Here is a 52,966-nt window from a genome sequence, read left to right as displayed (position 1 = left end):
CATGTTCTCGAACTTGTCCTCGAGCTCGATCTCCTTGGCGACGGTGACGCCGTCCTTGGTGATGCGGGGAGCGCCGAACGACTTCTCGAGCACCACATTGCGGCCCTTCGGACCGAGGGTGACCTTCACGGCGTTGGCGAGAACGTCGACGCCGCGCAGCATACGGTCGCGCGCCTCGACGGAGAATTTGACTTCTTTGGCTGACATGATGAGTTCCCTGAGTTGATGTCTTTCTCACCTTGGCGGGGCGCCCGGCAGGCGCTCCTCAGGGCGAGCGGTGCGAGCGAATGGATTAGGCAGCCTTTTTGCTGGAAGACACGTCGGTGAGAACGCCCATGATGTCGCTCTCCTTCATGATCAACAGCTCATGGCCATCGATCTTGACCTCGGTGCCCGACCATTTTCCGAACAGGACGCGGTCGCCGACCTTGACGTCGATCGGGATCAGCTTGCCAGTTTCGTCGCGGCCACCCGGGCCCACGGCGATGATTTCGCCCTGCGAGGGTTTTTCCTTAGCTGTGTCCGGAATGATGATGCCGCCAGCGGTCCTCTCGTCTGCATCGATACGCTTGACCACGACGCGGTCATGAAGTGGACGGAAATTCATGAAGCCCTCCTGAGGATTTGCACAAAGTCGACGATCGTTCGATTGCTAGCAATCGATACCTGCGAGTGCTAGCGCAGGCGCGATTGAAATAGGACCAGTTTTTTCCGCGAGCAAGAGTCTTGAGGCAGAAAAACTGGACACTCAGCCCACCTGATCTGCTAGTTGCGTTAACAGGCCTGTACGTCGTGGGACTCGATAGTACGATCCGTACGGTCGCAATGCGGACGATGTGCTTACTGGCACGGGCCAACCGCGCTGCAGCAACAGTCTGTATCCCTAAAGGCCCACCTATTTTCGCGTGTGCAAGATGCGTCTGATTGCCTGCCGGCCACGGGTCGGCTCGTGCTCCATGTGAAACACGATCTCCGTCACTTCGCACCAACCTCCGTAACGCTGTCGACGGTCACGCCGCACTGGTGCATGCGCGAGCAACTCCACCTTGATCCTCGCAGGAACAGGGTCCGTCTTTCAGTTCAAATCGAGCGGAGCGTTTGAAGATTGGTGTATGCGCGTTCTTCAGCGACCTTCTGGGTAGATGCGAACCCGTTGCCGGCCGCCCGTCTCGTCCAATTCGCCCCTGTAAGGCACGCCGCGGATGTTGAAATACGTCGGGTTCTCGGCGTCCGGCATCAGGCGCTGGCCTTCCAATGCGCGGACGAGGTAAGGGGGAAGCAATCGTTCGCGGTGCTCCCACCCTCCGCGGATGAGATAACCAAGATCGACTGCGCCTTCGTGCGATGCCCAAGCGTCACTCGTCTGCGGCGGATGATGAGGCTGCTGCGAGGGCCCGGCTGCTTCATTCCTCGGCCTGGCGTGAGGATGATGGATAAGACGAACGTCTCCGCGTCCTCCCGGTCCGAGCGTGGCCGAGTAGCGCTCACCGTTGATCGTAAACTGGCTGGGTCCGAACTGGTTTGGCAGCAGATTGATATTGCCCAACACGTCAATCAGGACGTCTGAGGCTGGTCGGGAACCGTGCTCCCAGCCCTCCCCAACGACAGTCCCGATATCCCGCAGCTCATCAGAAGACCCTGGTGGACCAACGAACGATGGTGGTCCGGCAATGCCATATGCCAGCATCGACTGACCATCGTCGCGCAAGTCATGAGGCGTGGGCGGATTGAGATAAACCGGCGAGTCAAGGTCGCCGTAGATGTCTGACGACGGATGCCGTGCGGATGATGAAGCGCCTCCTCCCACCGTTCCCCTCAACAAATCCCAAGCGCCCTCGCTCGGGGTGGCCGGCATTGCTGGAAGGTCGTAGAACGAGCTGAACTGCGGACCACGGTACGGCGTGGATGATGATGGTCCGACTTCTCGGCTCGGCTCCCTCAACAATGTCGGCTGCGTCCCCTCGTGGGGTACGCTTGATGATCGAGAGGGCCCATAGATCGCCTCCCTGAACAAATCCCAGGCTCCCTCACTCGGGGTGGCAGGAGTTGCGGGTAGCGCGTGCGGCGCGCCGTACTCTTGCACGTCTGCCCGACCACCTGCATGCGCTTCAGGAGGAGGCACCCCTAACCCCCGGTTCGCATCGAGGACTTGTTGGTATTGGCCAAGCCTCCGCAAATCAGGGTCAAGTTTCGTCTCCTGGGTTTCACGCTTGTACGCCTCAACATCACTGGCAAACCCATTGGTGGAGAGACGACCAGCCATGGCCCCTCTGTTTTGGGTTTGCAGCCAGTCGCTCAGCCTGGAAAGGCGCCGAGCCTGCCTGTCGACAGTGCTCGGCTCGATCCTGTGTGTCGCCTTTTCTGCCGCAGCCCACATGTCGATGAGACTAGCGTCTACGGCATAAGGATTCAGGCGGCGGATATCGGCTGATAGGGCCCTTGCAGCGCGGACCTCCCGGAGCTTGTTCAACGCCGCCTTCATGCGAGTGCCGAGCTTTTTTGTCGACGCATAGGTTTCTGCATCGACGTCCAGCCCAGGTGACAACGCCGGGTTGTCAATTCGAGCTGCAATTGATGGCCTCCGGTTCTCGCGCAACAGAGCGCTTAAAGCGCGCAGATTTCCCACCGCATTTCTCATGGTGCCATCGCTCAAGTTGCCGGTGGCGTTCGCCGCGAATTCCTGAATGATCGCCTCGTCCTCCTCGCGGACCCCTTGCGTTCGCGCCGGCTGCTTGGCAGGGTCCGCGCGAAACGTCATCGAAGTGAACTCTTGATGCGCCGCGGACCCGGACGACTTTCCGCTGCCGCTTCCCCCGAACGCTTTTCCGACCCCTGACTTGATGCGCGACCACAGTCCACGTCGTTTGCTGTTCGTGGGCTCGATCGCTGACTGCGCCTCTGGTTGGGTGTAGCGCGCGCTGGTGAAAAGATCCTCCTCCAAATTGGACCGCGGCGACAGCTGGGTCGAACTCCCGGGGCGCTCATGGGGGATATCTACGCTATGGCGCGCGCGGCTGAACGAATTGTTCCCCAGCTGCGAATATGACGGCAACCGCATCGAACCGCCGAGCTCGACGTGCCGGATCTGTCCAGTCCGCGCCTCAGGACTCACGTCAGGCGAATTGGTGCTTGCGGAACCCGCATCGGATGAACTGAGATGCAGCCTCTCGATCTGCTGTTCAAAGCCGGTTTGCCGGCTGTCCGGCTGACGTCCCGCCCGCTGGCTTTGCAGCGTGGCGGCGTATTGCCGCACCCAAGCTCCTGCATCGAATGGGTCGACCGGATCCATCATGCATTCCTTTCTTCGGTACAGGTCCCGTGCGCTCACAGACTTATGCTCCACATTTGCTGGACGCAGGCGGCTGCGGCTCGAGGCGAGAGCGAGACTCGGCCTCTATAGGAGTTAGCTGTCGAAAAGCTGACGAGTGTAAGGACTCCAGATCACAATGGCGAACCCAGCTTCATCGAAAAATGCCGCCGAAAGCTGCTGCGCACTCCCGATGGACTGCCTGTGTGCGCAAATTCGGACGAAATCGCCCAGCTTTCGAATTGAGCTCTCTGGGCGCGAGGCATTCTGGCCGGTAGGTTCTCTGGCATTGGCGAGGTCAACCCGGAATCGCGGCTTGCCCCTCGTCTGCTTCGGTTGCTGTGGGCATGTGGGCGCGCCGTCGATGACCAAGAGCTTCCACTCATCCCGGTTGCTGCTTTTGATCAGGATCGTCAACCATCACGCCGCCAACCGCACACGCCAATGAACTGATCGGGAAGATCCGGACCATCAAAGATCAGCCTCCTGCAAGGAACAGTCCAGAGTACGAAACGTACACTGCAAGGATAACGCCGCGACGTCCCTCAGGAAGACAAGATCGGCGCATGTTGGATGCGCGACGCACGTTCGGAACTCATTCGCAGCTGTCCACGTCGCGATGAGTGCAGGTTCGACGAAAAGCATACAGTGCCGACATGGTCGCGATCCGCGAGCGGTCCGATGATCGATGCCTCAACGCTGTAAGCTGTAGCGAAGTGCTCCGAGCCGCTATGCCTGATCCTCTCGACGTCCTGTTCGGATCAGGTCCGGGACGACAGAAACGAAAAGCCTCCCAGCACTCGTCTTGATATCGGCATCGTACCTCGTCTAGATAGACTGGCTTCAAACTGGAGATACTGCAGTGGCGATGGGTACCGTGAAGTGGTTCAATCCGACCAAGGGATATGGCTTTATCAAACCCGATGATGGGGGACCGGACGTCTTCGTGCACATTAGTGCCGTTGAGAAAGCTGGCCATGACAACCTCGCGGAGGGCGCTCGCATTAGCTATGAGCCAAAGAGCGGCCGTTCGGGTAAGGTCTCCGCCGAAGATCTGCGAATTGAATAGAGCATGATCAGGATAGGCCGGGCTGATTTGCCGCATCCAGTGCTCGACCATCCTGCCATCGATCTGGCCTCAGCGCATTCTGAGCACCGCTGAGGTCGTCTGCGCAGTCCCGCAATGCGATTGCATTGGTACGACGGCCACGGTCTACAAGAGAGCTCTGCAACGACTGGCTACGCTAGCGAGCAGGGCTTTCACTCAACTTGACGGGCGTGCTGAAGGGTAACAGCCTCCCAGGCCATCAAACAACGGCGCTATCTCCCTGGCAGAGGAAAGGAACGACCTGAACCTGCACCCCATCCAAGCTGCGCCCTCAACGTTCTTCCGATGCGGCAATTGAACGTCTGTAGCAGATGCCATTCACACTTTCGCTCTCCCATATTCCTTCCACAGCATGACTTCGAGCTCTCCCGGGATATCGAGATGTTCGGGGAAATCTGGGAAGGGAATTGAATTTCCGTCGCGTACGAAGATGGCGAGATCGGTCTCGCTGTTCGTTTCGGAATAATGTTCTCGCCTCACCTTTCCGCGATTGGTGTCGAGCACAAACCGCGTCGAGTTGATCCATGATGGCGAGAACAGGTTAAGCTGATCTGCAATGTGCCAGACGCGCCCCAAACGCACGCGGAAAGCCGCGGAAAAGTTGATCGGATCCGAAATGAAGATTGACACATTGCGCACGCCCATCCCGTTGAGCCTTTCCAGCAGACGATGAAGTACTAATTGATGTTCGTTGGTATTTCGCAGCAATGGAAACTGATTGTAGAGCCTAGTCTAGTGCGCTCGAAGAGCTACGATCTTTTCAGAGACCTCCTCGCAGATTTCGTATGGATGCACGATGTGGAAGGTGGTGCGAAGGCCGTGTCTCGCCAGAATATCAATCTTCTCTGCAGTGAACGCCTTGGGTTCATATACGATCGCTCTTGTATGAATTCGGATTGACTTGACCGATGGAACCAATCGAATTCCTTCGATGATTGTCTCCAGCCGCGATGCTGGCAGCATCAAGGGATGACTTCCGGTTGGCGGCGAAGGTATTCAATCAACAGGCTTAGATCCGCATCTTGATCATTTGGCTCGTCAATAAACGTGTTCTCGCTCAGCACGTCCATGCGGAAACAATACTGACAGTTTCCAAAGCACTTCGAGGTGGTCAAGAAGAGTGCACGGTCCGGGTATTTTCGCACTATCGAGGTTTTGTTGGCGTGCCCGCAAGCATTTGATCTGTCGTTGACGAAATCCTTTACCTTGTTAGGCGCCCTCAATGAGATTCGGCGTTGGGAAGGACACCCGGTGAAGTGGCCCCAGATGGTTGCCTAACCAAGCGTAGATGCCATCCTTGCCGAGCTTTTCGAATGCAAGCCCCGGGATCACAAGAATGCCGGATCCAAGGATCACCGTCACGATGAGCAAAAGACCTGAGATAAGTCCCAGGTGTCATGTGATGCTTTCTCCTCAGTCATGGTGGAGAGCATTTGCGATTAACCGTGCAGGGGGCGTGCCAAATGAGAAAGTCACGTCCGGACAATGAGGTCACTCTGATGATCCCGTTTGATGTCCCCCTTCGAAACTCCGATGTCGACAACCGGACAGCTAGGGTCGCTTTGAGACCAGAGCTTTATGTGGGAGTGAGCGAGAGCTTCCCAGGACGTATGCAACCAAACAGCCGGGACCGATGTGAGAACTTGTCAATTTGAGGACCCGGACCTGGTGCGGACATGCCGCGTCTGGCTGTAGCCGTTCTGAGGGCGATCGGGCAGCATGTTCGATCGCAACCGGAGCTTTGATTTCGAATGCTTCATCATTCATCAACGCGCATGACCGGGTTCGACGAACGTCGTTCCGGCGCACTTCTTCTGAGTTTGGCTTTCGCAGAGAGGCGGTTGATGAACTCAGCACGAGCCCAGCGGATCGCTGCGATTAGTTCCGGCGCTTTCGAACCAGACGCTGGGAAGCTCTCAACCGGCCCAGGATCGAAGCATTGACCGGGGCGCGCGCGAGCCTCGATACCTCGCCGGCCAGTGAATCATCACTGGACGAAATGCTGGACGCCTGGGCTAGCGCCGATGGGCAAAGCGAGACCGAGGACCGACAAGAGGCGGCGAGACGAACGAGGACTTGGCGGGCGGCTGGCAATGTGGATGACGCGCTGAATCTGTCACGGCTGTCGCTGACGGCCGTGCCCACCGTGCTCCCGGAGGAACTCCGGGATCTCAATGTCGGCAACAATCGGCTGACCAGTCTACCTGCCGCGCTTCCGGCAGTGCTCGAGAGGCTCAGGTGCAACGTCGATCAGATAGTCGGCGCACCTTCCTACCTCCCGGCTCCGCTTCGAAGCCTCTCTGCCAATCACAACGCGCTGAGCAGCCTGCCCGATGTACTCCCGGCAGGACTTCAGGAACTCGATGTGCGCGTGAACCATCTGACCGGCCTGCCCGACACTCTGCCGGCGCAGCTCGTACGTCTTGTGGTCGGTAACAACCGGCTGACCAGCCTGCCGGCAATCCTCCCACCCGCTCTGCAGGCGCTCTATGTCCACCACAATCGACTGACTGGTCTGCCCGACACTCTCCCGGCTGGGCTTGTATGGCTGGATGCCAGTCGTAATCAGCTGACCAGCCTACCCGAGGCCCTTCCTGCTGGACTCCAGACCGTCAACGCCGACCGCAACCAGCTAACCAGCCTGCCTGACGCCCTCCCGATCCGGACGCTGCACCTCAGTCACAATCGGCTAACGTGTCTGCCTGAGACACTTGCGGCTGAGCTGCGAGACCTCGTGGTCAGCCATAATCAGCTGACCAGCCTACCGGAGAACCTTCCGGTCCGGCTCCGGACGCTCGAAGCCGCGCACAACAGGCTGACCCGTTTGCCCGAGATCTTGCCGACCGGGCTTGTATTGCTCGACGTTAGAGGTAACCGACTGACCAGCCTACCGGAAACTATGCTGACACGGCTGGGCCCCTGGTGCAGGGTCAACCTGGAGGGCAATCCGCTACCCGAGCGGGTGCTGAGGAATCTTGCAAGGGACATCAATGTGCCGGGCTACGACGGGCCCCAAGTCTTCTTTTCGATTGGCGGAGAGGCTGGGCCAAGTCAGTCGCCGCCGTTGCACGTAGCGGTGGCGGATTGGGTTGGCAGCGAGCCGGAGATAATGACGGCCTGGCAGGGGTTCGCCGAAGAGGAAGGAGCTCAGGAATATGCCCTCTTTCTCGACCGGCTCCGGCTTACCGTGAACTATGGCAACGCCGCGTTTCGGCAAATGGTGGCTGAGGATCTGCAGCAGGCTGCGATCAGGCCACGATTGCGCCAGCTGTACTTCAGGATGGCCCTCGGTGCGAGCGAGCGCTGCGAGGATCGCATCACTTTGACCTGGAACCGGATGCAGAGCGCACGCCTGACCGCCGATGTCGAGGATGGAGCGTATGACGATCGGCTCGACGAACTTCTCGAGCAGGCTCGTGTCCTGTTCCGCCTGGACGTACTCGAGCGGATCGCCCGCGAGAAGATCGCTTCGCTCAGCTTCGTCGACGACGTCGAGGTCTATCTCGCCTATCAGGTCAAACTGCGCGAGCGGCTGAATTTGCAGCTCCTCGCTCCCGACATGTGCTTCTTTGGAGCGTCCTTTGTCACCGAGGACGACCTCGCTGCGGCCGAGACGCGGGTGCGGCATGAGGAGGCAACGGGGTTTGACGACCATCTCGCGACCCACTGGGAACCCTGGGACGCTGTGCTGAACCGCATCGAACCCGAGGCTCACGCAGCGATGGAGGCGCAGCTTCTTGAGGCGATGGAGGAGGAATTGCACAACCGCCTGCAGCACCGGATCCAAGCTGACGGTCTAACTGGCGACGAGGCCGAGATACAGCTCGGAGCTTTGATCCGCGAGGAGATCGCCCGTGAAATCAAGGGGGCGCTGACGCGCCAGGTGCGCAGGGACCGCGGCCTCTAGAGATAGGTGAGATCGGCGATCCACGTCTGGTTCGGACGTGGACCGTCGGTCCAACAGGCTCGCTGGCACGGTCTCGACTGTCGATCGCCATTCCGCTTCGGTAAGCGACGAACATTGGTAGCCTTACCCATAGGCTCCACAAGCGCAGCAGCCGCTCGAAACAGTGAAACATCAACGGCCGATTGGCGATTTTCAGATACTGCCGACACAAGCGGTACGCATTCGTATCGGTGCGAGCACTGTTCACCGGATTTGCTGCTGGAACGGCGATCTTGGTCTAGCTCGTTTCGATAGGACATGTCGTAGGGATTTGCTAACCCATGCAGGCTTACGGAGCCGGTCGCTAACCAATCGACAATCGTTCTGGCAAACTTTCCCGCCGGGACAGTATGGGGATTCGAACATGACTGGGCTGGCCATCATCGAAAACGTGCGCCGCTACCGCGCAATAGCTTCGCTGTGCCGTCAGGCTGCGACATTCCGACCGGTTCAACGCATCTCATTGCTGACGCAGGCAGAAGAATGGGAGCAGCGAGCGCTCGTCGAACTCGAACGACATTTCACCACATTAAACGGATGTCCAGCATCCGAAATGTGAGGGAAGAGCCAGTGTGAGGGAAGAGCCAGCGCTCGGGCGAACCGAGCGACGGCGCGCGTCGGTCGCGGCGTCAGATCGCGCTCTACCTCTCTCCGCATGGCGCCGATTGCGGGGAGAGTCAGGAGGCCGTCAACGTCTCCAACAAAAAGCGTGGAGCTTGCCTGTACTTAAATGGTGGGTTCAACTGCGAACACCACTTTGGCCTCTCCACCTTCTTCCAATATCGAATGAGTTTGATCACAGCTCGGGATCGATCGAAGGCTCGGCGGTCGCTTGGCCGATCTGCGACGGTCTCGCGCCCTCGACGATGGAAGGTGCTTAGCGAAAATCCTGACCGGTCCCGGATCGCCCCTGTAGTGGTTTGACGCCACTCTCTCGATCAGCTTGCGATGGCGCCGAAATACAGACTCGTGAGTGCGCCTCGGGTTTTCCCGCATCTCTCCCAAAGCGGACAACGCGGCGTTACTGATCTCGCAATCGACGCTCCAATTGCCATTGAACATGGTGAATCTATAGACCATCCACTTAGGGTCATAACCGATGGGCGTTCCGCTTGTCAGATGCATCGTTCTGCCGTCTTGCGCTCAGTGGCGGGGCCTGCGCAGTAGCACTCGCAGTCGTTCCTCCAACTCGATAGCATCGATCGGTGTCACGATATAATCGTCGGCCCCGACGGCTAACGCCCGCCCCCGATCCTCCACACCATCCCGCGCACCAACGACAAGGACTGGCGTTTTTTGCGGCGCCTTCCCGGCGAGCCGCGCAAACAGCTCCAGGCCACCTACATCCAGAAGCCCCAGATCGAGTATAATCGCATCGTACGAGCTCACCGCTGTTGCCGCCATTGCGTCGTCAGCCCTGCTCACTTCATCAACCGCAAAGCCACGCTCTGAAAGGTGACCGCCGATCAGAATACGTAGTGCTGGCTGATCTTCGACGACCAATATTTTCACTCCGGCCGCCCATCGTGACGGCCGCACTCTATGGGTGGCAGCAGCCGCCGCGCGCACAGCCAAGGAGGAGCGTGATGGCGCCGCGTTCACCTCTCCGCAAACGCGCTTTCGACCGCAAATTGCGCCAGTGCGCCATGGTTGCATCAACAAAGACCTTCGCGACCAATAGCCCGCGGGCAGGTACGTCTCGTTCAAATCGACATTTCGCGCAGTCCACTTGCGGGTGCAGACCAATGGGCCAACTTCGTTTGGTCATATTGACAGATTGCGTTTGCAATCGGTTTACAAACTTTGTGCGGAACGGACGAATGCGCGCGCGCCGCAGTCCGTGCGTTTCCCCCTCATCGGAACCGGCCACAGAGCGCGGAGGTGGGGGTCCACCTGAGAATGAGGCTTCGCCTGTCGGTGAGCCGTTTCTGACCGGCCTGGACGTAGTCCCGGTCGTCCCACAGACCTCATGGCGATCTTCGACCTGGCTTCCATTCAGGCGCAACTCGCGTCGCTCTTGGTCACGGGACAATCGCTCGACGAGATCGCCCGTGAAATGAACATCTCCAAGGGTACAGCCCGCAACCATCTGAAGGCTATCGTTATGCCGACCGCAACCAAGCGGCAGGGGGAGTTGGTCTCGCTGCTATCTCGGCTCAGATGAAGCCTCCCTCGAGAGAAGTTGAACTTGTCGCGCGTAACTGTGATAAGGTTGTCGAGCCCCCAAAGTAGATCGGCACCTGCTTGCAGTTCGGTACTAGCGAGGGGCTTCCAACAGCCCAATCTGAATGACACGATCGGCACATTCCATGACGCCGTCGACCGCGAGTTCGATGTCCATGCTGTATTTGACCTTGCGTCGGCCGATTGCGTCGGTGGATTCCTTGGTCGGCTTTGTAACGACAGTGACGCCTTTGTATTGGAGATACGATCATGGGCCGCAGGCGCGCCAATTCCTGCTCATCTGCAGTCCTGGTACAATGGAAGGGCCGCAGCAGCTGACCAGGCGCCCGAAGTGCTGCAGCGAGCGCCGGTGATCGACATCGAAACCGAGCGCCCCTGGAGGTCGCGCACAAATTCAGTCCATCGACAAATAGAGCGATCCTGTTGACCGGATAGTCAGTCAGCCAGAAGCGTCTTTCCAATCAAACAAACGGAATTTGTTAGCTGTCGAAATGGAGCCCAACGGCAACCTCGACGATCGACGTTCGCACCACCGCTCCCCGGGCTCTATGCCCCCATTGTTTCATTCGCAAGCTTTCGAGACGTCGATGGCGCTTATCGCGTGACAGATGTCCTACGAAAATGCACTGCCAGCGAAACTCCTGCTGCCTCCGCCGATAAGTATCTGAAAGAGGGATTCGTGGCGCGCAACGTGGCCGCGCCCGCACGGATGCACAGAGAACCGCTAGTCCCATTTGAGGTGCACTTTCCAGCGCCGCCCGCCGGCCCGCCGCGGGCGGGGCGGCGCGAGAATGACGATCCTCCGCGTCAGCTGACGCTGGCGCCCACGACTACGAATATTCAGCGGAGAAGCAACTCAACGAGAGAAGACGCGAGTGCCACGAGGCCATGTCCGCCGGCTTTCGATCGGGCTGGCTCCAATTTCCCAGCCCGCACCTCCCCATACAACATCAATCACGGCGAGCGCTCCCGTGCCGTCACGGACAAAGAACGTATTCGGAAGAGAGGTGGTCTGCAGCGCACCGCTTTCGCCATTGGCCTGCAGCCTCAAGAGGCACCAGATATCCACGAGCTTAGCCTCATCGCGAGCGCTCAGCTCTCTGACGAACTCATCGTTATTTGCTGAGCTCTGCAACATGTATGTCTGCAACGGTGTCGCGTCCGCGCCCTCGACCTTGGCTGCGAATTTCCGGACGAAGGTCGCGCCAAGCCACGCCATTTTGATTCGGGCCGTTGACGTGATGTCTTCCTTGAAATGATCTCGCGCAATGAACACGTCAGTCTGGGGCTTCTCGCAGATATATTGCCTGTCATTGCCGGGGTCACGCGCGAGCTTCAGCTTGTCAAGCGGACCGACAGGAGCGCCGGATGAAGAGAACGGGTTATAAACATCGCCACGGTTGGCACCAGAGCCATTTAGAGCAAGAACAAGAAAGATCGAAACTGCGGCCGCGATTATGCCGTACACAATCACGAGCGCCCCGGTTTTATCCTGCCAAAGCCGTAGAAAGGGAAATGACTTCATCGCTATACCCGCTCGCAGCCATGCTCTGTTCGGACTGCCATTGCGGCCTTACTAAATCCATTCACACTCAGCCTCTTCTACGATGTAGTGCAACGAAATCTCAGAGAGCCGCATGACCTGCTCTTTGATTGGCAATCTCCTGCCCGCCGACTCAATCCACGCTGTTCGTCTGTCATCTAGGATGAGTAGCGGCCGGCGGCCACCGCTTCCCGGTACCACGGGCACGGGCAATCCCGACAACAGGTTGAAACGGTCTCATTTGGGAGATCGATAACCGCATCTGAAGGAACCAGTCTTTCGCGGGCGAAGCGATTTCGGCGAACAGGTCGCTTCATTGCAGTTTCAGATGCAGAGATCATTAGGGCCGCAATGAGCCAACAAGCCGGACAGGGAAATCGAAAACGACGCCGAAAGCTGCATAAACCGATGGCATCGCGGCAAGCCCTGGAAGCCCACATCCACGATTTCGACCTTCAAGCACTCAAGGCTCGACTTGAAAAGCAGCCCCGCCCGGAGACCCGGGCGAGGCGCCCCCCTGCCCCGAGCAGGGAACTGCGCTGCGGATTACAGCGGGCAGTTCAACATTCGTTTTCCGCCGACTTACAATTCGGCAGGCCGCTGGGAGACTCACGCGCATTCCGACTTTCCGCCTTGGCGCTTTCTACGACGTTCCGTAAGACAAGCTCAGAAAGCTGCACAACCACAACTCTGAGACGCGCGATCTCTTGCTTGTAGCGATCGTGTTCGCGTTGTTCGTCGGTCATTACCAAAACTTCATGGCCAGTCCCAGCCGCGTGATCCATGCGGCACCTTTGTCCACCCAAGCGAGTGAAAATGAAGAACTGGAGCGCCTCGCCCAGAGGCTAGCCGCGAGTTGGGGCATTACGCTGTCAAATATTGTACGTGACGCACGAACAATCTCACTCTCCACTCCCATGTGTTGTCCTCGCAACAGATCAGAGCGTTTCGTACAAAAGCATCCTAACGCTTTCATTGAGCTGAACGAGCCTGTTATCCGGCTGGATCCCTTGCTGGCCGAACCCGCCGAGCTGGGCGATGACGCAGTCGGCGATACAGCAGCCTCTTAATTAGTCGGGAGTACTCCAGTAGGTCAGTCGTCTGTTTCACCTCAGGATGCGGATGTTCGATGTTTATCACCGTCGACATTGCGAAGCGACCTCGTCTTCCAAGGCGCTGACGTCGGCTTGTTTTGATCGAGCAGCGCGAAGATGTGGTCTGCCGGGACCGGCCGACCGATGAGGTATCCTTGCACTTCATCACAATTGGTTTGACGCAGGTAGTCGAGCTGCTCGGCGGTTTCGACGCCTTCGGCGACCACGCCGATCCGCAGGTCCTGCGCCAGTGTGATGATTGATTTCACGATCGCTGCGCTATCCGGTCGCCCCAGCATATCCCGTATGAAGGACTGATCGATCTTTATGCGGGTGTAAGGCAGCTTCAGCAAATAGGTCAGAGACGAATATCCCGTTCCGAAATCGTCAAGCGCCACCGTCACGCCCAATTGCAGGAGCGAGTTGAGGATCGATGACGCCGGCGCGTACTTCGAAATCAGCATCGACTCGGTTATTTCGATTTCGAGACGGTGGGGAGCAACTCTGGCTTGGGCGAGCGCCTGTACGATTGTCTGCAGGATGCTGGCGTTATGGAATTGAGCTGCCGAAAAATTGACGGCGACCCTGAGGTCAGACGGCCAGTTCGACAGCGTCAAGCACGCATTTTGGACCACCCACTCGCCGATTCCGTGGATCAATCCGGTTTCTTCGGCGATTGGAATGAACTCGGTCGGGGAAATGACTCCACGGACGGGATGCCGCCAGCGCAGCAAGGCCTCAAAGCCGGTGACCCGGTTCTTGCGAAAATCGAAGAACGGTTGGTAGAGGAGGAACAACTCGTCTCTGTCGATCGCGAGCTCCAGATCCCGCTGCAGCGCCCGGCGCTCGCGCGCTGATCTGTCATCACTCGTCTCAAAGAAGCGTATCGTTCCCGGCCCCGCTTGCTTGGCACGATAGAGCGCAATATCGGCATTCCTGAGCAGTTCATGAGGTGCGTCGCCGTCGCGCGGGGCCACTGCAATTCCGACGCTCATCGCGCCTGCGATCTCGCATTTCTCAATCGGGAACGGTTCGGCGAACGCGCCGATGAACCGCTCGGCAACTTCTAACGCGTCTTCCAGCTTGATCAGATTGGTCATGACAAGCGCAAATTCATCGCCGCCGATGCGCGCAAGGGTATCAATCTGCCGTACGCATCGCTGCAGTCTTGACGCGGCCTGCACCAGAAATTCATCGCCTGCGGGGTGGCCAAACCTGTCGTTCACTTCCTTGAAGCGATCGAGGTCCAGAAGAAGAACCGCGAATTGCTCGCCCGAGCGGGAGAGCCTGTTGAGGGCGCCTTCGAGGCTCTCATTAAAGGCGAAGCGGTTCGGCAGTTGGGTCAGGGGATCCCGCCGGCCCCTCCTTTCGGCCTCCAGTTGAGCAATGGTGCGTCTGGTAAATTCGAAAGAATGCGCGAAAACGCCGTGTAGGAGCACGAAGCCATAGGCCACAACCAGGATAGCGACGAGCAGATAGACGAAATCGCCGTTTCTGCCGAGGCAGATTGCCGTACCGACAAAGATCGGAGCCGTGAACGCAACCGCCGCCACCGGAATCGTCGCGAAGGCGAACGCGCCGCCGGCAAGCATCCCAGAGCACAGACATGTTATGACGAGCTGCCCGCCGTTTGAGGCGTTCGCGAAGAAAGCCACCGGAACGATCGCCCAGGCGGTTCCGAGGAGCAACGCATTGCGTACCAGCCGGTGCATGGCCTGGCGCGACACGAACTGGGGCTTCGTCATCCGGCGTGATGAACGTGCCTTGAAGCCTATGGATAGCGCGCCGCAGACGACGGTCGCCGCCCAGACCAGGGCTAAATTTCGGTCGGGCGAATGCCAAAGGGCAATTGCGAGCACGGTCGCATTGCAGGCGTTGGCCAGCATGATGGCCAGCGAATAGCCCAGCACGAGGGAGAGCTGCTCAGCACGAATGTATCCTGCGACCGCTTCATCGGCGGTCGGCCCGCCGAATGCCGCCAAGTCCCCGGCCATCAGCTTGGAGAGATAGGAGTTCAGACATGCCCTCATTCTGGGACCCCGCAAGGCTCGCTTCGACGTTGGCGCCAGCGCTGGAGGGTCGCGGCAAATCTTTGACAAAAGATAAACTTTTGATTGTAACGCTCGCCTAACAACACCTACGAGCTTTCATCCGAAGAAAGGCGCGGCGGACTCATTGTTGAGGTCTGGAGGTGTTATGCGTTAAAGATCAACTCCGTCCGTTTCGTACCGATCTATCGTTTTTATAGATCGCAGATTTGAGCTAAGCCGCATGCGGATAGCTCGACCACCAAGCTGAATGAAACGGCGCGACGGTGCGAGATCGATCAGGCTCGACGAAGGGCCGCCGAGACGCGGCATTCGGCGGTTGGCGCGCTTGCTCCAACGATTCTCTCTTTGCGTGGGGCTCGCGGTTCGCCGTCCTGCTGCACGACACGCCAGCCAATAATTTGGCTAGGCAATCTTTCGGTGGAGGCATCGACGATTTCCTGGCGTCAGAATTGCACCTGGGGTCTCGGATCTGGCGATGCAATCAAAGGGGATCGTGCTCAAACGTGACCGTGTCTCCGACTTGCTTTCTGACACGCACCGCCGCCAGCCTCGCGCTGCTTTGCTCTGGCCTGCTCGCCTTGCGTTCACTTCAGTCGCCCCAGGTCCGGAATTCGTCTAAGCAGAATCTGCCGGTAGACCGCAATCCGCGTTGATTGTCGCGTTGGTGCTCGGCGGGCTGACGGGTACTATGCCAACTAACGGGGTCATTTGCGTCCAGCGCGCGAAGCTCTGCCCTGTGAATTAAAGTGCGAGGTTTGCACCAAACGCACAGACCGCACCTCGCGGTCGCCCGCCCGAAAAACTATGCTGTCATGGAACTGTGGGGTGCGGACAGAAATCGGCCGGAGGACAACTTGCTAACGCACAATCGTGGGCGCATTGACCAATGCGGCTCGGCCAATCTGCCTCTGGACATCGATTGACGTCTCTCCGCGGGTGACGGCTTCCAGGAGTTTGCAGGCGACATGAGTTCGAGCGTGGTCTCCTGACGCGAGACACTCTCGCACATCTCCTTCAGAACGGCGCGCAACAGGGCGGCCAATTCGGAAACGACCATTCGAACGCCCTCAATCCCTCGATAATGATCATTTGCCGGCGCGTAGCGGGATAAACATCTGGTTGAGTGAACTTGGGCTCGTATGGCGGGCTTGCTCGCCCCGGTAGGGCTTAGAAGCACCAGCGCAAATCACCGGGCTTGCACTTGCGCCGCTGATGCCGACGGACTGCTTTGGAGCAGACGGTCGGAAAGAGCGCGAATTCGATTCCGAAAAGCTCACGTGATCGGGTCCGTCACGGAACGGGCCCAACCATCAGCCACAGAGCTTGACCTATTCCCCGCCCTCATAGAACAGCTCGAGCGGCAACCCGACCAACGACTTTCCGATCCAGTCCCGCGCGATCACGTTCGACGGTCCCATCGCGATCGCGGCGCGCGCATCGCGGAACGAGCGTTCGATCGGCCCGCGCCGATAGCCGTAACCGCCGGTCACGGTCAAGGCTGTTGTCGCAACCTTTGGCGACCTCGGCGGCGTGCACCTTGAACTCGGTGAGTGGAATCAGGATCTCGCTCTGCGGCTTGCCAGCCCGCCACAGCTCGTCCAGCCTGGCGGCGAGCTCGTTGCGCCATGGACGCAAGGTTTCCACCAGCACCTTGGCGGCCCCAAGCTCCTGACGGATCGCTTGGTAATCCGACAGGTTCTTGTTTCTATGCTTGTGCACAAAGCTCGAGGTATGTGCGACTGCCGCATTCAGGGCGCCGCGCGCGACGCCTTCCCATACGGCGCCAAGACCGATCAGGTAAACCGGCGAGACGCCGTCATAGATGATCTCCTTGCCCTGGCCTTCGGAGCCGAGCCGGTCGTGGCTCGGAACCTTGACGCCCGCATAGCGGATCGGTGCCTTGACGCCGAGCGCGTCCACAGCGGCCGGGCAAGATTCCAGCCGAGCGGCCGTGCTTGAATGGCAGCAAGACGTCCACGTTCCTGGCGCCTACGATCTCGAAATCGACACCACCAGCCCCCAAAATTGCGCAGCAATTGTCCTAGAGCGAATTGGACGATCCCAGGATCGTCCAACCGCGTTTGAAAAGCTGGTCGCATGCGCGAACAACGATTAAGCCGAACTGTAGTTTGAGAGCGGCGATGAAATTACTTATCGAGTTAAAGGCTGCACCCGCGCCGCCTTTGCAGCCGGTCCGAGAGCAGCGGAGTTGTCGTGAGCCAGAACCGGCCGAATAACGCCAAGGTCCCGACCGAGATGCCATAGAAGCGCCGACATCGACTTAGCCTATCTGCGACGTGCTAGTCGAAACCGGGCCGGGTCCAAGTGGAGCGAACGGAAGTCACAGGCTTCAGGCACCAAGGCAGATGCCTTGGGGAGTTTCCGGGATCTTGCTCGCAAATGCAGGAACGCTACGGAGACGGCTAATAGGGAGCAGCCTACTAGAAGTGACAGTTGAGCCGACGCGAACGGTTTGCACTATCGCTACAAGCGTCATGCAATCACCAAAGCAAAATCGTCGGCAGGCAAGGCAAAATCGTCGGCAGGCAAGGCAAAAGGGCCAACACAATGATCCGCAATTAGAGAGGTCAACCGTGAGCTCAACTCGTCGACCAGCCCTGGCATGATCCGTAAACACTCGGTCAGCTAAGAGAATCTACGCTCCAAGAGTGTCCAAGATGTCGCAACATACAGAAGTGGACTACAACGCTAGCGATATCGAGGATGTAGCAGCGCAAAGAGCGCCAATAGGTCGTCCCTCATCAGATGGTGACTTTCTCCGCTACTGGAGCCGATCGGGCAATCGAGCGTCAGCACTAGCTGCGGTCCGGACGCGAACGGAGGATGCGATCAAAAAGACCGGCATCGGTCTGAGGCTATCCGATGAGAACTTTAGCGGCTATGATCTATCCGAATTTTCGCTACGCCGAAGCGTTCTTAATCGCGCGCAACTCCACCGCGCGAAGCTAGACTTGGCTGATCTGTCCGAGGCCACCCTTATTTGTCCCGGACTGGAAAATGCAAGCTTTCGAGGCGCCAAGCTCGACTTCACATATATGCATGCGATCGCCGCGCAGGTTTGCAATTTCGATGATGCAAGTCTGCGCAACGTGATTGATGCAACGGGCAGCTTATTTCATGGCTGCAGCATGAGACGAACGCGGTTCGATAACGCGGTGCTGAGTGGCGTCCTTTTCTACCAGTGCGACGCTAGCCACGCCACCTTCGACGGTGCGGAATTGCAGGGAACGACAATCAATGAATGTTTCCTTCCGCTCTCTTCTTTTCGCTTTGCCAAGCTGAACCAGGTTACCGTTACGAATACTCATCTGGCCGGCTGTTGTTTCTCCCGCTCCCGCGGTGAGAGCCTGTCAATCTTGCGCCCGACCTCAGTTAATGAGCTTGTTCTAGAAGACGCCTATCTTCCATATCTGCGGTTGCAGAAAGCGCACGGTCACATCATGGCAAAGGCGCTGAACGCTCCATTTTCAGATTTCAGCCTCTCGAACCTTTCAAACGCTGACCTTGAGCAAGCAGACCTAACGGAGGGGCGCTTCCTGTCCGTGAACTTCGCCAACGCTAATCTCGTCGGAGCGGTCTTGAACGGCGCATCGGTTCGGTGTTGCCAGTTCGACGGAGCGGACATGTCCCATGTGTCAGGAGAAGCCATCTCCATTACGGAGAGTGCAATGAGGGCCGCCAACTTCAGCGGCCTCCGCGCCCGCTCTGCGTTCATGCGCGGCTGCGATGCCGCCGGCGCAGACTTCTCCAGGGCCTATCTCTACCGATCGATCATTACTGGCGATCTTGCGCAATCCATGACATTGACTGGCGCGAACTTTGAGGGTGCCAATCTGATCCAGTCGTACATTGCGGCAGAAATGACCGACAGCAACCTGGAGGCCGCACGCACCGCTTATGTCCGGATGAACCAATCGTCTCTCCACAGGGCGAATTTGAACGGGATATCGCCGTTTCAAGCAAGCTTCGTAAAGACGGACTTCTCGGATGCAAAAATTACGACGTTTGAGCCGCCGTTCTTTGCAGACCGATGTCCTGGGCTTGGGCCTGCGTTGAAAGCGGCCTCGGATCAACAGAACGACGCTTCAAATTATCTCACCGAGTTTTCGTCCTTGATGAGACGTGGTCGAGAAGGGTCAACTTGAGTCTGCTGTGAAAAACGCAGAAATCGATGACGTAGTATGCCCAGCCAAAAACCAGTCCTCCGGAAAACAGAGCAGCTGGAAGCATGTAGAGTGGGCCTCCAGCCCTATAAGCAAAGTGTCGCCCGAGCGAGCTTTTGAAGGCTTTGCGCGCCTCATCCCCGAGGGTCCAAGAGACTGCATCAGGTGGGTCTTACACCGTGCAAACTTGACGAGACCGACATCAGTGACATGCTATCACGATGGGAGGATAGGTGCGGGGTTCGCCTTAGGGCGGATGGGCCGCAGACGCCGGCGAGATGCAAGCGATTGTTGAAGGAGACCAGCAAGTAGGGCTCCACGCAGCCGCGTGGGTGCCGCTATGATTGAAGCATCGATCGCCCGCGTGCGTTGGCGGAGCTGTATCAACCGATCCAGACATCTATGGGCGGGACGATCACGCGGCAAAGTGTCCAGCAAGGACCATTCGCTCTTGCATAACCTGCCGGTTCGGCCTGCGGTGTTCTCCGGCAGGCGCTGCGATAATCGGCTTGCTGGAGACCTCCGGTTCCGCATGAAGGTCGATCGATGCGGCTTGCAAACCGTAGCGAATGTGGGTTTCAGGCAGAGCAAGATTGGGCCTCTAGTTGACCGGCAACCGCACCCCGGCTTGCTGCAGTAGCGGCAAAACTGACTTGCCGAAGAATTCGAGGTCCTCGCGAAAATCGTAGAACGAGATTTGCATCCCGTCGCAGCCGGCCTTGTTCAGAGCGATGAGCCAGTCCGCAACCTGCTGCGGGTCACCGATGAGGTGTACATTCCCGCCGAGAATGCGTTCCCGCGGCACATGATTGGTCCAGGCTTTGCTGTCCCCACTCTTGAAATGATTGGCGTATCCGACGGCCGCCCCCATGTCGGCTAACCGGATGATCTCTTCATAGTACTCCGTCGCCTCGGCCTCCGTCGACCGGCAGACGATCATCGGATTGATGATGGTACGGATTTCACGACCGAAGGTGCGGGCTTGGGCCTTGAGCTTGGCCGTATGTGCGGGCAGCGCCTCGATGGCCCGAGCGACGTTGGCTCCCGCAGGACTTGTGATGAAGGCGAGATCCGAGTGCCGCGCCGCGTAGGAAAAGCCTGCGGGCGAACCGGTCGCGCTCACAAGAATCGGCCGTCCGTAGCGCGGCTTCGGACGCACGAAGGCATTCTCAAGACACCAGAATCGACCGTCATGGCTGAAATTGTGCTCTGATTGCCAAAGCCGGCTCGTGATGGACATGAACTCATCCGCCATCTCGTAGCGAAGATCATGCTCCTGGCGGCGCATGCCGAACATCAGTGGTTCGGCCGGAGAAAAGCCGGTCACGACGTTGATGCCGAAACGCCCTTTCGAAATGTGATCAGCCGTGGCTGCGAAGCGTGCCAGATGCATCGGATGCCACGGACCGTAAAGAATGTGGATAGTCGACAACAGCAGCAACCGTCTGGTCAGCGCAGCGAGCGCGGTGACCGTGATGAACGGATCAATCGAATCCTCCCGAAAGCGAATTTTCCCACCATACCCCCCGGCGCGAACCCACTCCGACAATCCGAACACCAGATCGAACCCTAGTTCCTCGGCGCGGAGTGCCAGCGCCGCGTTGTAGTCGAACTCCCATGATGTGGACCTTGGCGCGGCCGAGGCCGACCACCCTCCGCTTTGTGTGGGCAGAAACAGGCCAAGGATCATCGGCTGGCGCAGCACGCGTGCAAGCGGGCTGTCTGCAAAATCCGCAGGCGAGCGTGGCCCGGGAATTCGGGTGTCCAAATTCATCTCAACTCCAACGAGAAGAGTCGCGCGGCAGCGCAGCGGCCGGTTGTGGTAATTTCGTGCGTTAGTCCACGATCCTGATCTTCGCGGGATCAGGAAAATCGCCGGCCGCTATTTGCGTTTGCGCAATAGTCAGTGGTCCGCGATCGTAATAGGGAGCGGCCTCGATCCGCGCAGTGAGCAGCTTTTGCTCATGCAGGAAGTCGAGGACCTTCTGGCTTTCTAAGATTTCGTTGGCGGTGATGGTGAAATCCAGCGCCTTGACGTCCTTCACCGGCGCGCGCAGATAGCGATCTGCATCCGTGGCGACGCGCAGCAGGCTGGCGTCCAGGCGGGAGGTTTGCGCGAACCATTGGTCGGCTTGCGCGAGGTTGTTCGACGTCCACCAGGTCGCCACAATCCACGCTTTCAGAAAGCGGATCGCCGCCTCCTCGCCGTTGCGGGCCAGCCATGGCCCGCCTAATCCCTGAATTCCGGAAGCCCCCTTCGGATCGCGCCACAACTCCTTGCCGATCTTCTGCTGCAACAGCCTTTCGTAAGTCGGATCCCAGGTTGCGACCGCGTCAACGAGCCCACCTCTCAGCGATTCCGCCTGTTCGGCAATATCCTGATTGATGATGGTCAAGTCCCTGAACGGCTCCTTGATTCCAGCCGCCACCACCGCCTGAACGCTGCGGGGGAATACCGTGGTTCCGAACGGGCCTGACAGCTTCGCTCCCTTCAGATCCGCAAGGGTGGTACCTTTAAAGTCGTTACGCACGACGATACCGAAGCGCTGATCATGTGTCCGGTGCAGCACTTTCGAACCGGGAATGCGGGAGATCGCTCGCAACGTGGGCGCGTCCGCCGCATAAATGTTATCGATACTTCCAGCAACGGCGGCTTCGCCGAGCGGTCCACCGAAGGTGAAGGTCTTGAACTCGGCTTCGATTCCGTTGAGCTCGAGGATGTTCGTGTGGCGCAACGTCTCGAAAATTTCGCCGCCACCCGCCCAGAGACTCTGATAGCCAAGTGTGATCTTGGACAATGGCTTGGCTTGCACCTTGATGATCGGCAGCCGCGGAAACCCGGCCGCCAGACCGCCAAGCGCAGTACCTGCGCCGATCAGGAACGTTCTTCGTTTCACGACATCACCCCATTCATGTTGACGGCAATTCAATCAGTCGGCGGCTGGCCGCACAGAGAGCTTGCGCTCGACCAGCAACATCAGGCTGTTCATGACAAAGCCGATCAGGCCGATGACCATCATGCCGGCAAGCACCTTCTCAGTTTCGATCGTGGTCCGCGCAAGCTGGATCATGTAGCCAAGCCCCGAGGTCGCCGAGACCAGTTCGGCCGCGATCACGCACGTCCAGCCGGTGCCGAGCCCAATCCGCATTCCGGTTAGAATATGCGGGAGTGTCGCGGGCAACAGGACCTGGCGAATGAACAACGATCTCGGCGCACCGAAGCAGCGCGCTACGCGCACGTACACATCGGCAAGCGAGCGGGCGCCATCGTAAGTACTGGTAAAGATCGGAAAGAATGCGCCCAGTGAAATCAGAAACCAGGCGGGCCGATCCCCGAGTCCGAACCACAGAATCGCGATCGGGATCCACGCGATCACGGAGATTGGACGGACGACCTCGATCAGCGGTATTACGTACCGGCTCAGCACAGGCAACCGCCCCAGAAGAAGGCCGAACCCTACCCCCGCAATAGTGGCTACGGAGAAGCCGACCACAACCCTGAGAATACTGGCAGACACGTCGCGCCACAGCGTCCCGGCGCGCGCCAGATCCATGATCGCCGCCGCAATAGTTGAGGGTGGTGGAAACAGGTTGCCGTTGACGAGCCCGGACCGAACAGCGAACTCCCACAGGATGGGTAGCATCATTAGTGGGACGTAATATCTCGCCTTGCTCAGCACGAAGGCCGCAGACCGCGTTCTGCCGACATTGCGCTCGGCGCTCTCTCTATCCTGCGAATAACCGCCAACCTGCAACACAGACATCAGTGGCGTTCCGCCGCTCGGGTGACGCCGCCCAACAAGTCGAGCACTTCGTGCTTCAGATTGAGGAACAGGGGGTCGCGCACCCGAATCTCGGGGAAACGGGGGCGGGGGATCGCTACATCGATGACCGAGCGGATGCGGCCCGGCCGAGATTCCATTACGATCACCCGATCGCTCAGGAATACCGCCTCCTCGACGTTGTGCGTGATCAGGAGGAAGGTCTTGCGAGTGCGGGACCAGATCGCGAGCAGCTCTTCCTGAAGCCGGTCGCGGGTGAGTGAATCAAGCGCTGCAAAGGGCTCATCCATCAAGACAACATCTGGATCCGGGGCGAGTGCTCTCGCGATGCTGACCCGCTGTCGCATGCCCCCCGACAATTGAGCCGGATAGGCTTTATCAAAGCCGTCCAGTCCGACGAGCGAAATGAAATGATTGACACGAGCGTCCCGTTCTTTCCTTCGCAACTTCTGCGCACCCAATCCGAACGCAATGTTGTCGGCGACCGTCAGCCATGGAAACAATGCGTAATCCTGAAACATCATTGTGCGATCCGGCCCCGGTCCGCTGATTTCGACGCCCTCCTTTAGCACGACACCCGTCGTTGGCTTGATGAAGCCCGCGACAAGGTTCAACAGGGTCGTCTTTCCGCAACCAGACGGACCGATGATCGACAGAAACTCGCCAGCCTGAATGTCGAGATCAATCTCCTGAAGAGCAGAGAAGGGTTTCCGGTCGCGGTTCTCGAAATGCTTGGAGACACCCCTTACGGAGAACATCAGACGGCTCATACAGCAGTGGACAAGCCACGCATTATCCACGGGGGACGGGGATAGTGCTTTCAAAGATCGAAAGCCTCCGATTGACGTATGCTGAGTTTCCTCGATCACGCAGTACGAATGCATTGCCTGCATCTGTGGCAATCGATGCTTCGCCACGATTATTGCATTTCTTGCGGACTACTGCGCCTGCTTTCGTCCAGGCGGTGAGCAACCATAGTATGATCAGGCAGCCACCCTCACGTCGGCTCGCTGAATGTCGGCCGGGATCTCCTGCCGCACAAAGTGAGGACGGCCTCCTGGATGAGTTGCTCGAGGCCGCGAAGCGCGCCCAGTGCCGTGTGAATTGTACCTACCCCACCGGGGTGGCCGTTGCCCCAGGCTTGAAGAGTTCCTGGCTTCGCTGCCCCGCGCCTCGCCGATTGAATGCGGTCAGGGCGCAAACGTAAGGAAGACCGGACCAGGTCCGACAGCGACGCGATGCGTCCTTGGTGCGCAGCGTGACCAGATTGGACGGGGCTCTGCAGGTCGCGTGTGTCCTCGATCAGCACCACGCGATCGGTGGTGCCGGCTGAGGTTGGCCTTGCCGGTCGAGGTGCCGCCAGCGACCAAGACGTTCTTGCGCCATGCGGCAGCGGCCCGCAGCGCCGCCGCTTGATCGGCGGTCACGGCCGCGATAGCGGTTGGCCGCAAGTCTTGCGGCACTCGATCACCCAGCACGGCAGACGAAGCTCACGCGCCAGACTTTGGCGTGCGAGCAGCCTGCGAACACTCTGTTCCGCCGAATCGTGCCCTATTCCCCACCCTCGTAGAATAGCTCAAGCGGCAGCCCGACCAGCGACTTTCCGATCCAATCCCGCGCGATCACGTTGGATGGACCCATCGCGATCGCAGCACGGGCATCCCGGAACGATCGTTCGATTGGCCCGCGCCGATAGCCGTAACCGCCGGTCACGGTCAACGCCGCAGCGGCCACCTTATTCGCGACCTCGGCGGCATGAACCTTAAACTCAGTGAGCGGAATCAGGATCTCGCTCTGCGGCTTACCAGCGCGCCACAGCTCGTCCAACTTGGCGGCGAGTTCGTTGCGCCAAGGGCGCAAGGTCTCCACCAGCACCTTCGCCGCCCCGAGCTCCTGGCGGATCGCCTGATAGTCCGACAGGTTCTTGTTCTTGTCCTTGTGAATGAAGCTCAATGTGTGCGCGACCGCCGCATTCAGCGCGCCGCGCGCGACGCCTTCCCATACGGCACCAAGACCGATGAGGTAGACCGGCGAGACGCCGTCATAGATGATCTCCTTGCCCTGCCCTTCGGCGCCGAGCCGATCACGGCTCGGAACCTTAACGCCCGCATAGTGGATCGGTCCGGAGTGGTTTGCCTTGACGCCGAGCGCGTCCCAGCGGCCGGGCAAGATTCCAGCCGCCTTGCCATCGACGATAAAGAAGGAAATATCGGCCTGGTCCTCGGCGCCTGGCGAGCGCGTCTGCACCACGTAGAAGTCGGCCTGACCCGAGCTCGTGGTGAACGACTTCTCCGCGTTGAGAACATAGTTCTCGCCGTCACGTGCGGCTTCGGAGAAATTATACCACCAGTGCCCGCCGGTCGCCCGCTCGCTGGTCGAATAGGTGCCGAGAAGGCTGCCGTCCTTTGCTTTCAGCCAACGCTCCTTCTGATCCTCGTTACCGAACAGGTTGATGGTTTGCGCGGCCCCTACATGCATGACATAAACGAGACCTGTCGATGCGTCCTGCCGGCCGATCCGATAGGCGGCTTCCGCGAAGTCACTGTGGCTGAGCCCAAGCCCGCCGAAACGCGGCTCATTGAGGACCCCGGTCCAGCCGGACGCCGCCAGCGCCTGCAGATTTTCTCGCGGAAACCGGCCTTCAAGATCATTGCGCTCAGCGTGCTGGCTGATCGTGGCCTCGATGATGGCATCGAGCCGGGAATAAAGGTCGTCTGGCGCGACTCTCGCTAGAATATCCTTGCTCATTGCTATTCTCCTTTGTCTATCCGATGAAACTGTTCACGAGGCCGCGTAGTCGGCCGACGATGGCTCACGCAATGCGGCAAGATGCGCCGCGCTTTCCTCGGGACTTCCGAGGTAGAGCGCGGTGATCTCGGCGCGCCCGCGCAGATCGGCCGCATCTCGCTCCAGCACCGTCGATCCACCGTCGAGCACGACGGCGCGGTGGGCGTAGCGCAGCGCCACCGTCGAGTTCTGTTCGGCGACCAGGATGGATAGCCCCTCTTCGCCATTGAGCCCCTTCAAGGTGCTGAAGATCGTTTCGACCACGAGGGGCGCCAATCCCATCGACGGCTCGTCGAGCACCAGAAGTCGCGGGCGCGCCATCAAGGCACGGCCGATCGCCGTCATTTGCTGCTCGCCCCCCGAGGTCAGGCCCGAGGCGGACCGCCTGCGCTCGCCCAAGTGCGGAAACAATGTGTAGACGCGCTCAAGTCCTGCCGCGACCTCGCGTCGCGATAAGCCGCCTCCAATGCCGCCGGCAACCAGATTCTCCTCGACCGTTAGCGTACGAAAGCAGCGGCGGCCTTCGAGCACCGGGACGAGCCCCAGCCGGACCAATTCAGCCGGCGGGAGCGCGGTGGTATCACGCCCGTCGAATAGAATGTGGCCGCGAGTGAGCTGGCCACGCTCGGCATTTAGCAGATTGGAAATCGCCTTTAGCGTGGTCGATTTGCCCGCGCCATTGGCACCGAGCAGCGCTACGATCTCGCCCCGGCGCATCGTGAGGGAGACGTGCGACAGCACGCGAATCGCATGGTTGTAGGTCGCAGCCAGGCCTTCGAGGACAAGAAGATGATCGGTCATGGCAATGCTTTGGATTTTCCTGGACCGGGAGCGGATGCCGGTCGCTCCCGCGCCGTCTCCGCTGCCGTTACTGGCTGACTGGCGTTTCGTCGGAGGTACGGACCTTGGTGTTGTGCTCAGCGGCATAAGCCGCCGCCGATTTCTCAATGATTGGGCGCAGGAAAGCCCAGTCGGGTGCGATCCAGTCCGACACCACCTTCCACTTGGTGCCATCCCACTGCTGGAAGGTCACCCGGCCATCACCTTCGTGATTGTCCCAGGTCACGTTGATGGAATGGAAGAGGCCCTTGGCGCCCAATGCTTGGACCCGCGCCGGATCAAGTTGCAGATGCTCAAAGCCCCAGCGCACCTCGTCGCCGGTCAGCGTCCGCTGGCCGAATTTCCGCTGCGCGATCCGGATCGCCTCGACGTTCAGAATCCCATTCACGATGCCGAGATTGTGATAGACGCTGCCGATCCGCTTCTTGTCGTCGAGATTGCCCTTTCCTTGGCCGTAGACCGTCTTGATGATCTCCTGCAGCACCGGGTATTCGGCGCCGGATGCCTGGGTCGTGATCGCGACATAGCCCTTGGCGGCATCGCCGGCGGGAATGACGTCCTCTTCCGAATTTGACCAGACATTGCCGATGATGTGATCGACCGGGAAGCCGACCTTCTGCGCGGTCTTCAGTGCGACCGGATTCATCACACCCCAGCCACGCAGCACCACGTAATCGGGCTTGGCACGCCGGATCGACAGCCACTGCGACTGCTGTTCATTGCCGGGATGGGGCACCTCGATCTGCTCGAGGGAGAAGCCATACTTGTCGGCGAGGAGCTTATAGATCGGGATCGTCTCCTTGCCGTAGGGCGAGCCGTGATAGAGCACGACGATCTTCTTGCTCTTCAGTTTGTCGGCGCCCCCCTCGCGCGAGGCGATGTAGTTCACGATGCCCGACGTCTCACTGTAGGGGTTGAGCAGCAAGGGAAACACGTAAGGAAAAACCCGACCGTCGGTTGAATCGGTCCGGCCATGGTTGATGGTGATCAACGGCACCTTGTCCTTGGTGATGCGATCGATCATCGCATAGGCGATTCCAACAGAAAGCGGATTCCAGGCCGCCACCCCCGGATGGTTTTTCAGCCGGTCATAGACTTCGACACCGCGTTCGACCTCATACTGCGTCTCGCCCTCTTCCCAGGCCAGCTTGACGCCGCCAACGCCTCCGTCGCGAATATTGATGAGGTTCAGATAGTCGATGAAGCCGCCGAAGAAGCCGGTGCCGCCGGCTGCGTACGGACCGACCCGGTAGCTCTGCAATGGGAAGAACTGCTCGTCGGCGTGGGCCGGCAGCGCAGCAGAAAGGCCAATGGCGGCGGCGAGCGCCGCAGCCCGAAGAGATCTTGATAGACGCATGACATTTGTCCTTTGGTACGAGAGGCTTTTCAAAACTGGGTGGAGCGACGAAACCAACGAGGAGACCGGCGCAGGACCCGCTCTGCGAGGCGGTCAACCAGCGCGATCAAGCCGCGCGGTTCGGCGATCAGAAGGCCGATAATGAGCGCACCGATAACGATACGCTGGCTCATCTCGAGCACACCGGAATCGAAGACATCGCCGAGCAGCGCGGCGCCAAGGCGCGAAAGCAGAAGCGGAAACACGACCATGAATGCCGCGCCGAGAAACGCTCCACGGATCGAGGCCAGCCCGCCGATGATGATAATGAACAGGATCTCGAACGAACGATCTAGGTTGAAGCCTGCGGGCTCCACGGTGCGCAAGTAGGCGAAGGCCCACAATACGCCTGCGATCCCGATGATGAACGATGAGACGCCGAAGGCGAGCAGCTTGGTACGCAACAACGGCACGCCGAGCACCTTGGCGGCGGTCTCATGGTCGCGCAGCGCAATGAAATTCCGCCCGACCTGCAAGCGCAGCAGCCGGATGGCAAGCAGCGTCACCACTGCGACGACCGTCAGCGAAAACAAGTAGCGCCCGGCCGCGCCCGAGAAGGTGAGTCCCGCCACCGAAAGCGGCGGCGCGTCGATCACGCCGGATGGATTGTTGTTCGAGAACCACTCGAACTTGGTGAGCGCCCACTGCACGAAGAACTGCGCCGCGAGTGTCGAGACCGCGAGGTAGAAGCCGCGCAGCCTAAGGCTCGGCAGACCGAACACCATCCCAATGGCCGCGGCCACAAGGCCCGCGGCGACAAGGCTCACCAGGAATGGCAATTCGTGCAGACGTAGGTTGAAATTGTAGGCGGCATAGGCCCCAACAGCGAGAAAGGCTGCCGATCCGAGCGAGACTTGGCCGGCATAGCCCGTGAGCAGATTGAGGCCCAACGCGGCGAGCGCGAGTGCAAGGAACGGCGTCAGCATTGCATCGAGCAGGTAATCGGAGCCTGCGAACGGAACGACGCCATAGGCTACTATCAGAAGAATCGCAGGGGCGAGATAACTGGGGGTAAGCCAGCCGGCGGCAATCGAGCGAGCAGGTCTCGTCATCGGATCACACCCTTTCCACCAATTTCTGGCCGAACAGCCCCGAGGGGCGCACCAACAGGAAGCCAAGCGCCACCACATAGGCAGCCCAGGCCTCGATGCCGCCGCCGAAGAACGGGCCGACATAGACCTCGGCCAGCTTCTCGATCGCGCCGATCAGGACGCCGCCGACGATGGCGCCCGTGACCGAGTCGAAGCCACCAAGCACTAGCACCGGCAGTGCCTTGAGCACGACGAGGGACAGCGAGAACTGCACGCCAAGACGCGCTCCCCACAATAGGCCCGCGACCAACGCGACGATCCCCGCCGCGGTCCACACCGCCGCCCAAACACGAGGCAGGCGTAGCCCGATCGCCAACGCGGCGAACTGGTCATCGGCGACCGCGCGGAACGCGAGCCCGGTTCGGGTGAAACGGAAGAACAGCGCAAATGCCGTGACAAGGGCCCCGGCTATCGCCGCCGCGAACAGGTCGAACTGACTGATTAGAACGCCGCCGAGCTCGAACGGAACGTCGTCGATGCCGAGATTGAGGCCGTGGACCTGTGTGCCCCACAGAAGCTGCGCAGCGCCCTCGATCACATAGGACAGGCCGAGGGTTGCCATGAACAGCGTCATCGGCGACTGGTTCACCAGCGGTCGCAGCACCGTGCGCTCGATTGCCACGCCAAGCGCCACCATGATCACGAGCGTCGTCCCCAAGGCCAGCCAGAACGGCACACCACGCTCGGCCAGGCTCACAAAGGTGAGCGCTGCGAACAGGAGCATCGCGCCTTGTGCGAAATTCAGGACGCCTGATGTCTTGTAGATCAGCACAAAGCCGATAGCGACCAGCGAGTACATGACGCCGGACAACAGACCGCCGACGAGAACCTCGATGAAGAACTGGTAATCGAACATCAGATCACGAGCTCCGTCTCACCTTCATGGTCCACGCCAAGATACGCATCGATCACGACCTGGTCGGACCGCACCTCGCTAGGTTTGCCATCGGCGATCTTGCGGCCGTAGTCGAGAACCGCGATCCGATCGGAGAGCCCCATGACAACGCCGATGTCGTGTTCGATCAGGACGACGGTAGTGCCATACACGTCCCGCGCATTGCGCACATGGGCCGCCAATTCCTGCTTCTCGCCCAGGGTCACACCGGCCAGCGGCTCATCCAGCAGCAACAGCTGCGGACGGGCGACCAGCGCTCTCGCGAGCTCCACCCGCTTTTGGATTCCGTAGGGAAGTCCGGCCGCGAGCTGATGCTTGACCGCATCGAGATGGAAAAACGTGATCACGTCTTCGGCGGCGGCACGGGCCTCGGCTTCCTCGCGACGCGCCCGCGGCGTCGAGAGCATCTGCCGCACGAAGCCAGCACGCCTGCGGTGCGCGAAGCCCATCATGACGTTGTCGAGCACGGGCAGGCCCTTGAACAACGCGAGGTTCTGGAAGGTGCGCGCCACGCCATGCGCCGCAAGCCGTTCCGTCGACACCTGCGTGAACCGTTCGCTGCCGAGCCGCACGGTCCCCCGATCCGCACGATAGAGCCCGCTCACGACATTTAGCAGCGAGCTTTTGCCGGCACCGTTGGGACCGATAATGGCACGGATCTCGCCCTTGGCGACGGCGAGATCGATGCCATCGAGCGCCGTGATGCCGCCGAAGTTGAGCGTGATATCCTCGAGTCTCAGCACCGGCAGGNCGGCGCCCGCCGCGCGTGCGGCTGGCGCCGCGGCAGTCGAACTCCCCACCTCCCGCGCCGCCTCGATGGCGCTCTCGCGCGCCACGATCAGGGCCTCACCGCCCGCTGCCGCAACCAGGCTCATGTCCGTCCCCGGCTATTCCGCCGCCTGAACGTGCGGCTCGCTGCGGGCTTCGAGCTCGCGGACCAGCGGGATCACGTGCTTGCCGAAATACTCGACCTCTTCCTGGAAATGCAGGAAGCCGAGCAGGATCAGGTCGGCGCCGGCGCGCTTGAGCTCGATGATGCGTTCGGCGACCTGCTGTGGCGTGCCGATCAGGTTGGAGCGGAAGCCGTCGTTATATTGGACGAGATCCTGGAAGGTGGATTTGGCCCAATTGCCCTCGCGCTCGGGGCTGGCATTGCCGGCGTTCTGGACCTCGTGGTGAAAGCCGTGCACTGCATCCGGGATCGCCTTGTCGAGAATCTCCTGCAGGACGTCCTTGGCTTCGCTTTCCGTTTTCCTGACAATGCCGAAGGCATTGATGCCGATCTTGGTTCGCCAGCCCTTGCCGAAGGTCTTTTCCTTGGCCCTGATGTCATCAACCTGCGCCGTAAGTCCCTCAGGCGTATTGCCGTTGGTAAAATACCAATCGGACACCCGGGCCGCCATGTCGCGGGCCGCGCGCGAGGAGCCGCCCTGGAAGATCTCCGGCAGCGGTTCGAGCGGCTTCGGCTTCAGCGAATAGTCGTTGAACCGATAGAAGTCGCCCTTGAGGGTGAAGCTGTCCTGCGTCCAGGTCCCGCGCAACGCGTTGATGAACTCTTCGGAGCGGCGGTAGCGCTCGTCGTGATCGAGCCAGGGTTCGCCGATGGCGTGAAATTCGCCGCGGAACCAGCCCGAGACGATGTTGACCGCCACGCGGGCATTGGTCAGCTGGCTGATCGTTGCGATCTGCTTTGCAGCAAGGGCTGGGTTCCAAGGCCCGGGAAGGAGCGCGGCAATCACCTTGAGCTTTTCGGTTGCTGCAAGCAGTGCATGCGAGAAGCTGACGGATTCATGCTGCTTGTCCGCGCCGTAGCCGGCGGTGAACCTGATCTGGCTCAAGGCGTAGTCAAAACCTGCCTCTCCGCGATCTGCGCTAGCTTGCGATTGTAATCAATGTCCCAACTCGTGCGCTGCTCGATCGAAGAAATCACAAGGCCGCCAGAGACGTTTGGGACCCAGTAGGCGAACTTGATGGGCTCGTTGTTCGTGGCCATGCGGTCACCTCATGTGAGTTGGCTATGGATCAAACCGACAGCGGACTGGCGCAGGCAGCCCATCGCATGCGCCTCCTTGCTAAAGGAAAGCGAAGGCGCAATTGCTAGGATTGGATGCAGGCTACAAGGGAGAGATGTATTCGAGTTCTGCGGTGTCAGCGCAGGAACGCATAGACAATGCAATCAACAGAGTGATGTGCGCATGGCGCGGCCAGCGCACAAGGACCTGCTTCCTCACGGACGAGAGTGTTGCAAATCATCAGCGTTCCCCTCCCATCAATCACCAGTGATTGATGCTTCATATTCCCAGAGAAGAAGCAAGCCTGCGAGTCCAAGAACCACTCTTTTTCATCGTGCCTGGAAAACTCGCTTTTCTAGTTTCGAAATAAACGGCTTGTTTGTTGCCGAGCAGCTAAAATCTTTCACTCACACGCATCTTCGCGATCTGAGGGGCCAAAAGCGCCGATAGTTATCCCTTTCGTGAGACAGCTATTACAAGAGACTTTCTTCTGGGGAAGGAACTCGAGCACTCTGCCTCCGCGCATGCTCGGTCCAAACCCAACACGGTCATAGGCCCACCCTCAACCCGTTTGTCGACCCAGAAATCGTTGCCCGTCCCAGAAGGGCGATCGCGACTGTGCGCCTTCAAGCAAGATGCGGGCCGGTCAACTACCAATCCAAGTCGTTGATCCAGATGACGGAACGATGTCAAAGCTATCAACGACAAACATCGGCCGGCCACACACGCCGGCAAGGACTTTGCATGCAAGATCAATCACAACGACCTGCTCTTGCCAATGGCTTCTATCTTCGCGCCGGCTCCTCACTTCCCCAAATGCTGCGCGATCAAATTTGCTCCAGCAGCGAACTCACCTTCCTCATGGAAGCGCACGACGGCCTCTCTGCCGCGATCGCGGGCCGCGCTGGCTTCAAGGGTCTCTGGGCGTCGGGTTTATCCATTGCCTGCTCTCTTGGATATCGCGATGCCAGCGAAGCGTCATGGAGCCAAATCGTCGACGCCGTGGAGCGGATCGTGGATTCGGCCAAACTGCCTGTCTTGGTTGATGGAGATGGCGGCTTTGGGAATTTCAACAATGCCCGCCTGCTCGCCCGGAAGCTCCGCCAGCGCGGCGCGGCCGGTGTCGCGCTGGAGGACAGCTGCTTTCCGAAGATCAACTCATTTATAGGCGATCGGCGTGCCCTCGCCGATATCGACGAGTTCTCCGGCCGTCTGCGCGCCGTAAAGGACACGGTGGCGGACGATTTGATCCTCGTGGCAAGAATCGAGGCGTTGATCGCCGGGCACGACATGGATGAAGCCATTCTACGCGCCCACGCTTACGCCGACGCGGGAGCCGATGCGATCCTCATTCATTCGAGAAGAACTGCCGCAGACGAGATCGTTGCGTTTATGCGCGCCTGGCAAAACAGATTGCCGGTCGTGATCGTTCCAACAAAATACTATCGAACACCGGTCTCCGTTTATCGTAAAGCCCACATCTCAACCGTGATCTGGGCCAACCACTCCATGCGCGCGGCAATGGTGGCGATGCGGCAAGTCTGCGATCGCATCTTGGCAGAAGAGAACACAGCTAGCATTGAACCTAATATTGCGACGCTCGAGGAGATCTTCGAAATGTTCAATTACAACGAACTCGCCAGTGCGGAATTGCGATACCAATCTCCCGATAACCCACGCCAATAGCTTTTCACCCACGCAACAGCTTATCGAAAGACCGCTCGTGATGCGACCGTCCGCCTTGGTGTCACACTTCAGACGATTTTTGCGCAGAACACGTGTTTTCAGTGCTGATACTGCACACAGGATCAAATGGCGCGACGACGTCATCGATCTCTGCACTGCTGCATATCTCGGCTCGATCCCCCCAGATATCTCGATGGCCAGTCACGAAGGGCCTACGAGTTTATGTTTCTCCCGGAGAGCCGTCGACGCGGGCGGTGACAGGCCCTTTTCAATGACGGAGTCTCCTTTCCGGGGCAGCCGTAGACCTCACGTCGCGGCAGCGACGAGAGGCAGGATTTTTGATCGACGGAAGACCTCACCTCGGCGCAACGGACACGCTTTTGAGATCGTCGACTACCGCCCCAGCTAGGACTCCTGCTAAAGCAGCGGACGCAAACGGCGGGCACTCATCGATCTAGCAGCCGAAATAATCTGGAGCAGGTTGGCGCCTTCGGCCCGGCGATGATGCAATGCTGTGAAGCGCGCCTGGTTTGATGCCGTTGGAAGCTCAAGGCCGAAACTGAATTGGCTTGTAAGATAATGACGTGAGATCACCTAAATGACCATCAACTTCCCCAGGAAGGCCGTCATTCTCGCTGCTGGTTTCGGTTCGCGGTTGCGACCGCTGACCGATCTGCGGCCCAAGCCACTCGTCGAGGTTAACGGAACCCCGATACTCCACAACGCTCTGCAAAACTTGGGAGCTGTTGGCGTGGAAGAAGTGACGATCGTTGTCGGATACCGCAAAGACGCGATTCAGTACGCCTGCGGCACTCATTTCGCTGGGGTCAAAATCCACTATGTCGAGTCTTCCGTATTCGATCGCACCGGCAGCGCTTATTCCCTCTGGCTCGCGCGCGATGCACTCTTGTCGGGCGATAGCTACGTCCTGGAAGGTGACGTCTTCTTTGAGGAGGATGCGCTCCGTTACCTCAACCTGCACTCGGGCGCCGACGTTGCTGCAGTCGCGCCCTTCGACATGAAGATGCAAGGAACAGCCGTTCTGCTCTCACAAGATGGACTTATCTCGGCGTTCCGCTTGAAGCAGTCCTCAACAAACGTGTCGCAGAGCGGACCGGCGCTTTTCAAGACTATGAATCTGCTTAAGTTCTCGCAATCCAGCCTCAGCAACATCATCGTTCCCGCGCTGGACGACATCATCGGCTCCGGTGCCACTCAAGCCTTTATAGAGGAGCTGCTTGCCTACTTGGTGGAACGACGCGGCATGCAACTTGCCGCAGCACGCTGCGACAATCTGAAATGGTACGAAATTGACAGCACCGAAGACCTGCGAATTGCGGAAGATCTTTTTTCGAGCGCGCCAACTCTAGCGCCGACGGACATACGCCGAGCGGGACAGTCGACTTGAGGGGACGATGCTCAGATATCTAGTGGATCCAGCGAATGCGATGACCGCTACAGGTATCGTGATCTCGAGTGCCGCAGTCTACGCAGCACTCTTGGGGCATGTCGAACTAGCAACAGCATTCGGGCTATGGGCAATGCTTGCGGACCAATTCGACGGAATCATCGCAAAGCGAACGAGGCACAGGCCTGAAGATGTCGGTAAGATCGGCAAAAGCCTTGATGGCTTCTCCGACATCATCTATGGCGCGGTCCTCCCGACGATAATCTTGATGACGATTGCGGATTATTCAATCGTCACACTAGTGCTAGGTGCCGCACTCCTTTTAGCGGGCGCACTACGGCTGAGCTACTTTAGCAACTTCGGTCTTTGCGGAGGAGCCTTCACCGGATTGCCGCTTTCGTATGACCTTCCGATCATGGCAATATTGTTGCTCGCGCGACCCCATATCGGCGATTCCGCCTTTACCCCGCTGGTTCTGGGCCTGTTTGGCGTCCTCGCCTGCTTCCATGTAGCACCGGTCCGCGTCCCTGCCCCTCGAGGCACAATGTACGTGGGCATTACGGCTTTCTGTCTGGCGGCTTCAATCACCTTAATCCAGCGGGGGCTCCAGTGACGCAACCCAAGGAGGTCCAATGTTAGACATTCCGAACGGCCCCGCGACGAAGTGGGGCGATTTCAGCATGAATGCGGTCGAGTACGGTCAACGCCCGCCTTATTCACCAGTTGTACTCGGCGCACTAACAAGGACGGTTGCCAGCATTTTCGGTCAGGTGGTAATAGCCGAGCTTGGTGCCGGCACCGGCAATTTGTTGCGATCTTTCGACAGCCAAGAGGTTATCGGCTTTGCCGTCGAGCCCAATGACGCAATGCGCGCTGTTGCCCATCGCCTTGCGCCTCACGAATCTCGATTCGAATGGGTGTCAGGGACCGCCGAGTCGTCTCAATTGCCCGATAATTCTGCGAACTGGGTGCTTCTTGGAAATGCGTATCAGTTCGTTGATCCATCCAAGATGTTCCGCGAGGCTCACCGCATTCTCCTCGAGCATGGCTTCCTGACAATTGTCTGGAATCTGAGAGACTTTAAGCGAGATCAGCTGCAGCGCCAGATCGAGGAAATGGTGAAACGCCAAGTGCCCGATCTCAAGAGAACCGGCACGTCGGTTGCGGACATAATGGATGCGGTCGACACGGAAGGCCTGTTTTCCGAATATTGCTACCTGGAAGCCGGACACGAGCAGAACTTCCTACCCCAGCACTTCCTGGATACGTGGAAGGCGGGGCACGATGTCCCTAGCCAAGTGTCCAAAGAGGTATGGAAAGACATTTTGAGCAAAACCGCGGAGATGATTCCCAACGAACCGTTGATCCGCACGCGCTGGATTACTCGCGCCTGGACGTTTCAGGCCATCTAGCGGTTCAAACGATAATCAAAGGCACTCGTGGCTGACACTCCGTCCATAGATCTGTCGAAGGCTATCCCGCCGACGCCGCCGGAGCTGAATTCCGGTCTCCACGACGTGCTTGCAGAGTTCGCTAGCGAGCCGAATGTCGGCGAAAGGCTGCGACGTAACCGTATCGGCGGTAATGACGAAGATCGCGAGGCGGGGGCCGTGTGGCTTGGCCGACGCCTTGGCGAGAAGCCATCTCACGACAGGATTATAATGGCCCATGGTACCCAGAACCTACTTGGGCTGCTTTTGCGCCATTACGTCGGCGAAAAACAAACACTTCTGGCGGAGGCACTTACCTATCCTGTACTTGTGCCGCTAGCTGCAAGGTACGGCGTCAAGGTACGTGGGGTTGCCATTGACGAAAGCGGCCTGCTCCCCGACGCATTCGAAGCTGCATGCCGACAATGGCAACCGAAGGCACTGTTCTGCAATCCGACGGTACACAATCCCACGACATCGGTCTTACCTGCTGCTCGCCGCAGATCTGTCGTCTCGATCGCGCGGCGATACGGCGTCGTAATCATCGAGGATGACGTTCTCGGTCCGTTGCATAAAGTTGAGCCGCCTCCGCTCGCGAGTATTGCCCCGGATGCCGTCTGGTATATTCAATCGGTCTCCAAATGCATGGCTCTAGGGCTGAAAGTTGCATTTTTGGTCGGGCCCAGCGCCATGTATGTGCAGCAACTCGTGGGCCCGGTGTCCAACCATTCCTTTTGGTTTCCATCCGCCTTGGCGGCTGAGATTGCCACTCGATTGATTCTGAGTGGCCGAGCTGAGGAAATCTGCCAATCAATCGCGGATCGTGCCTCGCAAAGACAGGCGATTGCACGAAAGACCTTGCGCGACTTTTCTTTTCAGAGTGAAGCGGGCGGCTTGCACATCTGGCTCAACCTTCCGTCGCACATTTCAGGCGGCACATGCGTCGCGAAGGCAGCAGCCCTCGGCGTACAGATTCGGGCAGCTGAAGAGTTTTCCACTCTCGGGGAGAGTGCCAATAACTCAATTCCACAGGCAGTCCGGATCGCTCTTACGTCGCCAATAACGGACGCGATGTTACAAGACGGCTTGGCGCGCTTGGCATCGATCCTTTATGGCAGCGCCGACCCGGCACCTTAGCATCCTACACCAGGCGCAGCGCTTATGAGCGAGCCAACGAAAACGTCCCGGCTTGTTGGGAAGCATCTGACGTCGCCACGCGATGAGCGCTCCTGGACCACCTTGGTGACTGCACCCTTTCTGCCTAGCGCGCTAGCTGCACTACTTGCCTATCAAGGGTTTGTACTGGCCTGGTTTGTAACCTCCGTTCTGATGACCGAATTGACGGACGATCCAGTTTATATCGCCTTGGTCAATGCCGCAGTTCAGGTGCCTTTGCTGCTCGTCGCCGTTCCAGCCGGAACCTTAGCAAGCCAGTTCAATCGCCGCTCTCTACTACTCGCGGGGCACATGTCGACGGTGGCCCTCCTGCTAATCTACGCGTACGCGACCTCGCGTTTACCCCTTACACGGTGGCTGTTGATCACCATGCTGTTCGGGCTCGGCACAACGGCCTCGTTTGCGATGGCGCTTTGGCAGATTGTGGGGCCCGATCTTGTCGCTCACGCTTCGGTTTCGACCGCCACAATCTTGATATCAGGCAGTTTCAACGCCGCCCGAGCAATCGGTCCGCTCATCGGAGCTACAACCATTGGTCTCTTCGGCTCGACACCCACTCTCCTGCTCAGCGCTTTCTTCGTTGGGGGTGCCCTCATTCTTTTGTCGATCCCGAAATCTACGGCAACTGGGCTGACAGCCGCGAATCCGGAAACGCCTTCGCCAAGGATATCGTCAAACCAACATTTGAGTCCCACTTCGTTGCCTCCCCGCACATGTCAAGCCGCTCTGGTGTCAGTCTGTGGCAGTTCGGTGCCGGCTCTGCTTCCTGCCCTGGTCAAAGGCCAGTACCAGAACGACGTACCGACAGTGCTTGGGCTCCTGACCTCCTTTCTGGGGTTTGGCGCATTGTGCGGGATCATCGCTTCAACGATCATTCACCGCCATTTGGGACTCGGTTCGATTTTAAGGCTGACAGCCGGCATGGTGTTTGTGCTTAACGCCGCAATTGCGCTTCCGGCACCGCTTTGGCTTCTGTCTGTCTTCACACTCGCGTTCGGTGCCTCTTGGTTCCTATTCGGGACGTCCCTAAATATCGCTGTACGAACCGAAGCACCAATTGCCCTCAAGAGTCAGCTGGTGGCTCGATTCCTGATGACGTTCTATCTAGGCACGGCAATCGGCAGCGTCCTCTGGGGCGCTCTGGCGTCTCATATCGGAGTGCACGCCGCACTTCTCGCCGCCTCTGTCGGAAACATGATTGCAGTCTTCGTTGAAGCTGGATCACGACCAAAACGCACGCGCGCTTGAGGGCCGGGACACTGATGATGTCGCGAGTATCTCCTTGAGCCCGTCGAACAGCGTGCTACCGACCTGGATCCAATCGAGCTTGCGTTGGAGCAATTTGCAAAACAAATCTGCTGCCGCACCAGAGAGAGTGGCGAGCCGAACCATACCCTTGTTACTCCTTGGCGTGCCAAAACTCCCCCAAGCCGTCGTGCGATCTTGCGGGCGGGGCTCAGTTAGCCTTTTCAGTTCGTCTAGCTCCTCTAAAGATATCATTGTCGTGACGACGCTGAAGGTCGAGTACGGCACGTTCTGGAGAATCTGTAGCCGGGAGACTGGCCCGGCTCCGAGCCAACCGAAGACACCGTCCAGGGTCGGTTGACCGCAAGTCACATAAGCGAGGGCGATGTCAGCTCCGCCTGATGCCGCATATACGGCCTTGGTCAGAAATGTAGCGAGGGGAGTTGGCCCACCGGACCTCGCGATCAATGGCCGATCCAGATGGCCCAAGACCTCCAATTCCGCGGCGCGAATGATATTCGCGCCATAGCCTTGCCATTGCTTTCCTGTAGGCTTGACCGTGTGCGCGCCGACGCGCACCTCTACGGACTTGCCCGACAAGCAAACGTCCACAATCGCAAGCTCTGCTCCGAGCGGCCATGGCTGCACGACTGGCGTGCCGCCAATGCGGCCGAAATATCGCCCCAAGGTGTGGCCTGCGACGATGAGGTCGACTGCTTCGTGCCACGACCTGCAACGAGAAAAGAAGCCCGTCGGGTCGGCACGATAGTGCCCTTCCCGAGAAAAGGCCCAGTCCGTCCCATCATGGCAGATGCACACGACCACGCTGGCGCCCGCTCGGCGCAACTCTGCTGCAGCTTCCTTGACGTGGAACGCAAGACCCGCGCCTGCTCCGGGCATCGGCCGTTCGGGGCAGATCGACCAGGACGACATGGAGGCGTGATCATGATGCGTTAGACCGATCAGGCCAACCTCGCCATCCTTGGTAGCAATCATTGCGGTACCAGGTAACCCCAAGTCGACATTGGCCGACAGCAGGGGGAAGCCAAGCCCTCCACTGTGGCGGCCAAGGAAGGATGCCCCAAAGTCGAGATCATGATTGCCGACGACCGAAGCGTCGATACCCAGTTCACCGGCGGCACGAAGTCCACCCATCCCATTTGTTGCGACGGTGAGCGCTCCACCTTGCGAGAAGTCGCCGCTGTCAAGCCATAGCGCGCTTTTTCCCGAGCGTAGCTCATTAACAGACGAGCGTAGGGACTCGCCTCCAGATAGTGCCCCATATGAGGTAGGTACAACCGCAAACGAGCCGAAGAAATCATGGGTCGTGACAAACCGGATGTGGCGCGTCATGACGCGTCCTGCCCGGCGATCGGGCGAGCAGACATGCCCTCGTCAAGCAATGAGGCGAGCCGAGTAAGGCCCGATACAAGTAATTGTCGGTCCGGCGGACTACTTAACGACAATCGAATTGCAGGAGTGGAAATACTTTCGTGAACCGCAAACTTGTCTGCCGTTCTGACCAAGACACCTCGCCTCTCGGCAGCCTGCTGGAAGTCAGGATTGGACCAGGGACGCGGAAGCTTCAGCCAGATGTGCATCGAACCCGGGGGTCCACGAAAGCTATGTTGCCTCAATACAGAGCGCGCGAGTTCGTGCCGCTCGTCCATTTCTCTTCGAATGGCGGAGGTTGCACGCTCAGCGGTGCCGTCCTCGATCCATTGCCGCACAATGGCTGCGTGCAGCGGTGCAGGAAACCAGCTCGAGTATCTGCGCTCTCTTTCAAGGAGCTCTTGAGCGTCGTCAACGGATGGCGCCAGGAGATAAGCGATACGCATTCCATGCGCCAGGCATTTCGTTAGCCCCATGATATACCACGTCAGGTCAGGCGCTAAGGCGGCGATCGGGGGCGGAGCCTCAGGGTGAAGCAGGCCTAGAACGTCGTCTTCAACGATGCGAATTGAATGTTTGCGAGCAAGCGCTGCTAATTTCCTTCGGCTTTCGAGCGACATCGTCGCGGTGGTCGGGTTATGAATTGTCGGATTGCAATAAAGAAGCTTGATTTGACCCGGCGACTGCTCAAGAGCCTCTGAGACCGCAACAGGATCTAACCCTTCGTGGTCGAGCGCGAGCCCCCGTAGCCGGATTTTCGTGTGGGAGGCTATGCCCTTCAGTACACCATAGGTAAAGGCCTCCGTCAGCACGGGACAATCGGATCTGGCACAATTGCGAAATAGCAGGTGCAAGGCGCTCTGCGTGCCGTTGGTCACAATGATCCGCCTCGGATCGATTGCTTCGCCAAATCTTCGGGAAAGAAGCCGCGCCCCAGTCAACCGGTCTTCTATAGTTCCACCCGCAATGCTGCCATCGAGCAGAGAACCTACGGTCGGCTGCGCGGCGAGGCGCGTTAATGCGCTCTTTAATCCCTCCGCAATGTCTAGCGACGCGGGTGGGATTGAACGCGTGAAATCAACCGGTGGGCACGGTCGATTGCTTTGTGGATCCGAATTCGCGTTGGACGCGTTTGCAAGTGCGCGTGTTTGCATTGCTTTTTAATCCTACTTCGCGGGCGGCACAGCGGCATCCGGCACGGCCCGGAGGGCAAGGCCCGGGTTGTTCAGCACGACGCCATCGGGCCGCAAACGCAGGAGTTGAATGAACGCGTCCCGGTCTGTATCGCCTGATGGCTTTGCAAGGGAGCCGCATGTGACCATGATCTTGGCCTTCCGCCCCCTGAAATGCTCAATTCTTTCAGATGTCGTCCGCGTCTCGTGCAGACGGATCCAGTGACCGGGAAACAGGGCTGCGAACTCCGCGAGTTCGTCGTCGTCGTGCATCAAGGCAACCTGCCGAATGTCGGGCACGGCTTTACTGACTGCGAGGCCGTCGGACACACTGTTGATGCCCACTATGAACCGAACTGGGTCCGCATGCGCCACGGCAGTCCTCAAAATGTCTAGTTTTGAGAATTCGGCGAGTTCCTTGACGTCAAGGTAAACCGGAAGTCCAAGTCCAATGAGATCCTCAAGTGTTGCTAGCCCAGCAGCGCAAGCATCGAGGTCTCGATACTCGACTTGCCCGACCGCAGTCATTTTCGATCGAACCGACACCTCCTCGTCGTGCAGACAGACAACGCGCCCATCGGCAGTTACGCGCAGATCTGCCTCCAGAGCATCCGCTCCGACTTGCCTCGCATGTTGAAACGCCCGGATGGAGTTTGCTGGATAACTGCCAGAGTCGCCGCCATGCGCAATCACGATGGGTCGTCCCAACGTCTGGAAGCTCGCATCCCAAAAAGATTTCATAGAATTCACCGCATCGGCGTTAGGAGGTGCATCGTCCGACATCCTCGTTCTAGGTGCCAAGTAGCGCGCCAATCTCGGTTCGCATGAAAGCAAGAGCTTCCTCGGGAGTGCGCTTCAGCGTGAGAACTGCCTGAAGGTGCCGCTTGATAGCGTCAGATATCCGTATCGAGTTTTCGCCCGGGAATGCATACCACTCGGTGAGCCGCGATAGCTGCGTTACGGCGGCCCCTTGATTGGGCCGTGCTTTCATGTAGCTGCCAAGACGGTTCGGATCCTCAAGGGCCAGTCGGTTAACAGAAACAAGACCTGTTTGCTGGCCAATGATAGTCTGCGCCTCTACGCCGATGACAAATTGCAAGAGTTGCCACGCTGCTCGGCGCTTACCATCGTCTTTCGCAAGTATCATTGCCACGGTACCAGCTGCGGGAACCTTGCCATCTTCCGAGCCTAGAGGTAACGGGGCCGCCTTCAGCGTAAAGACGCCATTGGCCTGCCTCTCAAGGCCAGGGAGGGCGCCACTTGAGGTGACAAGCACGCCAATTCTGCCGGCTGAGAATGCCTGGCGCGCCTGATCGCGAGTCATGTCGGCGGCGCCCTGCCCTGCTTGCGCGAATGCTCTAAGTATTCTCAGGGCCTCCAGGCCTTTCGGATCATCGAACAAGATCACCTTGTCGTCCGGTGACATCATTCGTCCGCCAAGTGTCGCGACGAGTGCCTTGTAGGTCCAGTTGCCCGTGTTGTCGTACTCGAAGAATCCACCAATGATACCGGGATCCGACAGGTGAATGCGCGAGATGAGCGAAATCGTCTCCGGCCAGCTGGTCGGAAACTGATCAGGACTCGCTCCGACTTTACGTACCAGTTCGGCGTTGTACGCAATGACCGGCGTCGAGACACCCATCGGCGTTCCGTACTGCCTTCCAGCGATTTGCCCCATACCCTCGGCTCCTCGAATCAAGCCTAGCGATTGGAGACTTGCCGCCGTCGCTCCGACTGTTTCAAGCGGAACGGCGAGTTTTCTGTCGACCAATAGACGCATAAGGTTCGGGCTCATGAACAAGACATCGGGAATGTCGCCGACAATTGCTGAGCGCAGTGTAAGCTGGACCAACTCTTCGTCTTCGCGAACGGCAGGAATCAGTTCCACAGCAACCGAGGGATTTTGCTGCTTGAATGCCTCGATCACCGATGCGAACGCCTGCTGATAGATCGACGGAGCGGCCGCGACTTTAATGGAGATGGTTTGGACAGGCGAAGACATCGCGCCTTCACGTGGTCCCATCGTCAGCAACAGGGAGGATGAGCCAGCAAGAAGATGGCGCCGCGTGAGTTTAAACATGAGTTGATCCTATGAAGGTTGCGAACCGTTCACTTCACCGCACCGCCGGTCATTCCTTCCACAAACCACTTCTGTGCGGCCAGGAATGCGATCAGCAGCGGTGCAACAACCAGGGTTGCAGCGGCCATCAATGGTCCGTAATCGTTGCCGGCCTCCTCGTTCTTGAAGACCATGATCCCGAGCGGCGGCGGCATCAATGACTGGTCGCGCACCGCGACCAGCGGCCAAAACAGGTCGTTCCAGTGGGCGACAACCGAGAAGATAGAGAATGCGATGACGGCGGGGAGCGCCATCGGCACGATGATCCTCCACACGATAGCGAACTCAGAGAGACCGTCCAGGCGGGCCGCGTGCACAACGTCGTCGGGAATCGTTTTGAAGAACTGACGGAACAGGAAGATGCCGAAAGGCGAGACAACATAGGGAAAGATGAGGGCCGTATAGCTGTTGAGGATGCCGAGCAGATATCCCAGCACAAAGAGTGGCAAAGACAGGACCTGGTGCGGCAGCAGCAGGCCGATGAGTACCATGCCCAATATCAGGTCGCGGCCGGCAAACCGCAGCTTGGCGAGCGCATAGGCGCAAGGCGCGCAGATGATGATCTGCAGCACCAGGACGGCAGCGCAGACGAGCAGGCCGTTGCCCATGTAGCGCAGCAATGGCGCTTCGGTTAGTGCTTTCGTATAGTTTTCGACGCCATAGAACTGGGCGGGCCAAAGGGAAAGGGATGCGCGGAAAACCTCGCCCGGCGGTTTGATTGACAGAGACACCATCCACACGAAGGGGACGAGGATGAGACCTCCGGTGAGGAGCAACACAGCATGTCGAAGAATGCCGGCGAGCGGCGATAGCCGGTTGTTGGCAATGCTCATAAATAATGCACTTTTCTGTCCATGACGCGGGCCTGGACGAGCGTGAGGGTCACGACAATGGAGAGAAATACGACGGCAATGGCCGCGGCATATCCCGTGCGCAGATACTCGAAGCTCTCGCGATAGAGCGTGTACAGCAGCACCTCGGAAGCGTGACCAGGGCCGCCTTGGGTAAGCACTTTGACAGCGTCGAAAGAATTCAACGCCCTCAGGGTCACAACGACGACAATGAACATCGAGACCGGCCCGAGCATGGGCAGGGTGACGGTACGCAACCGATCGAACCAAAGGTCAGCCCCGTCAACGTCTGCAGCATCGTAGAGATCTTGCGGGATGCTCTTAAGACCTGCGAGAAACAGCACCATGGCGTAACCGAGATTCTGCCAGATGCCGATCACGGCCAATGCCGCAAGCACTGTATTCTCGTCCCGCAACCAGTTGGAGGTCGGCAGCCCGATCGCGGCAAGCGTCTGGTTAACGAGCCCGATCGTTGGATGCAGCAGCGCCTCCCAAGCGATCGCTATGGCCGTGAGCGTCGCCATGAACGGCAGAAAGTGGACGGCGCGGTAAAAAGCGCGGCACGACTTCCCGCTTTCGATCAGAAGCGCGATGAAGAGCCCCATGGCGACGGTGCCCGGCACAACGATCAGAACGTAGATGACGGTGTTGAGAAGGGAGGCCCTGAAGGCGTGATCGGCAAAGACCTCGCGGAAGTTGGCAAGGCCGACGAAGGAAAAGGAACCCGCCCCAAACTGCCAATCCGTGAACGCAATAAGGAGTACGCCGATCACGGGCAGCAAGAATAGGCCAAGCAGCAAGAAGACTGCCGGTCCCGCGAGGATCCAGGCTGCCACGGCCTCTGCAAAGGCTCGCCTGCGGGCTGGCGAGGTGGTCCGAGACACCGCTATGCCGCTGGCCGCGGACGCCGCGTCGAACCATCCGAACAGAGTAACCGGTCGGCTCATCGGGCCACTTCCCGGATCGAGGTAATTGATGCTCGGCTGGGCGCCACATGCCGGCGCAGGCGCCGTCCGTCAGCAGCAAAGAGTAGCACGCGATCCGGCCAAACGCCGACATGCAAGGTCTGGCCATGAGCAACATGGGTCGTGCGTTCAGCAGCCAGCCTTGCGATCAACGGCTGGTCGACGCCCGCCAGATCGAGGTGCACGAAGAGATCGGCGCCCATATGCTCGATCATGCGTACTGAGCCGGTCAGTGCACCATGGCCGGCATGGTCGGTTTGATGAAACGCCTCCGGCCGGATACCGAGCGTGACAGGCGTACCGGGGTGTGCATCCGCCTCAATCGCGATGGTCGATCCGGCCACATCGATCAGGCCGCGTTCGCGCACGACACCATTGAGCACGTTGATCGTGGGTGAACCGATGAACTCGGCGATGCGCCGCTCTTCAGGATCGCCGTATATCACTCGCGGCGGGGCAACCTGCAGTAACTCGCCGTCGAGCATCACCGCCACCCGGTCCGATAGCGTCATGGCCTCGGCTTGGTCGTGGGTGACATAGACGAAGGTGCCGCCGAGCCGCTGGTGCAATTCCTTGATTTCGGCTCGCATCTGCACGCGCAGCTTGGCGTCGAGGTTAGACAGCGGCTCATCCATCAGAAAAACCGCCGGATGGCGCACCATGGCCCGGCCGACTGCCACGCGCTGCCGCTGGCCGCCGGAGAGCTGCCCCGGCTTGCGGGCGAGAAGGTGACCAATGCCGAGCGACTCAGCCGTGCGCGCGACCTCCATGTCGATCTTTGCAGCGGCGCCCGCCGCGCCCGGCAGCAGCCGACCGAGAATGGGAAGCCGCTGGACGGCGGAGAGCCTGCGCATGCGAAGCGGCAGTGCCATGTTGGAGGCGACCGTCATATGCGGGTAGAGCGCGTACGACTGAAATACCATGGCAACGTCTCGCTGCTTCGGCCGTAGTCCGTCCACCACCCGTTCGCCGATCGAGATCGAGCCCGCGTCCTGCATCTCAAGTCCCGCCAGGATGCGCAGTAGCGTCGATTTTCCGCAACCGGAAGGACCGAGCAGTGTCAGGAACTCACCATCTGCTATCGACAGCGAAACACCGCGCAGGACCGGAATCGAACCGAAGCTCTTGCGAATACCGTCAATCGACACGGCTGCCATAGCTGTTCCTTCACATCGCCACGAAACGTTCGCGGACTATTTCTGGCGCCTCGTTCGGAGCCGTTCGCTAATGTGTGAGGCCTTAGAAACTCGAACTGCTACGATCGCGTGACAATTATCGAATAAGTCGATCGGAACTTGCGGACATGCGATGATTGGTAGTCTTGGGAGGCATGATCTCGAGAACGGCAAGAGCAGCTAGCTGCTGTAATGCCGTTGGCGATGATGCGACGTGTCGACCTCGTGCTTCCGATAGCAGCGATCAACCGATTCCGCTGGCGCCCCGCGGAACTCTCCTTCCCGACCTGCCCGCCTTGCGCCTATCCAGCGTGCTGTCAGGGACACGAGTTCTAGTAGGTGGCGTGCATTACGCAGCGCGGCTCGATTGCCAGTCGTATCTCCTCGGGCGGCCCTTCCCTCCGGGGAGCTGGATCAGTATCTCTGCAACCCGGCATATGCCTCTCCGACGTAAGCAAACATCGCAAGTTTCGATCACTTCATACAAGGGCGCGATGGCACGATTACTCGGGACGCTCGTGACCGAGTAGAAGTCCTGACGCCTCTGAGCTCGCAGGTTTTTCTACCTTGTCCCTTGTTGCAGAACGGCTCAAAGTCGTCCGCCCATCTAAACCCAAGGCCATGCCAGCCCGAGCCGCCGCGCTGCGCGATCAGGTCGCAGATCTGATCACGCTGAGCCAGCGCGAGCCGGATTTTGACACGCCACGCCCTGCTGGTCCAACAGGCACCTGTGCCGGGCGAACGAAATACAGGGTCGACCGCCAAGCACGTTGCATTCAAGGCGTCGCTCAAGAGTCTCAATTGCGCAGCGCCAACATTCAACGGCGGTTCGAAAGTCGCCGCCTTAATCGGACAACGTGTCGGTTCTGGCGCGGCGGCACCTCTGGCATTGATGAGGGCGCTGGACGTCATTCAGGACGAGATCACCTCACGATTTCAATTTTCGTAGGTTGCCGCCATCGAGAAGCGGCCCGGCGGCTGGGTTATATCAGGGAGTTCGCGCGCGCCTTTCTCGCAGAAAAGCACCATCGTTGCAAAGCTGAACCAAGCGGAGGAGCGTTCTTTGCGGCCTGCCGAATGGCGCCATCTGCATTTTCCGAGCGCAAGTGTTTTCGGCGAACGCGCACTGAACGTCAAGGCAATCGAATTCAATACGAATCCGCCACTCTGCCCGCTCGATGCGTTCGGAGTGGCTGTGGGTGGCCGACAGCGGCCAATGGCTTCGCTTACATCTGCATTTCGATGACTTGGCATTCGAGGACCTCACCGAAGCTTGCGGCGCCTATCGACACCTGCCAGTCCTAACCTGAAAGCTCCCCAATGTCCCCTGCCAAATGCCTTCGCGCCCGCATGGCCGAGACCGGCCTTGTTCACATCATGGCGGCCCACAGTCCACTCTCGGCCATTCTCGCAGAAGAAGCGGGATTCGATGGCCTGTGGGCCTCCGGCTTCGAATTGTCGGCTCTCTATGGGCTGGCGGACATGAGCCTGATTTCCATGACACAGCATTTGGACATGCTGCGAGCGATCGCGGGACGGACGACGCTGCCGATCGTCGCCGACATCGATACGGGCTATGGCAACGCCATCAATGTGATCCATGCCGTGAGTGAATACGAGCGGGCTGGTGCGAGCGCCGTCGTCATCGAAGACAAGACCTTTCCAAAGGTTACGAGCCTTGTTGCCGGCGGGCGCCAGGAACTGCTTCGCATCGAGGAATTTCAGGGTAAGGTCGAGGCTGCGATCACGACAAGACGGAGCCGGGACTTTCTCGTCATCGCACGCACCGAGGCGTTGATCGCAGGTCTTGGCGAAGCAAACGCTCTGCGTCGTGCGCACGCCTATGTGGAGGCTGGCGCCGACATGATCCTGATCCATTCGAAAAGCAAGGATCCTTCAGAAATCGAGAGCTTTTCGCGCGGCTGGACTGGATCGGTGCCGCTGGTGATTGTGCCCAATGCCTACCCGGATCTCGATGCCGACCGCATCAAAGCGCTGCGCAATATCCGGATGGTGATCTACGGCAACTACGGCGTTCGCGCTGCTGCGACGGCCATTCAAGAGACCTTCCGCCGGATCATCGCCGACGGTGGCGTCCAGAATGTGCATAAGGAAATTCTGCCAGTGGAGGAGATTTTTAGACTTCAGAAGATGGATGAGGTCATGGCAGCTGAAACTCGCTTCCTTCGGTGAAACTCGGGATCTCCATAGCTGTCGAGAGCTTAGCACGATAGCACCTCGATCGCGGCGACGATCCAGAAATCGCTCGTGCGTTATTGCCACCGTTAGTCGCGTATGTAAAAGGCCGGACTTTCAGAAGCGGCGAGCGTCGAGCGGGATCTCAACCGTTAACCAGTAAGTTGATCAACGTCCATTTCGACTCACCTCTATTGCCTGCTTTCGATCCCAACAATCCGGATCGTTGGAGCCAAGCTCTGTAGCAATTCACGGTCGGCCTTAGTTGGCCCCCAAATCCCAGCCGGGAGCGCCTTGGATCATCGCGATATGTTGCCGGCGACAGTCTCGATTACGAAATATCAGTGAAGAATGGCTACCGGCTCGCATATCGGACGCCTTTCTGGAAATTTGTGACCGCCCTACCCGACCTGCCCCGGCTTTCCTGGTTTCGCCGGGGACGCCCATTGTAGTGGTACCTTGGCCCGAACATTCACCAGTTGCGCTGAACGCGCAGGAGCAAGCTCAGCCTACTCTGGCTCTTGAGTTCATACGCCGCAACCGGCTTCGCAGCTGCGGCAACCGTCGGGGCCGTAATCGTGCCGGAGTATTTCTGATCAAGAAAAGTGGCGGCAAAATCGGCCGAGAACGTGAGGTTGTTGACCGGGGTCCAGCGAGTGATCGTACCAACGGCTGCGATATTGAAGTCGGGATTGCAAACACCCGTCAACTCGAGCGCAGCCATGCCAACGCTGCCACAGATCAGAGCTTTGGCCGCGTCAGTGTAGCGAACGGCGCCCCAACCGCCGTACACGGCTGTATTCCAATAGGGATTCCAGTTGTGAGTGTAACCTGCATTGAAGCCGTAAGTCTTGGTCAGATCTAGTCCCGTGCCGGTTGCGGCACTTGCACCGGAGTAGATGGCATCAGAGACGCCAGCAATTCCGATACTTTGGTACGCGGCAGTTCGGCTACTGCCTCCGTACATTGCCCATGCGGTCGACAAGTTCTCTTGGATATTGAACATGCTTGCGCCGTCGGTATACACGCCCTGCAAGTTGATTGAATCTCCAGCACCAGTCGGGATGTTAGCGATCGACAGCGCCAATTGACCGGCCCATCCCCATTTGTCGCGTGCATGTCCGCTCGTTTCGCTCGCACCATAGTACGCTGCATGGTTATTGTGCGCGGCGAGTGATGCCTGGAAGAGACCCCAAGGCTGGTCAATACGTATCCTGCCGATGACATCAGGAGCACGGGTACCACCGAAGCTCTGCGAACCGTAAACACCGGTCACAATACCGCCTGCCGTGGCGTTGGTCGTATTCCAGATGTTCGTCTGATAGTAGGCAGTCGGATCCTGCGCCGAGATTGTCGCCGTGATGCCCAGACCGAAGTCGGCGGTATAGCTCAACTGATTGACACCCGTAGAGTCGCCTCCACCGCCCGGAAGACCGCTGAAATTGTTGGCCGGATAGTTCATCCACGGCGTGCTGAACTGCGAGATCGCCTTGCCCATCATGAAGCCTCCGAACTGGATGAAAGCAAGGTAGACACCGAGCGTACCAAGCCCGAGGCCGTCGCCCGAATACGACGTAGCTCCTGTTCCCATGGCGGCGGTAGAACCAGTGGTCCAGGTGAAGGTTGTCTCGAAAAACGTGCGGACCACTCCGTACTCGGTCGCGGTACGCGTATCGATAGTGAAATCCTCGCGAGACCGAGCGCTGTAGTAGTTGCTGAGGCGGTTCTGCGCCCCACCCGGCCCGCTAACAGAGGTGTTGTAGACGCTGTTCGTCCAAAATGCCGCTTCAACCCGCAGGTAACCGCCCAGCTTGATGCAGGTGTCAGTGCCAGGAATGTAATAGAACCCGGCGCCGTACAACGAGCACGCCTTTACGTATTCGACCGCTTTGGCCTTGAGCGGAAGGTCAGCTGCTTGTGCCCCACCGCACGCAACCGCCCCTGCAGCAAAAGTCAGCACGACCCGCTTGATCGTGCGCGGTTCCATAAAGCTCATATTTTCGAATGCCATTGCCCCTCTCCTCTAAGCCAGAACTTGTGCGGCCGAGCCAGTAGCGTCGGGGAACAAACATTCGGTGACAGACATCACATAATTCGATTGAAAGGCTCTGGTTTGATGATGTTTTAGTATGGCTATATCCAGTGGTTTGATGGACGGCCAAATGGCTGCTTTCGCGCATGAAAGCTCGTGCGCTTGTGGCCTGGAATGTGCGCCGGATCCGCGTAGAGCGCGGCGTTCCGCAGGACCAACTGGCCTACGATGCGGGGATTGACCGCTCCTATATGAGCGGTCTTGAGCGCCAACAGGCGAACCCGACAATTGATCTTCTCGACCGTATCGCTGAGACCCTCGACGTTCATCTGTCTGAGCTGTTCATTCGGCCCCCAAAAGGGGCGACGGCTCCAAAGTCGTTCGTTAAGAAACCGAATTGAGCTGGGCCGGGCAGGCGAGAGTTGGCCATAGCAATCCCAGGAACAGGCCCAAGAGTTGTTTGAGCCAGGCGAGGATGCGGCGGAAGTTGTGACCGACGGCTGAGAGGATGACGTTGGCAGCGTCGCCGGCACGGCCTTTGAGGTAGCAGCGGCCGAGGTGACCTTCGGCCTTCATGTGTCCGATGATGGGCTCGATGGCGGAGCGGCGGCGCAGTTCGCGCTTGATGGCGCCGAAGACACCGCGCTTCTGGCCGGAGATGAAGACGCGCCGTGGATTTTGTGCGTCGTGGCCACGATATCCTTTGTCGACATAGGCCCGCTCGATCGAACAGCCGGTGAGGGTCTCGGTGCGGTCGATGACGTCCCGCAAGGTGTGACCGTCGTAGGGGTTGTCGGGCAGTGCCTTGGCGTGCAGCACGAACAGGCCGCCGGGAGCCCGGCGGTTGTTGGTGACGATGGAGGCCTTCACGCCGAACTCATAGGGCGCGGCGGCCTTGCCCTTGCCGATGCACTCCACCTCCGGGGCGTGGAAGGAATAGAGCTTCCAGCCACGCTGGCGCTGCTGCTGCGAGCGGATCTGGCTGGCTCGGCCAAGCGGAAGCGCGAACGTCTCCTCCTGTGCTGGCTGGCCCTCGATCTTGCGGCGGATGTCGCGGATGATCCGGCCCAGCCTGCTGCGCAGGATACGCAACTGCCGCTGATGCCGCCCGAACTGTTTGGCATGAGCGTAGCGACCCGCCATCATCGCGGCTGCCTTGGCCACGCGAGAATAGGATTGCCGCAGCCTGACGCCGTGCTGTCTCGCCAGGCGGTTGAGCCCCCTGATGGCCGCATGCAAGAGCTTGGCATCGGTCGGAAAGGTGATGGCCTTCGGTTGCACCGTGGTGTCGACCGTAACCCGCTTGAGGTCCTGGCTGCGCAACGCGCCGGCCTCATGCGCCACCCGCAGGCTCTCAGCCAGCAAAAGCTCCAGCTTGTCGCCGAGCCGCTTGCGCCAATGGCTCAGGTCCGAGCGCTCGTGCGGGAAAGCGTGCTGGAAGAACTCTTCGCCGGTGAAGAACTGGAAATACGGATCGTGGACCCAGCGCTCGCACACCCCCTCATCGGACAGCCCGTAAATTTGCTTGAGCAGCAAAAGCCCGATCATGAAACGGGTCTCGATCCCGGGCCGGCCGTTCTCGCTGTAGAGCGGAGCGATCTCGCCGTCGATCCAGTCCCAGTCGATCTTGCCGGCGAGCAGAACCAGCTCGTGCTTCATGTTGATGATCTGGTCCAGCCGCGCCCGGAACAGATCATTTGATCCCGTCGTCTTGTGCTTCTTTGGTCGCATCGTCCTCTCCGATGCACCACAGAATCACGGCTCACGGCAAAGGGGAAGTCACGAACGAATTTGCAGGGTTTGCAGCCCTCAACCTTCCAATCCCTGCAATCTCAAACGGATCTCAATCGAAAAAACAGACTCCAGCTCAATCGCTTAGAGCCTTGTTCACAGGCGATT

Annotated in this window: 43 protein-coding genes and 3 pseudogenes; 14 read left to right on the top strand and 32 right to left on the bottom strand. The window is 59.1% G+C overall.

Annotation, left to right across the window (positions count from 1 at the left end):
- The 4 genes from AS156_RS19210 to AS156_RS19195 form a co-directional block, all read right to left on the bottom strand.
- Positions 1–207 (bottom strand): TCP-1/cpn60 chaperonin family protein (locus AS156_RS19210; RefSeq protein ID WP_283807932.1); only part of this gene is annotated, 207 nt, incomplete at its 3' end.
- A gap of 85 nt (positions 208–292) precedes the next feature.
- On the bottom strand, positions 293–607 hold the full coding sequence (locus AS156_RS19205; RefSeq protein WP_066507529.1) for a co-chaperone GroES: 315 nt from the start codon (positions 605–607) through the stop codon (positions 293–295).
- A gap of 516 nt (positions 608–1,123) precedes the next feature.
- Positions 1,124–3,328, bottom strand: a complete 2,205-nt coding sequence (locus AS156_RS43375) for a hypothetical protein (RefSeq protein WP_245312949.1) — start codon at positions 3,326–3,328, stop codon at positions 1,124–1,126.
- A 75-nt stretch (positions 3,329–3,403) separates the two neighbouring features.
- Positions 3,404–3,724 carry a hypothetical protein gene (locus AS156_RS19195; protein WP_066507527.1) on the bottom strand — a complete coding sequence of 107 codons (321 nt, stop codon included), beginning with the start codon at positions 3,722–3,724 and terminating at the stop codon, positions 3,404–3,406.
- Between the two features lie 445 nt (positions 3,725–4,169).
- On the opposite strand from AS156_RS19195, the gene AS156_RS19190 reads away from it, so the two are divergent.
- Entirely contained in the window at positions 4,170–4,376 is a 207-nt protein-coding gene (locus AS156_RS19190) for a cold-shock protein (protein ID WP_066507525.1), read from the top strand.
- 357 nt (positions 4,377–4,733) lie between these two features.
- Here the strand turns inward: AS156_RS19190 and AS156_RS19185 are convergent, their stop codons facing one another.
- Positions 4,734–5,123: a hypothetical protein gene (locus AS156_RS19185; RefSeq protein ID WP_136626303.1), complete on the bottom strand. Its 390-nt coding sequence runs from the start codon at positions 5,121–5,123 to the stop codon at positions 4,734–4,736.
- Between the two features lie 1,231 nt (positions 5,124–6,354).
- Here AS156_RS19185 and AS156_RS19175 point away from each other — a divergent pair.
- Both AS156_RS19175 and AS156_RS40885 read left to right on the top strand, forming a co-directional pair.
- On the top strand, positions 6,355–8,322 hold the full coding sequence (locus AS156_RS19175; protein ID WP_066507522.1) for an NEL-type E3 ubiquitin ligase domain-containing protein: 1,968 nt from the start codon (positions 6,355–6,357) through the stop codon (positions 8,320–8,322).
- Positions 8,323–8,725: 403 nt separating this feature from the next.
- Positions 8,726–8,920, top strand: coding sequence for a hypothetical protein (locus tag AS156_RS40885; RefSeq protein ID WP_082747599.1), 195 nt, complete (start codon positions 8,726–8,728; stop codon positions 8,918–8,920).
- Between the two features lie 167 nt (positions 8,921–9,087).
- Here AS156_RS40885 and AS156_RS46055 read toward each other — a convergent pair whose 3' ends face one another.
- Together AS156_RS46055 and AS156_RS19170 are read right to left on the bottom strand one after the other, a co-directional pair.
- Positions 9,088–9,486: a DUF1488 family protein gene (locus tag AS156_RS46055; RefSeq protein WP_082747598.1), complete on the bottom strand. Its 399-nt coding sequence runs from the start codon at positions 9,484–9,486 to the stop codon at positions 9,088–9,090.
- 18 nt (positions 9,487–9,504) lie between these two features.
- Entirely contained in the window at positions 9,505–9,873 is a 369-nt protein-coding gene (locus AS156_RS19170) for a response regulator transcription factor (protein ID WP_066507520.1), read from the bottom strand.
- Positions 9,874–10,330: 457 nt separating this feature from the next.
- On the opposite strand from AS156_RS19170, the gene AS156_RS44605 reads away from it, so the two are divergent.
- On the top strand, positions 10,331–10,525 hold the full coding sequence (locus AS156_RS44605; protein WP_066507518.1) for a helix-turn-helix transcriptional regulator: 195 nt from the start codon (positions 10,331–10,333) through the stop codon (positions 10,523–10,525).
- A gap of 876 nt (positions 10,526–11,401) precedes the next feature.
- Here the strand turns inward: AS156_RS44605 and AS156_RS19160 are convergent.
- The gene (locus AS156_RS19160; protein ID WP_136626302.1) at positions 11,402–12,070 is read right to left on the bottom strand and encodes a Flp family type IVb pilin; all 669 of its coding nucleotides are present in this window, start codon (positions 12,068–12,070) and stop codon (positions 11,402–11,404) included.
- 725 nt (positions 12,071–12,795) lie between these two features.
- Between AS156_RS19160 and AS156_RS42915 the strand changes: the two genes are divergently transcribed.
- Positions 12,796–13,158, top strand: a complete 363-nt coding sequence (locus AS156_RS42915) for a hypothetical protein (RefSeq protein ID WP_066507515.1) — start codon at positions 12,796–12,798, stop codon at positions 13,156–13,158.
- Between the two features lie 41 nt (positions 13,159–13,199).
- On the opposite strand, the gene AS156_RS19150 is transcribed toward AS156_RS42915, so the two are convergent.
- Both AS156_RS19150 and AS156_RS19145 read right to left on the bottom strand, forming a co-directional pair.
- Positions 13,200–15,212, bottom strand: a complete 2,013-nt coding sequence (locus AS156_RS19150) for a putative bifunctional diguanylate cyclase/phosphodiesterase (protein WP_082747595.1) — start codon at positions 15,210–15,212, stop codon at positions 13,200–13,202.
- Between the two features lie 1,362 nt (positions 15,213–16,574).
- Positions 16,575–17,153, bottom strand: coding sequence for a hypothetical protein (locus tag AS156_RS19145; protein WP_245312948.1), 579 nt, complete (start codon positions 17,151–17,153; stop codon positions 16,575–16,577).
- A 758-nt stretch (positions 17,154–17,911) separates the two neighbouring features.
- On the opposite strand from AS156_RS19145, the gene AS156_RS19140 reads away from it, so the two are divergent.
- On the top strand, positions 17,912–19,399 hold the full coding sequence (locus tag AS156_RS19140) for a pentapeptide repeat-containing protein (RefSeq protein ID WP_082747594.1): 1,488 nt from the start codon (positions 17,912–17,914) through the stop codon (positions 19,397–19,399).
- Between the two features lie 619 nt (positions 19,400–20,018).
- Here AS156_RS19140 and AS156_RS19135 read toward each other — a convergent pair.
- The 12 genes and pseudogenes from AS156_RS19135 to sfnG all read right to left on the bottom strand — a co-directional run bounded on the left by AS156_RS19135 (position 20,019) and on the right by sfnG (position 32,201).
- Positions 20,019–21,191 carry an LLM class flavin-dependent oxidoreductase gene (locus tag AS156_RS19135; protein ID WP_066507513.1) on the bottom strand — a complete coding sequence of 391 codons (1,173 nt, stop codon included), beginning with the start codon at positions 21,189–21,191 and terminating at the stop codon, positions 20,019–20,021.
- Between the two features lie 61 nt (positions 21,192–21,252).
- Positions 21,253–22,314 carry an ABC transporter substrate-binding protein gene (locus tag AS156_RS19130; RefSeq protein WP_066507510.1) on the bottom strand — a complete coding sequence of 354 codons (1,062 nt, stop codon included), beginning with the start codon at positions 22,312–22,314 and terminating at the stop codon, positions 21,253–21,255.
- A gap of 33 nt (positions 22,315–22,347) precedes the next feature.
- Positions 22,348–23,181 (bottom strand): ABC transporter permease, encoded by an 834-nt coding sequence (locus AS156_RS19125; RefSeq protein ID WP_082747593.1) that lies wholly within the window; start codon positions 23,179–23,181, stop codon positions 22,348–22,350.
- Positions 23,181–23,957 (bottom strand): ABC transporter ATP-binding protein, encoded by a 777-nt coding sequence (locus AS156_RS19120; RefSeq protein WP_245312947.1) that lies wholly within the window; start codon positions 23,955–23,957, stop codon positions 23,181–23,183. Before AS156_RS19120 ends, AS156_RS19125 begins: the two co-directional genes overlap by 1 nt.
- Before the next feature lie 281 nt (positions 23,958–24,238).
- Positions 24,239–24,638, bottom strand: a pseudogene (locus AS156_RS40860) (ATPase, T2SS/T4P/T4SS family); the annotation flags it as partial.
- 112 nt (positions 24,639–24,750) lie between these two features.
- A complete protein-coding gene (locus tag AS156_RS19115; protein WP_066507508.1) occupies positions 24,751–25,947 on the bottom strand; it encodes an acyl-CoA dehydrogenase family protein in 1,197 nt (398 codons plus the stop codon).
- A 33-nt stretch (positions 25,948–25,980) separates the two neighbouring features.
- Positions 25,981–26,793 carry an ABC transporter ATP-binding protein gene (locus AS156_RS19110; RefSeq protein WP_082747600.1) on the bottom strand — a complete coding sequence of 271 codons (813 nt, stop codon included), beginning with the start codon at positions 26,791–26,793 and terminating at the stop codon, positions 25,981–25,983.
- A 61-nt stretch (positions 26,794–26,854) separates the two neighbouring features.
- On the bottom strand, positions 26,855–28,183 hold the full coding sequence (locus AS156_RS19105) for an ABC transporter substrate-binding protein (protein WP_066507502.1): 1,329 nt from the start codon (positions 28,181–28,183) through the stop codon (positions 26,855–26,857).
- Positions 28,184–28,212: 29 nt separating this feature from the next.
- A complete protein-coding gene (locus tag AS156_RS19100; RefSeq protein ID WP_082747592.1) occupies positions 28,213–29,274 on the bottom strand; it encodes a branched-chain amino acid ABC transporter permease in 1,062 nt (353 codons plus the stop codon).
- A 4-nt stretch (positions 29,275–29,278) separates the two neighbouring features.
- The gene (locus AS156_RS19095) at positions 29,279–30,169 is read right to left on the bottom strand and encodes a branched-chain amino acid ABC transporter permease (protein WP_066507500.1); all 891 of its coding nucleotides are present in this window, start codon (positions 30,167–30,169) and stop codon (positions 29,279–29,281) included.
- Positions 30,169–30,958 (bottom strand): annotated as a pseudogene (locus AS156_RS19090) (ABC transporter ATP-binding protein); the annotation flags it as partial. The pseudogene AS156_RS19090 and the gene AS156_RS19095, both read right to left, overlap by 1 nt.
- A 137-nt stretch (positions 30,959–31,095) precedes the next feature.
- Positions 31,096–32,201 (bottom strand): annotated as a pseudogene (gene sfnG / locus AS156_RS19085) (dimethylsulfone monooxygenase SfnG).
- An 835-nt stretch (positions 32,202–33,036) separates the two neighbouring features.
- On the opposite strand from sfnG, the gene aepX reads away from it, so the two are divergent.
- From aepX to AS156_RS19055, 6 genes are all read left to right on the top strand, one after another.
- Positions 33,037–33,906, top strand: a complete 870-nt coding sequence (aepX, locus tag AS156_RS19080) for a phosphoenolpyruvate mutase (protein WP_066507497.1) — start codon at positions 33,037–33,039, stop codon at positions 33,904–33,906.
- 598 nt (positions 33,907–34,504) lie between these two features.
- A complete protein-coding gene (locus tag AS156_RS19075) occupies positions 34,505–35,314 on the top strand; it encodes a phosphocholine cytidylyltransferase family protein (protein WP_066507495.1) in 810 nt (269 codons plus the stop codon).
- 40 nt (positions 35,315–35,354) lie between these two features.
- On the top strand, positions 35,355–35,927 hold the full coding sequence (locus AS156_RS19070; RefSeq protein WP_245312946.1) for a CDP-alcohol phosphatidyltransferase family protein: 573 nt from the start codon (positions 35,355–35,357) through the stop codon (positions 35,925–35,927).
- Between the two features lie 19 nt (positions 35,928–35,946).
- Positions 35,947–36,726, top strand: a complete 780-nt coding sequence (locus AS156_RS19065; protein ID WP_066507491.1) for a class I SAM-dependent methyltransferase — start codon at positions 35,947–35,949, stop codon at positions 36,724–36,726.
- Between the two features lie 27 nt (positions 36,727–36,753).
- Positions 36,754–37,881 carry an aminotransferase-like domain-containing protein gene (locus tag AS156_RS19060; RefSeq protein WP_066507488.1) on the top strand — a complete coding sequence of 376 codons (1,128 nt, stop codon included), beginning with the start codon at positions 36,754–36,756 and terminating at the stop codon, positions 37,879–37,881.
- Positions 37,882–37,986: 105 nt separating this feature from the next.
- Positions 37,987–39,168, top strand: coding sequence for an MFS transporter (locus AS156_RS19055; RefSeq protein ID WP_160331114.1), 1,182 nt, complete (start codon positions 37,987–37,989; stop codon positions 39,166–39,168).
- Here AS156_RS19055 and AS156_RS19050 read toward each other — a convergent pair.
- The 8 genes from AS156_RS19050 to AS156_RS19015 form a co-directional block, all read right to left on the bottom strand.
- Positions 39,142–40,518: a bifunctional UDP-sugar hydrolase/5'-nucleotidase gene (locus AS156_RS19050; protein WP_066507479.1), complete on the bottom strand. Its 1,377-nt coding sequence runs from the start codon at positions 40,516–40,518 to the stop codon at positions 39,142–39,144. The two genes, AS156_RS19055 and AS156_RS19050, sit on opposite strands and share 27 nt — an antisense overlap.
- Positions 40,515–41,711 carry an aminotransferase-like domain-containing protein gene (locus AS156_RS19045; RefSeq protein ID WP_082747590.1) on the bottom strand — a complete coding sequence of 399 codons (1,197 nt, stop codon included), beginning with the start codon at positions 41,709–41,711 and terminating at the stop codon, positions 40,515–40,517. The genes AS156_RS19050 and AS156_RS19045 overlap by 4 nt, the downstream gene beginning before the upstream one ends.
- 12 nt (positions 41,712–41,723) lie before the next feature.
- Positions 41,724–42,512 carry a glycerophosphodiester phosphodiesterase gene (locus AS156_RS19040; RefSeq protein WP_066507469.1) on the bottom strand — a complete coding sequence of 263 codons (789 nt, stop codon included), beginning with the start codon at positions 42,510–42,512 and terminating at the stop codon, positions 41,724–41,726.
- A gap of 7 nt (positions 42,513–42,519) precedes the next feature.
- A complete protein-coding gene (locus tag AS156_RS19035; protein WP_066507466.1) occupies positions 42,520–43,809 on the bottom strand; it encodes an extracellular solute-binding protein in 1,290 nt (429 codons plus the stop codon).
- Positions 43,810–43,838: 29 nt separating this feature from the next.
- A complete protein-coding gene (locus AS156_RS19030) occupies positions 43,839–44,681 on the bottom strand; it encodes a carbohydrate ABC transporter permease (protein ID WP_066507462.1) in 843 nt (280 codons plus the stop codon).
- Positions 44,678–45,646 carry a carbohydrate ABC transporter permease gene (locus AS156_RS19025; protein ID WP_066507461.1) on the bottom strand — a complete coding sequence of 323 codons (969 nt, stop codon included), beginning with the start codon at positions 45,644–45,646 and terminating at the stop codon, positions 44,678–44,680. The genes AS156_RS19030 and AS156_RS19025 overlap by 4 nt, the downstream gene beginning before the upstream one ends.
- Positions 45,643–46,821 carry an ABC transporter ATP-binding protein gene (locus tag AS156_RS19020; RefSeq protein WP_066507459.1) on the bottom strand — a complete coding sequence of 393 codons (1,179 nt, stop codon included), beginning with the start codon at positions 46,819–46,821 and terminating at the stop codon, positions 45,643–45,645. Before AS156_RS19020 ends, AS156_RS19025 begins: the two co-directional genes overlap by 4 nt.
- Positions 46,822–47,775: 954 nt before the next feature.
- Positions 47,776–47,991 (bottom strand): hypothetical protein, encoded by a 216-nt coding sequence (locus AS156_RS19015; protein ID WP_066507457.1) that lies wholly within the window; start codon positions 47,989–47,991, stop codon positions 47,776–47,778.
- Positions 47,992–48,159: 168 nt separating this feature from the next.
- Here AS156_RS19015 and AS156_RS19010 point away from each other — a divergent pair, with 168 nt between their 5' ends.
- A complete protein-coding gene (locus tag AS156_RS19010) occupies positions 48,160–49,032 on the top strand; it encodes an isocitrate lyase/phosphoenolpyruvate mutase family protein (RefSeq protein WP_066507454.1) in 873 nt (290 codons plus the stop codon).
- 475 nt (positions 49,033–49,507) lie between these two features.
- Here AS156_RS19010 and AS156_RS19005 read toward each other — a convergent pair whose 3' ends face one another.
- Complete coding sequence (locus tag AS156_RS19005) at positions 49,508–51,046, bottom strand: porin (RefSeq protein ID WP_245312945.1); 1,539 nt, start codon at positions 51,044–51,046, stop codon at positions 49,508–49,510.
- Between the two features lie 167 nt (positions 51,047–51,213).
- Between AS156_RS19005 and AS156_RS19000 the strand changes: the two genes are divergently transcribed.
- Positions 51,214–51,468, top strand: coding sequence for a helix-turn-helix domain-containing protein (locus AS156_RS19000; RefSeq protein ID WP_066507451.1), 255 nt, complete (start codon positions 51,214–51,216; stop codon positions 51,466–51,468).
- On the opposite strand, the gene AS156_RS18995 is transcribed toward AS156_RS19000, so the two are convergent.
- Complete coding sequence (locus AS156_RS18995; protein WP_066507399.1) at positions 51,452–52,798, bottom strand: IS5 family transposase; 1,347 nt, start codon at positions 52,796–52,798, stop codon at positions 51,452–51,454. The two genes, AS156_RS19000 and AS156_RS18995, sit on opposite strands and share 17 nt — an antisense overlap.
- Between the last annotated feature and the right edge of the window lie 168 nt (positions 52,799–52,966).

This window comes from Bradyrhizobium macuxiense (genome assembly GCF_001542415.1).
Classification (GTDB): Bacteria; Pseudomonadota; Alphaproteobacteria; order Rhizobiales; family Xanthobacteraceae; genus Bradyrhizobium; species Bradyrhizobium macuxiense.
The sequence above is the reverse complement of the archived record's forward strand: the minus strand, read 5'-3'. Positions and strand labels throughout refer to the sequence as shown.

Bases quoted from the DNA above. Each gene is read 5' to 3' on its own strand.
- AS156_RS46055 (WP_082747598.1), bottom strand. From the start codon at position 9,486: ATGCATCTGACAAGCGGAACGCCCATCGGTTATGACCCTAAGTGGATG.
- AS156_RS18995 (WP_066507399.1), bottom strand. From the start codon at position 52,798: ATGCGACCAAAGAAGCACAAGACGACGGGATCAAATGATCTGTTCCGG.
- AS156_RS19100 (WP_082747592.1), bottom strand. From the start codon at position 29,274: ATGACGAGACCTGCTCGCTCGATTGCCGCCGGCTGGCTTACCCCCAGT.
- AS156_RS19040 (WP_066507469.1), bottom strand. From the start codon at position 42,512: ATGTCGGACGATGCACCTCCTAACGCCGATGCGGTGAATTCTATGAAA.
- AS156_RS44605 (WP_066507518.1), top strand. From the start codon at position 10,331: ATGGCGATCTTCGACCTGGCTTCCATTCAGGCGCAACTCGCGTCGCTC.
- AS156_RS19065 (WP_066507491.1), top strand. From the start codon at position 35,947: ATGTTAGACATTCCGAACGGCCCCGCGACGAAGTGGGGCGATTTCAGC.
- AS156_RS19030 (WP_066507462.1), bottom strand. From the start codon at position 44,681: ATGAGCATTGCCAACAACCGGCTATCGCCGCTCGCCGGCATTCTTCGA.
- AS156_RS19045 (WP_082747590.1), bottom strand. From the start codon at position 41,711: ATGCAAACACGCGCACTTGCAAACGCGTCCAACGCGAATTCGGATCCA.
- AS156_RS19140 (WP_082747594.1), top strand. From the start codon at position 17,912: ATGTCGCAACATACAGAAGTGGACTACAACGCTAGCGATATCGAGGAT.
- AS156_RS19115 (WP_066507508.1), bottom strand. From the start codon at position 25,947: ATGAGCAAGGATATTCTAGCGAGAGTCGCGCCAGACGACCTTTATTCC.
- AS156_RS19020 (WP_066507459.1), bottom strand. From the start codon at position 46,821: ATGGCAGCCGTGTCGATTGACGGTATTCGCAAGAGCTTCGGTTCGATT.
- AS156_RS19135 (WP_066507513.1), bottom strand. From the start codon at position 21,191: ATGAATTTGGACACCCGAATTCCCGGGCCACGCTCGCCTGCGGATTTT.
- AS156_RS19035 (WP_066507466.1), bottom strand. From the start codon at position 43,809: ATGTTTAAACTCACGCGGCGCCATCTTCTTGCTGGCTCATCCTCCCTG.
- AS156_RS19075 (WP_066507495.1), top strand. From the start codon at position 34,505: ATGACCATCAACTTCCCCAGGAAGGCCGTCATTCTCGCTGCTGGTTTC.
- AS156_RS19050 (WP_066507479.1), bottom strand. From the start codon at position 40,518: ATGACGCGCCACATCCGGTTTGTCACGACCCATGATTTCTTCGGCTCG.
- AS156_RS19160 (WP_136626302.1), bottom strand. From the start codon at position 12,070: ATGAAGTCATTTCCCTTTCTACGGCTTTGGCAGGATAAAACCGGGGCG.
- AS156_RS19120 (WP_245312947.1), bottom strand. From the start codon at position 23,957: ATGTTCTCCGTAAGGGGTGTCTCCAAGCATTTCGAGAACCGCGACCGG.
- AS156_RS19125 (WP_082747593.1), bottom strand. From the start codon at position 23,181: ATGTCTGTGTTGCAGGTTGGCGGTTATTCGCAGGATAGAGAGAGCGCC.
- AS156_RS19205 (WP_066507529.1), bottom strand. From the start codon at position 607: ATGAATTTCCGTCCACTTCATGACCGCGTCGTGGTCAAGCGTATCGAT.
- AS156_RS40885 (WP_082747599.1), top strand. From the start codon at position 8,726: ATGACTGGGCTGGCCATCATCGAAAACGTGCGCCGCTACCGCGCAATA.
- AS156_RS19105 (WP_066507502.1), bottom strand. From the start codon at position 28,183: ATGCGTCTATCAAGATCTCTTCGGGCTGCGGCGCTCGCCGCCGCCATT.
- AS156_RS19000 (WP_066507451.1), top strand. From the start codon at position 51,214: ATGAAAGCTCGTGCGCTTGTGGCCTGGAATGTGCGCCGGATCCGCGTA.
- AS156_RS19025 (WP_066507461.1), bottom strand. From the start codon at position 45,646: ATGAGCCGACCGGTTACTCTGTTCGGATGGTTCGACGCGGCGTCCGCG.
- aepX (WP_066507497.1), top strand. From the start codon at position 33,037: ATGCTGCGCGATCAAATTTGCTCCAGCAGCGAACTCACCTTCCTCATG.
- AS156_RS19070 (WP_245312946.1), top strand. From the start codon at position 35,355: ATGACCGCTACAGGTATCGTGATCTCGAGTGCCGCAGTCTACGCAGCA.
- AS156_RS19005 (WP_245312945.1), bottom strand. From the start codon at position 51,046: ATGGCATTCGAAAATATGAGCTTTATGGAACCGCGCACGATCAAGCGG.
- AS156_RS19010 (WP_066507454.1), top strand. From the start codon at position 48,160: ATGTCCCCTGCCAAATGCCTTCGCGCCCGCATGGCCGAGACCGGCCTT.
- AS156_RS19150 (WP_082747595.1), bottom strand. From the start codon at position 15,212: ATGAGGGCATGTCTGAACTCCTATCTCTCCAAGCTGATGGCCGGGGAC.
- AS156_RS19095 (WP_066507500.1), bottom strand. From the start codon at position 30,169: ATGTTCGATTACCAGTTCTTCATCGAGGTTCTCGTCGGCGGTCTGTTG.